This is a genomic window from Halorussus salinisoli, from assembly GCA_005239435.1.
GTDB lineage: Archaea > Halobacteriota > Halobacteria > Halobacteriales > Haladaptataceae > Halorussus > Halorussus salinisoli.
This window is the reverse complement of sequence record SZNP01000009.1, coordinates 1-57,671: the sequence shown is the minus strand read 5'-3', so window position 1 is coordinate 57,671 and position 57,671 is coordinate 1. Positions and strand designations below refer to the sequence as shown.

General features: G+C 65.6%; 50 protein-coding genes and 1 rRNA gene (1 of these 51 running past the window's edge). 21 read left to right on the top strand and 30 right to left on the bottom strand.

The genetic code is table 11. The features are described 5' to 3' along the window. From E2484_RS21455 to E2484_RS21435, 5 genes are all read left to right on the top strand, one after another. Positions 1-115, top strand: the final stretch of a protein-coding gene (locus E2484_RS21455; protein WP_137287240.1) for an archaellin/type IV pilin N-terminal domain-containing protein. The gene continues 512 nt to the left of window position 1, outside the view; the window shows 115 of its 627 coding nt (coding positions 513-627); its start codon lies beyond the left edge, outside the window; the stop codon is at positions 113-115. 86 nt (positions 116-201) lie between these two features. Beyond that, positions 202-1,422 carry a HEAT repeat domain-containing protein gene (locus E2484_RS21450; RefSeq protein ID WP_137287239.1) on the top strand — a complete coding sequence of 407 codons (1,221 nt, stop codon included), beginning with the start codon at positions 202-204 and terminating at the stop codon, positions 1,420-1,422. Positions 1,423-1,648: 226 nt separating this feature from the next. Continuing rightward, positions 1,649-3,544, top strand: coding sequence for a methyl-accepting chemotaxis protein (locus E2484_RS21445; RefSeq protein WP_321112905.1), 1,896 nt, complete (start codon positions 1,649-1,651; stop codon positions 3,542-3,544). Between the two features lie 119 nt (positions 3,545-3,663). Next, positions 3,664-4,533: a CheF family chemotaxis protein gene (locus E2484_RS21440; protein WP_137287237.1), complete on the top strand. Its 870-nt coding sequence runs from the start codon at positions 3,664-3,666 to the stop codon at positions 4,531-4,533. 185 nt (positions 4,534-4,718) lie between these two features. Then, a complete protein-coding gene (locus tag E2484_RS21435; RefSeq protein ID WP_170977456.1) occupies positions 4,719-5,279 on the top strand; it encodes a CHRD domain-containing protein in 561 nt (186 codons plus the stop codon). Between the two features lie 169 nt (positions 5,280-5,448). Here E2484_RS21435 and E2484_RS21430 read toward each other — a convergent pair whose 3' ends face one another. The 4 genes from E2484_RS21430 to E2484_RS21415 all read right to left on the bottom strand — a co-directional run bounded on the left by E2484_RS21430 (position 5,449) and on the right by E2484_RS21415 (position 11,584). Beyond that, positions 5,449-6,447: an NAD-dependent epimerase/dehydratase family protein gene (locus E2484_RS21430; protein WP_137287235.1), complete on the bottom strand. Its 999-nt coding sequence runs from the start codon at positions 6,445-6,447 to the stop codon at positions 5,449-5,451. A 120-nt stretch (positions 6,448-6,567) separates the two neighbouring features. After that, positions 6,568-8,157, bottom strand: a complete 1,590-nt coding sequence (locus E2484_RS21425; protein ID WP_137287234.1) for an alkaline phosphatase family protein — start codon at positions 8,155-8,157, stop codon at positions 6,568-6,570. Positions 8,158-8,313: 156 nt separating this feature from the next. After that, positions 8,314-9,780, bottom strand: coding sequence for an oligosaccharide flippase family protein (locus E2484_RS21420; protein ID WP_137287233.1), 1,467 nt, complete (start codon positions 9,778-9,780; stop codon positions 8,314-8,316). 1 nt (position 9,781) lies between these two features. Then, complete coding sequence (locus E2484_RS21415) at positions 9,782-11,584, bottom strand: hypothetical protein (RefSeq protein ID WP_137287232.1); 1,803 nt, start codon at positions 11,582-11,584, stop codon at positions 9,782-9,784. Between the two features lie 456 nt (positions 11,585-12,040). On the opposite strand from E2484_RS21415, the gene E2484_RS25285 reads away from it, so the two are divergent. Then, a complete protein-coding gene (locus E2484_RS25285; protein ID WP_170977455.1) occupies positions 12,041-12,208 on the top strand; it encodes a DUF7331 family protein in 168 nt (55 codons plus the stop codon). Between the two features lie 17 nt (positions 12,209-12,225). On the opposite strand, the gene E2484_RS21410 is transcribed toward E2484_RS25285, so the two are convergent. The 10 genes from E2484_RS21410 to E2484_RS21365 all read right to left on the bottom strand — a co-directional run bounded on the left by E2484_RS21410 (position 12,226) and on the right by E2484_RS21365 (position 23,016). Continuing rightward, on the bottom strand, positions 12,226-13,329 hold the full coding sequence (locus tag E2484_RS21410) for a DUF354 domain-containing protein (RefSeq protein WP_137287231.1): 1,104 nt from the start codon (positions 13,327-13,329) through the stop codon (positions 12,226-12,228). A gap of 46 nt (positions 13,330-13,375) precedes the next feature. Further along, complete coding sequence (locus E2484_RS21405) at positions 13,376-14,398, bottom strand: glycosyltransferase family 4 protein (RefSeq protein WP_137287230.1); 1,023 nt, start codon at positions 14,396-14,398, stop codon at positions 13,376-13,378. Positions 14,399-14,573: 175 nt separating this feature from the next. Next, entirely contained in the window at positions 14,574-15,662 is a 1,089-nt protein-coding gene (locus E2484_RS21400) for a lipid II:glycine glycyltransferase FemX (protein WP_137287229.1), read from the bottom strand. Beyond that, entirely contained in the window at positions 15,659-16,729 is a 1,071-nt protein-coding gene (locus E2484_RS21395) for a polysaccharide deacetylase family protein (protein WP_321112903.1), read from the bottom strand. The genes E2484_RS21400 and E2484_RS21395 overlap by 4 nt, the downstream gene beginning before the upstream one ends. Further along, on the bottom strand, positions 16,722-17,783 hold the full coding sequence (gene wecB, locus E2484_RS21390) for a non-hydrolyzing UDP-N-acetylglucosamine 2-epimerase (RefSeq protein WP_137287228.1): 1,062 nt from the start codon (positions 17,781-17,783) through the stop codon (positions 16,722-16,724). Before wecB ends, E2484_RS21395 begins: the two co-directional genes overlap by 8 nt. After that, positions 17,780-19,021: a glycosyltransferase family 2 protein gene (locus E2484_RS21385; RefSeq protein ID WP_137287227.1), complete on the bottom strand. Its 1,242-nt coding sequence runs from the start codon at positions 19,019-19,021 to the stop codon at positions 17,780-17,782. The genes wecB and E2484_RS21385 overlap by 4 nt, the downstream gene beginning before the upstream one ends. 3 nt (positions 19,022-19,024) lie before the next feature. After that, positions 19,025-20,374 carry a nucleotide sugar dehydrogenase gene (locus E2484_RS21380; protein ID WP_137287226.1) on the bottom strand — a complete coding sequence of 450 codons (1,350 nt, stop codon included), beginning with the start codon at positions 20,372-20,374 and terminating at the stop codon, positions 19,025-19,027. Next, entirely contained in the window at positions 20,371-21,360 is a 990-nt protein-coding gene (locus E2484_RS21375) for a Gfo/Idh/MocA family oxidoreductase (RefSeq protein WP_137287225.1), read from the bottom strand. The genes E2484_RS21380 and E2484_RS21375 overlap by 4 nt, the downstream gene beginning before the upstream one ends. Further along, positions 21,350-22,438 carry a DegT/DnrJ/EryC1/StrS family aminotransferase gene (locus tag E2484_RS21370; protein WP_137287224.1) on the bottom strand — a complete coding sequence of 363 codons (1,089 nt, stop codon included), beginning with the start codon at positions 22,436-22,438 and terminating at the stop codon, positions 21,350-21,352. Before E2484_RS21370 ends, E2484_RS21375 begins: the two co-directional genes overlap by 11 nt. After that, positions 22,435-23,016, bottom strand: a complete 582-nt coding sequence (locus tag E2484_RS21365) for an acyltransferase (protein WP_137287402.1) — start codon at positions 23,014-23,016, stop codon at positions 22,435-22,437. The genes E2484_RS21370 and E2484_RS21365 overlap by 4 nt, the downstream gene beginning before the upstream one ends. Positions 23,017-23,507: 491 nt before the next feature. Between E2484_RS21365 and E2484_RS21360 the strand changes: the two genes are divergently transcribed. Next, positions 23,508-24,068: a DUF7344 domain-containing protein gene (locus tag E2484_RS21360; protein ID WP_137287223.1), complete on the top strand. Its 561-nt coding sequence runs from the start codon at positions 23,508-23,510 to the stop codon at positions 24,066-24,068. Further along, positions 24,069-25,427, top strand: a complete 1,359-nt coding sequence (gene glmM, locus E2484_RS21355; RefSeq protein ID WP_137287222.1) for a phosphoglucosamine mutase — start codon at positions 24,069-24,071, stop codon at positions 25,425-25,427. Here the strand turns inward: glmM and E2484_RS21350 are convergent. From E2484_RS21350 to E2484_RS21340, 3 genes are all read right to left on the bottom strand, one after another. After that, a complete protein-coding gene (locus E2484_RS21350; protein WP_137287221.1) occupies positions 25,424-25,651 on the bottom strand; it encodes a hypothetical protein in 228 nt (75 codons plus the stop codon). The two genes, glmM and E2484_RS21350, sit on opposite strands and share 4 nt — an antisense overlap. Further along, entirely contained in the window at positions 25,641-26,585 is a 945-nt protein-coding gene (locus E2484_RS21345) for a hypothetical protein (protein ID WP_137287220.1), read from the bottom strand. The genes E2484_RS21350 and E2484_RS21345 overlap by 11 nt, the downstream gene beginning before the upstream one ends. A 622-nt stretch (positions 26,586-27,207) precedes the next feature. Beyond that, complete coding sequence (locus tag E2484_RS21340) at positions 27,208-28,785, bottom strand: right-handed parallel beta-helix repeat-containing protein (RefSeq protein WP_137287219.1); 1,578 nt, start codon at positions 28,783-28,785, stop codon at positions 27,208-27,210. Between the two features lie 229 nt (positions 28,786-29,014). Here E2484_RS21340 and E2484_RS21335 point away from each other — a divergent pair, with 229 nt between their 5' ends. The 4 genes from E2484_RS21335 to E2484_RS21320 all read left to right on the top strand — a co-directional run bounded on the left by E2484_RS21335 (position 29,015) and on the right by E2484_RS21320 (position 33,944). Next, positions 29,015-30,649: an alkaline phosphatase family protein gene (locus E2484_RS21335; RefSeq protein WP_170977454.1), complete on the top strand. Its 1,635-nt coding sequence runs from the start codon at positions 29,015-29,017 to the stop codon at positions 30,647-30,649. 1 nt (position 30,650) lies between these two features. Then, positions 30,651-31,670: a lipid II:glycine glycyltransferase FemX gene (locus tag E2484_RS21330; RefSeq protein ID WP_137287218.1), complete on the top strand. Its 1,020-nt coding sequence runs from the start codon at positions 30,651-30,653 to the stop codon at positions 31,668-31,670. Between the two features lie 155 nt (positions 31,671-31,825). Continuing rightward, positions 31,826-32,044, top strand: coding sequence for a hypothetical protein (locus E2484_RS21325; RefSeq protein WP_137287217.1), 219 nt, complete (start codon positions 31,826-31,828; stop codon positions 32,042-32,044). A gap of 241 nt (positions 32,045-32,285) precedes the next feature. Then, positions 32,286-33,944, top strand: coding sequence for an alkaline phosphatase family protein (locus E2484_RS21320; protein WP_137287216.1), 1,659 nt, complete (start codon positions 32,286-32,288; stop codon positions 33,942-33,944). A 311-nt stretch (positions 33,945-34,255) separates the two neighbouring features. On the opposite strand, the gene E2484_RS21315 is transcribed toward E2484_RS21320, so the two are convergent. The 4 genes from E2484_RS21315 to E2484_RS21300 form a co-directional block, all read right to left on the bottom strand. After that, positions 34,256-34,639 (bottom strand): methylglyoxal synthase, encoded by a 384-nt coding sequence (locus E2484_RS21315; RefSeq protein WP_137287215.1) that lies wholly within the window; start codon positions 34,637-34,639, stop codon positions 34,256-34,258. A gap of 93 nt (positions 34,640-34,732) precedes the next feature. After that, on the bottom strand, positions 34,733-36,208 hold the full coding sequence (locus tag E2484_RS21310) for a hypothetical protein (RefSeq protein WP_137287214.1): 1,476 nt from the start codon (positions 36,206-36,208) through the stop codon (positions 34,733-34,735). 50 nt (positions 36,209-36,258) lie between these two features. Next, positions 36,259-36,861: a metal-dependent hydrolase gene (locus E2484_RS21305; protein ID WP_137287213.1), complete on the bottom strand. Its 603-nt coding sequence runs from the start codon at positions 36,859-36,861 to the stop codon at positions 36,259-36,261. Positions 36,862-36,968: 107 nt separating this feature from the next. Next, complete coding sequence (locus E2484_RS21300; protein WP_137287212.1) at positions 36,969-37,985, bottom strand: DUF1616 domain-containing protein; 1,017 nt, start codon at positions 37,983-37,985, stop codon at positions 36,969-36,971. Between the two features lie 390 nt (positions 37,986-38,375). Between E2484_RS21300 and E2484_RS21295 the strand changes: the two genes are divergently transcribed. From E2484_RS21295 to E2484_RS21290, 3 genes are all read left to right on the top strand, one after another. Further along, entirely contained in the window at positions 38,376-40,595 is a 2,220-nt protein-coding gene (locus E2484_RS21295) for a PKD domain-containing protein (protein WP_137287211.1), read from the top strand. Positions 40,596-40,736: 141 nt separating this feature from the next. After that, entirely contained in the window at positions 40,737-40,913 is a 177-nt protein-coding gene (locus E2484_RS26340) for a DUF7556 family protein (RefSeq protein ID WP_449272310.1), read from the top strand. Positions 40,914-41,313: 400 nt separating this feature from the next. Continuing rightward, the gene (locus E2484_RS21290; protein ID WP_137287210.1) at positions 41,314-41,514 is read left to right on the top strand and encodes a XapX domain-containing protein; all 201 of its coding nucleotides are present in this window, start codon (positions 41,314-41,316) and stop codon (positions 41,512-41,514) included. Between the two features lie 615 nt (positions 41,515-42,129). On the opposite strand, the gene E2484_RS21285 is transcribed toward E2484_RS21290, so the two are convergent. The 8 genes from E2484_RS21285 to E2484_RS21250 all read right to left on the bottom strand — a co-directional run bounded on the left by E2484_RS21285 (position 42,130) and on the right by E2484_RS21250 (position 50,815). Next, positions 42,130-43,971: an FAD-binding protein gene (locus E2484_RS21285; RefSeq protein ID WP_137287209.1), complete on the bottom strand. Its 1,842-nt coding sequence runs from the start codon at positions 43,969-43,971 to the stop codon at positions 42,130-42,132. Between the two features lie 21 nt (positions 43,972-43,992). After that, on the bottom strand, positions 43,993-44,883 hold the full coding sequence (locus E2484_RS21280) for a succinate dehydrogenase/fumarate reductase iron-sulfur subunit (RefSeq protein ID WP_137287208.1): 891 nt from the start codon (positions 44,881-44,883) through the stop codon (positions 43,993-43,995). A 1-nt stretch (position 44,884) separates the two neighbouring features. After that, positions 44,885-45,250 carry a succinate dehydrogenase/fumarate reductase transmembrane subunit gene (locus E2484_RS21275; RefSeq protein ID WP_137287207.1) on the bottom strand — a complete coding sequence of 122 codons (366 nt, stop codon included), beginning with the start codon at positions 45,248-45,250 and terminating at the stop codon, positions 44,885-44,887. A 1-nt stretch (position 45,251) separates the two neighbouring features. Continuing rightward, on the bottom strand, positions 45,252-45,644 hold the full coding sequence (gene sdhC / locus E2484_RS21270; RefSeq protein WP_137287206.1) for a succinate dehydrogenase, cytochrome b556 subunit: 393 nt from the start codon (positions 45,642-45,644) through the stop codon (positions 45,252-45,254). Between the two features lie 88 nt (positions 45,645-45,732). Then, positions 45,733-46,560, bottom strand: a complete 828-nt coding sequence (locus E2484_RS21265; protein WP_170977453.1) for a GIDE domain-containing protein — start codon at positions 46,558-46,560, stop codon at positions 45,733-45,735. Positions 46,561-46,611: 51 nt separating this feature from the next. After that, positions 46,612-47,700, bottom strand: a complete 1,089-nt coding sequence (locus E2484_RS21260) for a COG1361 family protein (protein WP_137287204.1) — start codon at positions 47,698-47,700, stop codon at positions 46,612-46,614. Between the two features lie 3 nt (positions 47,701-47,703). Beyond that, on the bottom strand, positions 47,704-49,617 hold the full coding sequence (locus E2484_RS21255; RefSeq protein WP_137287203.1) for a ThuA domain-containing protein: 1,914 nt from the start codon (positions 49,615-49,617) through the stop codon (positions 47,704-47,706). Positions 49,618-49,747: 130 nt separating this feature from the next. Next, positions 49,748-50,815, bottom strand: a complete 1,068-nt coding sequence (locus E2484_RS21250; RefSeq protein WP_137287202.1) for a succinylglutamate desuccinylase/aspartoacylase family protein — start codon at positions 50,813-50,815, stop codon at positions 49,748-49,750. Positions 50,816-50,930: 115 nt separating this feature from the next. Here E2484_RS21250 and E2484_RS21245 point away from each other — a divergent pair, with 115 nt between their 5' ends. The 3 genes from E2484_RS21245 to E2484_RS21235 all read left to right on the top strand — a co-directional run bounded on the left by E2484_RS21245 (position 50,931) and on the right by E2484_RS21235 (position 53,680). Then, on the top strand, positions 50,931-52,274 hold the full coding sequence (locus E2484_RS21245; RefSeq protein WP_137287201.1) for an ATP-grasp domain-containing protein: 1,344 nt from the start codon (positions 50,931-50,933) through the stop codon (positions 52,272-52,274). A gap of 167 nt (positions 52,275-52,441) precedes the next feature. Continuing rightward, a complete protein-coding gene (locus tag E2484_RS21240; RefSeq protein WP_137287200.1) occupies positions 52,442-52,993 on the top strand; it encodes a hypothetical protein in 552 nt (183 codons plus the stop codon). 75 nt (positions 52,994-53,068) lie between these two features. Further along, entirely contained in the window at positions 53,069-53,680 is a 612-nt protein-coding gene (locus tag E2484_RS21235; RefSeq protein WP_137287199.1) for a DNA-3-methyladenine glycosylase family protein, read from the top strand. A 149-nt stretch (positions 53,681-53,829) separates the two neighbouring features. On the opposite strand, the gene E2484_RS21230 is transcribed toward E2484_RS21235, so the two are convergent. Next, on the bottom strand, positions 53,830-54,246 hold the full coding sequence (locus tag E2484_RS21230) for a DUF7344 domain-containing protein (protein ID WP_137287198.1): 417 nt from the start codon (positions 54,244-54,246) through the stop codon (positions 53,830-53,832). A 524-nt stretch (positions 54,247-54,770) separates the two neighbouring features. On the opposite strand from E2484_RS21230, the gene E2484_RS21225 reads away from it, so the two are divergent. The 3 genes from E2484_RS21225 to E2484_RS21215 form a co-directional block, all read left to right on the top strand. Then, positions 54,771-55,793, top strand: coding sequence for an ABC transporter ATP-binding protein (locus E2484_RS21225; RefSeq protein ID WP_137287197.1), 1,023 nt, complete (start codon positions 54,771-54,773; stop codon positions 55,791-55,793). Beyond that, complete coding sequence (locus E2484_RS21220; RefSeq protein WP_137287196.1) at positions 55,790-56,581, top strand: ABC transporter permease; 792 nt, start codon at positions 55,790-55,792, stop codon at positions 56,579-56,581. The genes E2484_RS21225 and E2484_RS21220 overlap by 4 nt, the downstream gene beginning before the upstream one ends. A 716-nt stretch (positions 56,582-57,297) precedes the next feature. Further along, positions 57,298-57,671 (top strand): 16S ribosomal RNA (locus E2484_RS21215); the annotation flags it as partial.

Here is a 57,671-nt window from a genome sequence, read left to right as displayed (position 1 = left end):
GCTCAACGAAGGCCAAGAGGTCAAACTCAAGCTCACCACCCAGTACGGTGCAGTGACGCTCTACCGCGCCAACATCCCGCAGTCGCTCTCCCAGGAGAGCGCAGTCACGGTCTAAGCCGCATCGCTCGCAAACGACCTTCCTCTCGTTTCTTCGACCGGGTAACACCACGTTTTTTCTCGGACCGATTCGATTGAACGGTCGTGACTTCGCTGTTCGAACTGGAGAAGACGGGCGACGTGGACGAACTCACCTCGCTGTTGACGAATAGCAACAGCGAACCGGTCCGTCGGCGCGCGGCCGACATCCTCGGAGAGGTGGAGGCCGAGAATTACGAGGTGCTGGACCCGTTGGTGACTGCCGCCCAGAGCGACGACAGCGAAACCGTGCGAGCCGCGGCTATCGACGCGCTCGACCAGCGTCACGCAGTCGAACGACTCGTCGCCGCGCTGACCGGCGAGGAAGTCCCGACCGACGGGGCCGAGTGGGCGCGGGCGGAGGCGCTGGTCGAGACGCTCTCGGCCGACCAGCCGGAACTCCGGATGGCGTCGGCCAACGCCTTGGGCCGACTCGGAAACAAGGCCGGGACGAAGGCGCTCGTCGGACGCCTCGACGACCCCGACCAGCGAGTCCGAGTGAGGGCCGCCCGCGCGCTCGGGCGCATCGACGACCCGCGTGCGGTCTCGGCGCTTCGGAAGCGACTGGCCGACGAGAGCGTGGAAGTCCGGCGAGAGGCGGCCGACTCGCTCGGCCGCATCGGCGGCGAAGAGGCCCTGACGGCGCTGCTGGGCCTGCTCGACGACGAGAGCGAGACGGTCCGGCGCATCGCGGCCAACTCGCTCGGTAACTTCGGGAGTGCGAAACCGCTGGACGCGCTCGTCTCGCTGCTGTCCGACGAGAGCGAGACGGTCCGGCGCGCGGCGGTGTTCTCGCTCATCGAACTCCTGTCGAACGCGCCGGGTCAGCAGAGCCACGAGTTGCGCGAGCGGATGGTCGAGAAGTTGAGCGCAAACGACCACCGCAGCGTCGTGGACTCGCTGGTGGAGATTCTCGACCAGGGAACCCAACCTCACCAGCGTCGGAACGCGGCGTGGCTGCTCGGCAGAGTGACCGGCGACCGGAACCGCGAGGCCGCCATCGAGGCGCTGGCGTCGGTGCTGGACGACAAGGACGGGATGACCGCCCAGTTCGCCGCGACCAGTATCGCCACCGTCGGTGGCGATGTCGCCGAAGACGCCCTGCTCGACGTGTTGGACGATCCGGAGGTGAGTAGCGACGCTCGCGCGAAGGCGGCGTTCACCCTCGGGAAGGTGGGCGGCGAGCGCGCGCGCCAGCGACTCGACGACGTCATCGACGACACCGACGACGAGGAGGTCCGGAAACGGGCGTTCTCCGCGCTCTCGAAGCTCGGTGGGCGAGGGTAGAACCGCGAGCGACCGTAAATCCGGGTTGCAGGCGGTCTTCGAGGGGAGTAGCCGCCCGGCGGCGGTCCGGATTGCCGTGCGGCGGTCGGGTTATCGCGCTTGAAATTTGCGTAAAACTTTATATCCGGTTGGTGTCTCTTTCCAGAACAAGATGGTCAGGGACAGGCTGCTGAAAATTTTAAAGACCTTACGCGAAAGGGAAAACCAGGCCGAACGACAGCGAAACGTGACGTTCGACGGCGGGACCCAGACCGACGACGTCTCGATCTCGGCCGGAGAAACCGTCACGCGCTCGCAGTTGGCCGAAACGTATCGAAACACCGACGCGAGCGACGACCTCCGACAGGCCCAGGCGGTCCACCTCGGGCAGGTCATCGACGACCCGGCGTCGGCGGCCGAGGACGCGACCGACCTCGGGCGACGACACGTCGACGCGGAGGTGTCCGCCGCGACGTTCGCCGGAACCTACTCGGCGGGCGTCGAGGAACTGGTCGCCGAGACGTTCGAACGACTCGAACACCGACTCGGTGCGGGCAACGAGGCTGTCGCCGAGGAACTCCAGCGCGCCGAGGACGAACTTCAATCGGGACTCTCGGCGACGCTCGCCGACATGCAGACGGGACTCGACGCCTACGACGCTGCCGCGGCCGACGGGACCGGCGAGGAGGACGAACCGGGCGCAGACGCCGAGGACGAACTCAACGTGGACGACGACGACCTGCTCGACGGCATCGGCGTCCCGGTGTTCATGCTCGACACCCAGCGCGAGCAAGTCGCGGCGTGGAACTCCGCGCTGGAGGAGCTCACCGGCGTCCCGGCCGAGGAAGCCCTCGGGACGTCCAACGTCAGCGAGGCGTTCTACCCCGACGGACGGCGCGTGAAGACGCTGGCCGACAAGGTGGCCGAGGCTCCCGAGTCGGCACACGCCGAGTTCGACGTGGGGAAGGCCGACACCGCCCGGACGCTCTACACTGACGAGAGTACGATGGTCGACCAGAACGGCGTCGAGCGCAGTATCGAGTTCTCGGCCATGCCGCTGTACGACGACGGCGAACTCATCGCAGTGGTCGAGACGGTCCGGGACCGGACCGAGGACATCCGGCGACAGGAGGGCATCACCTCGCTGGTCGAGGAACTCATCGGTACCCTGACTGCGATGGAGACGGGCGACCTCTCCGCTCGCGCGTCGTTCGAGGACGAACACGACGTGGTGGACGAGTCGCTCGTGGAAGTCGTGGGGCAAGTCAACGACATGGCCGAGCGATTCGAGCGGTTGACCGAGCGCGTCGGCGAGAAGGCCGACGACCTCGAAAGCTCGGTGGAAAAGGCCTCGGAGTCGGCCCGCGTCATCGACGAGCGAGTGGACGAACAGACCGAACAGCTCTCGGAGGTCGCCACGCAGATGGAGAACTTCTCGGCCAGCATGGAGGAGGTCGCCGCCAGTTCCGACGAAGTGGCCTCGGCCGCCGAACAGGCCAAGGCGTCGGCCGACAGCGGTCTCGAATCCAGCGAGGGGGCGCGCGAAGCGACCGACGAGGTCATCGAGATGAGCGAGGACCTCGTGGGAACCGTGACCGAACTCGAAACCCAGATGAACGAGATAGAGGACGTGGTCGAGGTCATCGCGGAAGTCGCCGACCAGACCAACCTCCTCGCGCTCAACGCCAACATCGAGGCCGCCCGCGCGGGTGAGGCCGGAAGCGGTTTCGAGGTCGTCGCAGACGAGGTCAAGGAGTTGGCCAACGAGACGCGCGAACACACCGAGGAGATAGCCGGACGCATCGAGGAGATACAGTCGCAGGCCAACGAGACCGTGGTCGCGGTCGAGGAGTCCAACCAGCAGGTCAAACACGCCGGACAGGAGATAGAGGACGCGCTCGTCGCTCTCGAAGAGATCGCCGACGCGGTCGAGGAGGCCGCGACCGGCGTGACCGAAGTCGCCGAGGCCAACGACGAACAGGCCGCCAACGTCGAGCAGGTCATGGCGACGGTCGAGGACGTACGCGACCGGACCAGCGAGGTCGAGGACGCGACCGACGACATCGTGTCGGCGACCCGCGAGCAGACCGACGCCATCGACGAACTCTCGGCGCGGGTAGACGACATGCGAACCGAGTCCTAACTCCCCCGATCCGTCCCCGTATGACCGTATCGAACACCGACAGACGACCTCCCTCCGAGGACCCACGAGGCGTCGGGTCGCCGACGCGAGCGACCGCGCCGAGAACGTAGACACAACGCATGAGCAAGGAAGGCGAGCACAAGATCACCGACACGCAGGGGAAGTTCTTGCAGGTCGTGAAGAACGGCCGCAAACTCAACGACCCCGACTGGACCAGCGGCCGCGTTCTGCTGTCGAACAAGCGACTCGTGTTGGCGGGCAATCAGGGCAAGCGGTCGATTCCGCTGACCGACGTGAAGGGACTCGAAGGCCGCTACGACGTGAATCAGGCGGTCGCTTCGGTCTCGAACTATCTGAGCGTCGAGTTCGACAAGAACGTCGTCCTGATCGGTACGAGCATGGACATCGAGGAGTTCGAAATCGACGTCTACGGTGCCCTGCTGAACCAGGAGATGATCCTGACCAAGCATCCCGCCGTCGAAGGCGGCGTGATTCAGGACACCGACTGGGAGAAGGCCCGCGTCAAGATTACCGAGGGGATGGTCAACGTCGCCATCGCCAGCGGTACCTTCGTGGGCATCGAACTCGACGACATCGGCTCGGTCGAGCGCGCGACCCGGACGGTCGAGGGCGAACAGCGCACGGTGCTGGAGGTCGAACACACGCAGGGCGACACCAGCGTCCAGACGTACATCTCGGGCCAGACCCGGCGGTGTGCCCTGCTGGAATCGCTGTTCCAGAAGGGCGAGCGCAAGAACGAGGGCGGCGTCGAACTCGACGAGACCGAAAAGGAGGTCCTGATGGCACTCTACTCGGGGGTTTCGTCGTTCGAGATTCCCGACTTCCTGGGGATGGACGTGGACGAAGTCGAGAGCATCTTCGAGCGACTCATCGAAGTGGACGTGCTGGAGGAGGTTCGCAAGCGGCGCGAAGTGAGTCTGAAGACCCGCGGTCGGAACATCGCCAGCGAGTCCATCAACGAGAAGTGACGGACGGGATTCAGGGCCGTGGAATCACTTTCTTCGGAGCCGTCTCTAATCCTCTTCGGGAGACTACGCAGGACTGGTAGGTCGGAAGTAGCCCCGCAGTCTCCAAACTACCTCGTTGTTAGCTCTCTGGCGTTAATTCGACGGTGGCCATCAGTTCTTTTTGGGCGAGATATCGATATACTCCCGTGACGCGTAAAACTCTCGAACGCTGGAAGCGGCTCTCCCGACGGACGGCGTTGAAAGCCATCGGCGGTCTCGCTCTCGGCACGGCCGCGAGCGGTATCGCGTCGGCCGACGAGAGCGAAACTGACGAGACGGACGGCGAGACGAGCGAGAACGGCTTCACTGCGCACCTGCGGCCGGGCAACGCCGTGGCGCCCGAGTACGAACCGGCATCGTGTGGCGCGGAGGGAATCGCCACCTTCCACCTGGAGCCCAACGAGAAGGAGCTCGGCTACGAACTCCGATTGGACGACGTGGAAGGCGTCACCGGCATCCACCGCCACGAGGGGTCGCCCGACGAGAACGGCCCGCACGTCGCGGACCTCTACGACGGCAAGCGAACCGGGGACACCGGCGAGTTCTTCTCGCTGTGGGCGCAGGGCGATATCACGCCCGACGACTTCGCCCACGAGTTCGACGGATCGGTCGCGGACGTGGTCGAACTGGTCCGGAACGGGGATACCTACTTGCAGGTCCACCGTGGCGAGACGGGCAAAGAGGTCGCCCGAGGCGCTCTCAGGTAACCGACGGCGAGCTGGCGTGCCGAACGCTTTACGGTCGAGTGGCGGTCGACCGACGGCGGAGGCGTAACTATATATTTGCTTGGGAAATATTTCTATATTTTAGGTCCCGATATATATTTCTAAGAGCCCCATCGCGGCTGACTCGAAAACGGCGAGAACCGGATTCAGCCTACCGCAAGCCCTGAGCGTCGGCCAAGTCCCGAAGACCCGCCTCCAGCGAGACAGTTGGTTCGTATCCGAGTCCGTCTCGGGCCTTCGAGATGTCGGCCTCGCTGTGTCGGATGTCGCCGGGTCGCGGGTCCACGTGAGTGATTTCGGCCTCGGAGTCCGTCACGTCCACGACCGTCTCGGCGAGTTCCTCGACCGTGACGCTGTGGCCGGTCCCGACGTTGAACGGTTCGCCCACGCGGTCGGTGGTCGCGGCGAGCAGGTTCGCTCGCACCACGTCCGAGACGTGGACGAAGTCGCGGGTCTGCTCGCCGTCGCCTTCGATCGTAATCGGGCCACCAGCCGCGGCCTGCTGGAAGAAGACGTTCACGACCGCGCTGTACTCCGGATTCTGGCGCGGGCCGTAGACGTTGAAGTAGCGCAGGGGAACGGTCTCCAGTCCGTAGAGGTCGTGATACCGGCGGGCGTAGTGGTCGAGCGAGAGTTTGTCGATGCCGTAGGGCGAGGTGGGGTCCTTCGAGTCGGCCTCCGAGACCGGAATCGTCTCCGGATGTCCGTACACCGCGGCCGACGAGGCCAGCACCACGCGGGCGTCCTCGTCTCGGGCCTGCTCCAGCAGGTTCACGGTCGCGGCGGCGTTGATCCGATTGCTCCGCGGCGGGTTCTCGACCGAATCCTCGACCGACACCAGCGCCGCCTCGTGGAACACGAGGTCCACGCCGTCCATCGCGTCGGCGACCGTCTCGGAGTCGCACACGTCGCCCTCCACGAAGTCCGTGCCCGCGGGGACGTGTTCGCGCGCGCCGCCCGAGAGGTCGTCCAGCACCCGCACCTCGTTGTCTCCGACCAGCGCTTCCGCGAGGTGGCTTCCGACGAAGCCCGCACCGCCGGTTATCAACACTGTCCGGTCCGACACGTCGATTCTCCGGTCCGTCGGGTTGACGTCTCCCTCCGAGACGGCGGTCGTACGCTCCGGCGTGGCGTCGGGTTCGTCGGTCATGTCGATAGCCTCGCCACGCCCTTACTTATAAGTTGAATGCAGTTTTTGAACGTCTGCGGGGAGTCGGGTGTGGACCCCGGCCCGGCGAGCGCGTCCGGCGTTCGCGTTCGGAAACGCATCTCAGTCCATGTAGCCCAGTCCCTTGAGTCGGGACTCGACCTCTTCGAAGTCGGCTTCGTGGGACTCGTCGGTGCCGCGTTCGACGTACGAACGCTCCTCGACTCCTCGCCGTGCGGCGGCGGAGTCGGAAGCGAACACCTCCGAGAGGACTCGACCGTCGGCGTCGGCGGGGACGGGTTCGCCGACGCTGTGGAGGACGGTGGGCGCGACGTCCGCGACCGTCGCCTCGTCGGGCGTGCTCTCGGGTTCGATCGACGGCCCCCACGCGAGGAACACTCCTTCGAGCCTGTGGGTAGCGTTCATGTGGCTCTCGGTGAACACCGAGTCCGCGAGCGAGTTCCCGTTCAGGTAGCCCTCGTCGGTCCTGCCCCGGACCACGAGGTCGGGCGAGTGGTCGTCGGTCTCGAACACCTCGTCGCCGTCGTACACCTTCAGCACCCGTTGGCCGGTTTCGGGGTCTTCGAGTCCTTCGAGCGCGGTCCGAATCTCGGCTTTGACCGCGGACCGCTCGTCGGGTGCGACCACGCCTCGGTCGAACCGCTCGGTGTCGTTGACGTAGAGGTTCCCCTCGCCGTGGGTGAACGCGACCGTCTCCGAGAAGTCCACGTCGAACAGTTCGTGACTCCCGGGGACCTGCGAGGCCACCGACTCGATTACCTGCTCGGGCAGATGGTCGTAGAGGTCCTCGATGGTGATGCCCGCCGTCCCGAGGAGGTCCTCTATCCGGTCTTTCGTCAGGCCGAGGCGTTCGAGCGCCCCGCGGCCCGACCCGGTCTTCCGGGCGAGATACCCCTCGCGTTCGAGGAACGTGTTCGTGTGGACGTAGGTGTCGATGGGACCGAACCCGTGGTCCGAGACGACGAAGAGGTTGGCACCGTGGCGCTGGGTGTAGTCGAGAACGTCGCCGAGTACGACGTCTAACTCCCGGTAGTGTTCGCGGAGGACCTCCTCGTCCCAGACCAGATGCTGGAGTCGGTCGGGCGTGGTGAGGACGAAGAAGAACAGTCGCCAGTCCTCGACCTCCATCTGCTCCCGGAGAAGCCCCTTCTGGGTGGCGACCAGCGATTCGAAGTCTTCGAGGAACGCCTCCCGGTCGTCGTGGTACTGCTCCCAGGGGAGACCGACCTGGTACTCCGGAATCGCGTCCAGAATTTCGTCTGCGAGGTCCGGCGGATGGGTGAACCCCTCGCCGAACTCGGGCGTCATCATGCCGGTGACCATCTGGCCGTCGATGTCGTCGGCGGGGTACGTCATCGGGACGTTGCCGACGACTGCGGGTGAGAGAACGTCCCAGAGTTCCGGGCGGGCGAGGTCGTTGCTCGTGTTCATCCGGTTCGTGTAGTCCGACTGGACCTCCTGGAAGGCGTAGACGCCGTGTTTGTCGGGCCACGTTCCGGTGGCGATGGTCGGCCAGGCCAGTGCCGTGGTCGGCGGCATCGTACTCTCCAACCGTCCGGCCGACCCCTCCTCGGCGAGGCGCGCGAAGTTCGGCAGTTCGCCGTCGTCTATCCAGTCTTCGAGGAGATACCACGGTACCCCGTCGAGTCCGAGAACGACCGCCTTGTTCGGGTCTGTTGGTTTCGTCGACATAGTTTGTAGTGCGGGATACGACCCGCCGCTTGGACGTTCGCAGGCCCGGAGCGGCCTTTGTTATACCCCGTCTGCCGGAGGTTACGAGTCGTCTGTACGCGCGTAAGCGGTTCGTTCGGCGACGAAACGCCGCCGGGAAGCGGTCCGGCCGTCCCGTCAGGAGAGGACCGAGACGACCCGGTCGGGGTCGAGGAGACCGCCAGCGACCGACAGGCCCGCCCAGACTGCCACTCCGAGCAGGATGGCGGTGGCGACGGCCACTGCCCCGGAGGTCGCGGTCAACACGAAGTAGACGGCGACGGACATCGCGGCCGCGACCCCGGCGACCGCCGCGAGGTGGCGGGCGATTCGACCGACCGAAAGCGATAGTTCCGAGTGGATGACCGCTACGTTGACCACGGTGTAGGCCCCGAAGGTGACGACGGTGGCGGCCGCGGCACCGACCACCCCGAACCGGGGAATCATGACGAGATTCAGCAGGAAGTTGCCTATCGAGGTGGCTCCCTTGGCGTAGGCCCGCGAGCGTGCCCGACCGAGGTAGTCGAGCGCGTCGCTGGTCACGAACGCGATGGCTTGCAGGACGACGTAGCCCGAGAACACCTGTAGGACGGGAGCGGCGGACGCCATGTCCGAACCGAAGACGAGGGTGATGGTCGGTTCGGCGACCAGTACGATTCCGGCCGCCGCGGGCACGTACAACAGGAGCGTGTACTTCAGCGTCGTCTCGTAGATGCGGGCCGCGTGGTCGGTCTCGCCCTCCGCCTTGTGTTCCCCGTAGGTCGGCGAGAGGGTGAACCCGAGCGACGCCGCGGGCGTCTGGACGAAGCCGACGATCTGCTTGGCGAGGTAGTAGTAGCCCACCGCGACCGGGTTCATGAAGTATCCCACGAGGATGGTGTCAACGCGCTTGTCGATGACGTTGGCTCCCCGGGTCACGGTCAGCGGGACGCTGTACCGGAGGACCTTGCGGGCCAACCCGTCCTCCCGGGTCTCGGCCCGCTCGGTCCCGCGGTAGCCCACGACGTACAGCAGTCCGAGACCCAGTACGGCACCGATACCGTAGCCCACGATGTAACCGGTCAGCGCTCCCATCGCTCCTCCGAAGATGGTTACGAAGAGGACCGCCAGTCCGAGGCGCGACACGGTGCCGACAGCGCGGATGGCGCTGCTGTACGTCACGCGGTTGAACCCCTGGAACAGGACCTGCGTGAACGTGAACAGCGAGTGAACCGCGACGTAACCCGCCCCGACCACGAGCAGCGGGCCGATTTCGGGCTGGCCCAGTAGGTCGGCGATGACGACGCCGAACACCACGAACGCCCCGGCCACTCCCCCGGCGGCCGCGATGCGATACGTGAGCGCGGCCCGGAGGACGTGGGGTACCTGGTCGGGTTGGGTCTCGCGGTACTCCGTGACGTAGCGCGCGGCCGACTTGGCGATGCCGAGGTCGCCGACCAATTGCGCGACGCCGAGGACCGCCAGCGCCGACCCGAGCAGGCCGTACTGCTTGCTCGTGAGCAGGTATCGCACGAGGACGACCATCAGCACGCCGCTGGCGGCCATGTGGAGCAGACGCGCCCCGAAGGTCGCCTTGAGCCCGCGAGAGACGCGTTTCAGGTCCATCTTAGCTCGTTCCGTTTATCCGGTATAACTGGAAGCCGCCGTTGGCCTGTACCCGGTTCAGGCCGGGCGCGGCGTCGAGCGACCGGAACCCCTGCCTGTCGAACCGGAAGCCGTCGTACACCCGGACGTCCTGCTGGCGCGACCGGTCCGTGAACGCGAGATACTGGCCCCCGTAGTGGCGGGCGACGTAGCTTCCGGTGAAGTTCTCGTCTACCGCCGGGTGGGTCTCGTCGGCGTAGAGGCTCCCGGCCGCCAACCTGCGCTCGCGGCTCTCCTCGTAGCCGAGAACCCCGTCGGTCCATCGCTCGCCGTCCGCACGGATGCCGACGAACGACCCCGACCCGCGGTTCTCGATGGCGGTCTCGTACCCGGTTATCTGTGCTTCGGAGACGTGGCTGGAACTCTGGTACATGTAGGGGGACTGGTATATGGTGAGCGTAGACAGCACGAGCATGGCGACGACGGCGACGCCGACCACCGCCCGGGCGCTCCCCGGCGAGAGTCGGGTCGAGAGCGCGTCCACGCCGCGAGCGAGTGCGATTGCGCCGAGTATCGTCACCAGCACCATCACGAAGCCGAGCTGCCGGAAGTGGAGTCGCTCGTAACTGACGACGAAGTACGCGGCGAACAGGCCGCCGAGGGGGACCAGCGCGAAGCCGAGATATCGGGCGAACGCGGTCACGTCCCTGGAGTCGTCGAACCGTCCGAGGAACCCGCCGACGACCAGCAGGCCCGCGAGCGCGCAGAACACCAGACTCACGAGGAACAGTTTGGCGAACAGTATCTCGATGGAGCCACCGACCGACCCCACCGAACCGGCGCGCTGGGTGGTCTCGGCCCCGAGCTGGAACCCGCTCGCCAGCATGCCGACGAGCGCCGAGGTGGCCCCGGTCGCGCGCTCGTGGCGAGGTGCCCAGATTGCGAACACCCCGGCGAGGAATATCGTCTGAAGTGCGAACGTCCGGTGGTCGGTCGTGGGACTCCCGACGAACCGGGCGACCAGTTGGAGCATCAGTATCGCGCCGAACACGACGAGGACGTTCGCGGCCTGCTGTGGGTGGACCAGAACGACTGCTATCGAGGTGACCGCCAGCAGCGCGCCCGTCGGCGTTCCGACGAACAGGCCGTCGCGGTCGGCCCGCGTGAGGTACCGCGCCGCCAAGTAGAGGACGAGGGGGAAGAACATGATGGCCTGCGAAGTCGGATGCGGCATCTCGAAGACGCTGACGTTGTTGAGCGGGAGGAAGAGCAGTCCCGACAGCGCGGCCAGCGTCGTCGCCGTCCTGTCGCGAGTGATGGCCCACGTCGCCAACGGGACGAACAGGAGGAAGATAGCGGTGAACGCCATCACCATCACCAACATCGCGCGGTGGAGTTCCATCCCGGTCGCGTCCGAGAGCAGGACCGTGATGGTGTGGGTGCCGGGGTAGAGAAAGCCCAGAACGGATAGCTTCCCGGCGGAGATGTCCTTCGCCCACGCGAGGTGGGTCAGCGAGTCGCCCGCGCCGAAGAAGTAGTACGACCGCAGGACGGGGAGCGAGGCCACCGCGAGCATCGCCAACCCCGCGAGGACGAGCGCGAGTCGCCGTCCGACACCTTCGGTCCGGAGACCGAGGAAGACGCCGACCAGTAGCGCGACGCTCGCTCCGACCCAGAACGCCAGCGGCGTCCCGGCGTAGATCGAGAGTTCGTACGCCTCGGGCGGCGACCCGTGAGCGACCAGTACCGCCGCGGCGAGCGACACGAAACCGACGATGAGTGCGCCTTTCTCCCAGCGCTGGGAGGTACGTGTGTCCGTAGCCATGGTAATCAGACCGCGTCCGACCGGACGCGTGGTTACCGAAACGTCCCCGCGTCGGGGCTTTGTTATGGGCCGCCTGTGGCGTCTTAGGCCCTGAAAACGCCGTTTCGAAGCCGACGAAACGACGAGTGGTGCTGCGAAACGGTCCGACCGGTCGGGCGTCCCCGTTCGGTCACTGCGGCGTCGTGAACGTGTACACGTTTCCTAAACGATGGAGAATGTTTTTCAGACGTTGTTATTTATTTCCGAACGATAGGGACGACTCCGAGGCCGGTCCGCGGCCGGCTCGTCGGCGAGTGCCGTCCTCGGAACCGTCGGACCGGCGTTGCGGCGCTCGTCTGGCCCTCGTAAGTAATCTTGCACTCACCCAGTTACCGAAGGGTTCGCTAACCCTTATCAGGATGCGACAGTAAGTTACTGATAGAAACCCACTTACCTACCAAAAGTGGAAACAACCCAATGACTGAAAAATACGACAGCGGGAACGACCGCGAGGAAGCCGAATTCGAGACCGGACGCTACGCCGCCGTCAGCGACGGCGCGGGCGAAATCGTCGTCTACGACACCGAGAACAGCGCCGCGTGGCTCAAGTCCGACGCGGCGGTCGCAGTGGCCGAGATGAAGTAGTCGAACGTCTCCGGTCCTTAGTTGAGCGCCTTCGAGCGCCGTTCCGACGGGTCGGCCTGCCCAGGCCGGTCGTCGGGTTCGGACCTTCCAGCGGTTCGACCCTCACGGACGAGGAGTCGAACCGCGAACGGAACTACGTCGATTTTCTCTTCGAGCAGTCGCCGACGGCGGCGCTCCCACGCCGCTTCGGGGTCGTTTCGCACCAGCGTCGTCGCCTCCCGGACCGCCTCGCGGCCGTCGTCGGTCGAGTAGAGCAGACCGAACTCGCCCAACTCCACGAAGTTCGACATGTCGTCGCCGTCGGCGAACGACTGGCACCGCACGGCCGGCGTTCCGAGCAGGGCCGCCTCGGTGGACATGGTGGCCGAGTCGCCGACGTAGCAGTTCGCGTAGTACAGCAGGTCGTGGACGAGGTGCGGCGGAACCGGAAGCCGATTGTCCCGGAACTCCGGCGGGAGCGAACGCTCGCTGACGACGTACACCTCGGCGCGGTCGGCGAGGCTCTCGACCAGTCGGCGCTTGTCCGCGCCGGAAAAGCCCGCCTCGCCCACGTCGTGGAGCGCAGACCACTCGCGGAACCGAACGACCGCGTACTCGGCGTCGGGGTCGACGCCGTAGCTCCGGAGTCCCTCGGGGTCGGGGTCGAACCGATTCGGGTGGAGGTACGCGAGTTCCTGGTAACCGTCGTACCGGACGTGACCGTCGCCGAAGTCGCCGCGGAACCGCCGCGGCGTGGCCACCACGTCGGCGAACGGCGTGGTCAGTTTGTGGGCGAAGATCCCCTCGTTGTCGAGCCAGACCACGCTTCTGGCACCGACCAGCGACGAGACGTGCGCCACCGCGGTCCCGCCGATGGCGGTCATCACGTCCGGGTCGATGCGCCGGGCGGCCTTCCAGAGCCGGTACTCGTAGGTCGCCTGCATCCGGGCCAGTCCCCCGAGCGAGTCGGGCTTGCCGACCAACACCGTGTGGTCGATGCCGTACTGGTCGAGCAGGTCGATCGCCACGTCCTTCTCGCGGGCGAAGACGTGAACCTCGTCGCCGCGCTCCCGGAGTCGTCGGAGTATCGGCTGGAAGAAGTGGACGTGCGCGGGGTGCTGAACGGTGACGACGACGTTCACCGTCTCACGCTCCGTTCCTCACCGGCCGCCGCTCTCGTCTGCGCCCTCAGTCGTCGCGTCGATGCTCCGCCGTCGGTCTCGGCGTCGATTGGTGTGTCCATTGTCTTCTCGGGCCTCCTCGTCGACCGTTCGCGTCGTCGGGACTCTCGTCCGGGTCGCGGCCGAGCGCGCGCTCGTAGACGCCCGCGAGGCGCGCGGCCGTCCGCTCGACGCGCAGGTCCGCGACCGACTCCCGGCCGTTCGACCGCCGGGGGTCGGCCAGCACGTCGGCCAGCGCCTCGGAGAGTTCGGCGTCCGAGCTCCCGACGTACGACGGCGAGACGCCGCGCAGGCGCTCGCGAACGCCGCCCACGTCGGTCGAAATCACCGGGAGATTACAGCAAAGCGCCTCCTTGACCGAGTTGGGTAACCCCTCCCAGCGGGACGTCAGTAGGAGGGCGTCGGCGGCGTTCATGTAGTCCGGCATTCGGTCGTGGGCCACGTCGCCGAGCGGGTGGAGTTCCACGGGGTACTCGACCTGTTCGCGGGCCGCCTTCACCACGCGTCCGGCCCGCGGGAAGTCCTTGACCTCCCGGCCGGGCGCGTAGGGGAACAGGACGTGGCGGGCGTCGTCGGTCCAACCGACCGCGGCGCGGGCCTCGGCCTTCGGGGCGGGTCGGAACTGGTCGAGGTTCACCCCGTGGGCGACGACGTGAGACTCCCGGTCGAGTTCGGCCGCCATCTCCTCGGACATCACGACCACCTCGTCGGCGCGTCGAGCGCAGGTCCGCGAGAGCAACCCGAACGTACCGAGCAGGTCCGACCCCCACAGCGAGAGAACGACGGGGAGTCGGGTCTGGGCGAGCGCGGCCGGGGCGGTCAGGCCGTAGTTCGCGTGGACGAGGTCGTAGTCGCGCGCGGACTCGGCCACCACCTCCGGAACGAACCGGAGGTAGTCCAGAACCGACCGGCCGGTCTCCGGGTCGCCGGGCACTTCGAGCGTAGTTCGTTCGACGCCCAACTCCGCCAGTGCCGCGGTCTCCCGCCGGTAGAACCCCGGGACGTTCGCGGTGACGCTCAGTACTCTCATTCGTTCTCGGAGGTCCGCTGTAGACCCCTCTACTGGCCACCGACGCTCGGTTCGGCCTTTGTAATTCGCTCGTTGAACCGGTGAAACGGAGATGCAACGCGAAACGGTTCGATGGCCGATTCGTTAAGGAGTTGGAAAAGTTCGCTTCGTCCGGCCGTTCACTCGCCGGAGGCTCTCACTGCACTAACTTGTACGCCCGCTTGGCGACGTTCATCGCCGCGCCCTGCGACTCCACGACGTAGTAGGGCGCGAGGTCCGCGCCGAACTTGGCCTTGTACCGGCAGAGTCGCTCGGTGTTCGCTCCCATCAGGTCGTACTGCGCGACCGACTCGACCGGCGGGTCCTCGATGAGGTCTTCGATGAGTCGCCAGTGGATGAGGCTGTTGACCGCGGTGCCCTCGTAGATCGCCTTCGCGCCGCCCTGCCAGAAGTATGCGTGGTCGTTCGAGTAGAGGGCGGTGATGCCCGAGAGGTACTCGCCATCGGAGTCGCGGGCGACGTAGGCCCGCGCTCGGTCCTCGTCGGCCAGCGCCTCGAAGAGGTCCCGGACGTACGCCCACGACAGCGCGAAGGGTTCGTCCTGCTCGGCGTACCGCGCTCTCGTCGCTCGGTAGACGTCGCGGGCCCCCTCCAGCCCCTCGGTCTCGACGGTCACGTCGAGGTCCTCGGCGTCCCGGACGTCCCGACGGAGGCTCTTCGAGAAGGACTTTCGCACGTCCTCGGAGCTCCGGCCCTCCACGTCGAGGAAGTAGGTGAAGTTCGGTTCGACCCGTAGGTTCCCCCACGCGTAGGGCCGGGGGTCGCCGTAGGCCGCGTTGCACTCCATCCGGAAGAGGGTCAGCCGCGAGTCCACGTCGAGGGTGTCCAACACCTTCTCGGCCGTCGGCGACTCGACTCCGGCCTCGGCGAGTCGCTGGTCGAGTTCGAGGTCGGTGCCGACCTGCTGGAGGACCGACTCGGTGAACTCGTTGTTGACTTTCTCCTGTTTGCGGCGTTTCGGACTCGTCGGCATCAGAATCGGCCCGAGGCGCGGAATTCCCATGCTCGGCGGCGGCGAGGTAATCGCGGTCCCGACCGACTTCTGCTGGACGAACACCGGCAGGAGCGCGATGGGTTGCTGGCCCTTGAACCCGCCGAACAGTTTCATCTCGGCGTCGGTGTGTCGGGCGACCACCTCCAGCGCCTCCGGGCGGTGAAACACTTCGAATCCATCGCTCGGCAACGCAGACTCCCACTCCGACAGTTCGAGTTGCTCGACTCTCATCCTGTTGACTCGGTGTTCGCGCCGGTTTTCACTTTGTTATCCTCCGCCTGCGGCGACCGTAGGCGACTCCTGTACCCGCCCTCGGCGACGACGCCGGTCGCCGGACCCTCCGCGTCGTCGGTCTCGGTCCCTTCGGTCTCGGTCGCTCCCGAATCGCTTCCGGGGTGGTCAAGCAGGTCGTAGTAGTCGCCGGGCGCACCGACCCACGCGCCCATCTCGAGCGCGCGCTCGACGAGTCGCCGGTAGAGCCTCCGGTAGCCCGGAAAGTCGGCTTCGGTGAACAGCCGAGGGTGCCACAGCGCCGACATCACCGCGTCGTTGTCGGCGGCCTCGTCCAGCAGGCGCTCGCACTCGGCCCACGCCGCCTCGAACTCCTCGCCGGGGTCCGGGAGCGCACACTCCATGACGGTCAGCGGAAACACCACGAACTCGTCGTCGAAGGGCCGGAGCGGCAGGTAGCCGTGGTCGAAGCCGAACTCCTCGCTCGACCCGGGGCTGGCGTCGTATCGCAGGCCGATTTCGCGGTGGTGGTCCCACGTTCGCGGCCCCCGGTTGAGGTGGTGCTGGCGACCGCCCTTCACGTCGTCGCCGAGGGCGCTCTCCAGCATCGTCTTCTCCATCCGGAGGCGGTCCCGGTCGTCGTAGGCGTCGTAGGACCCGTGGAGACCGACCTCCCACCCGCCGTCGTGGAGGCGGTCGAGCAGGTCCACCATCTCGGGCGTTTCGAGGACGTAGCGACCCAGATGCTCTATCCAGTAGAAGGGGTCGAACCAGTCGGTCGGCGGGCGTTCGAGCAGGTGTTGCTCGCGCAGGAAGTAGAACGCCGACCGGACGCCCAGCGACGCTTCGAGGTCCATGATCTCCTCGAACTGCCACCACGGGTTCCGGCCGGGCAGTAGCGCCCTCAGTTGACGAGGGTCGCGGCGTTCGAGGGCGTGGTACACCGACTGGACCGTCTTGTACGGCCGGTCCACGTCGTGGGTCAGCAAGAGCGCGAACTCGGCGTCGGCGACCGCCGACGGCGCTCCGGCGACCCGGAGGTCGGGGTCGGTGGGACTGTCAGGCATCGTCCAGCAGGCGGGTGATCTTCGCCGCGGCGTCCCCGTCGCCGTAGGGGCGGGGCTTGTCGGCGGGCGGGTCGGCAGTCGCCAGCGCTCGGCGGATGGCCTCTTCGTCGGCCCCGACCAGGGTGTTCCACCCGGCTTCGACCGTCTCGCGCCACTCGGTCTCCCCGCGCATCGTCACGCACGGGGTGTCGAGGAAGAACGCCTCCTTCTGGACGCCGCCGGAGTCGGTCGCCACCACGTCGGCGCAGTCCTGCAAGCGCACGAAGTCGAGGTAGCCCGCGGGGTCGGTCAGGGTCAGCCTCTCCCGGGCGCCCTCGTACATTCCGTATTCCTGCATACGGTTTATCGTTCGGGGGTGGGCGGGCAGGACGACCTCGCGGGAGTCCCCGGCCAGCGCGTCGAGGATGGCCGCGAGTCGGTCGGGGTCGTCGGTGTTGCCCGCGCGGTGGACCGTCGCCAGCACGTACTCGTCCTCCTCGACGCCGAACTCGTCCAGCACCGTCGAGTGTTCTTCGGCCCGGTCGCGCGCCCACAGCACCGCGTCGTACATCACGTCGCCGGTGTCGTGGACAGCACCGGGGACCGACTCCTCGCGGAGGTTCTCGACCGCGCGCCGGGAGGGCGCGAACAGGAAGTCGGCGGCGTGGTCGGTCAACACCCGATTGACCTCTTCTGGCATCTCGCGGTTGTAACTCCGGAGTCCCGCCTCGACGTGGGCGAGGTCGGTGTCCATCTTCGACGCCGCGACGGCCGCCGCGAGCGTGGAGTTGGTGTCGCCGTAGACCAGCACCGCGTCGGGGCCCTCGGTCTCGATCAACTCTTCGAGTCCGGCTATCATCTCGGCGGTCTGCGCGCCGTGGCTGTCCGACCCGACGCCGAGGTTGTCGTCGGGTTCCGGAATCCCCAACTCGTCGAAGAACACGTCCGACATCTCCTCGTCGTAGTGCTGGCCGGTGTGGACCAACACCTCCTCGTGGTGTCGGCGGAGTTCGCGGGACACCGCGGCCGCCTTGACGAACTGCGGGCGCGCGCCGACGACGGTCAGGACCTTCATCGGTCGCTCACCTCGCCGGTTTCCGCCGCACCGTCGGGCCGCCGGGCATCGTCGCCGGGTTCGGTCGTATCGTCGCCGGAACGGAGTTCGTCCTCGTCGGCGTCCACGGTGACGTGGAGGTCCTCGTTCTGGGACGCGTCGAACGACATCGCCAGCCCCGTCGTCGCGAGTCCGGCCAGCATCGTCATCGGACCGCACCCCCTCGTCGATTCGCTTCGAGAATCTTCTTTCTGTCTTCGAGCATTGTATCTATTTCCTTTAGCATTAATTCTACGTTCCTTTTCGCTACTGCCTGCGGCGCGGGCGTCGCGCACCGTGGCGTAGGCTCCGACCAGCGTCCCGACGACACCGAGTCCGTAGCAGAGGACGAACGGGTGGAACTCCCGTCGGACGTGCTTCTCGGCGAGTCGCCACCCGAACCCCTTGGCCAACAGCGCCGACAACTGCGGGACGAACGTCGAGTATCGGATTCCGCTGTCCTCCTCGCCGTACTGGGCGGGCATCGGGACGTCGGCGACTCGCGCGTCGGCGACGTTTAGGTGGACCAGCATCGCGTTGGCGAACCCGTAGTCGTCGAACACCGCGTCGAGGTCGAGTCCGTCTAGCGCGTCGCGGGAGATAGCGGTGTAGCCGTTCTGGGGGTCCATCATCGTCCAGTAGCCGCTCGCTACCTTCGTGAGGAGAGTCAACACCGCATTGCCGAACAGTCGGAACCGCGACATCCCGTCGGCGTCGCCGTCCGCGAGCAGTCGGTTGCCTTTGGCGTAGTCGGCCCGGCCCGAGACCACGGGGTCGAGAATCTGCGACAACTGGTCGGGGTCCATCTGACCGTCCCCGGCCATCACCGCCACGGCGTCCATCCCGTCGTCGTAGGCCCGTCGGTAGCCAGTCTTGATGGCCGCGCCGACGCCGCGATTGGTCTCGTGGCGAATCGGCACGACTCGCAGACCGGCCGACTCGTCGGTAGTTTCGACGTCCGCGTCGGACCGTTCCGCGTCGGACCGCCCCGCGTCGGGCCCGTGACGACGGAGCTCGCCCGCGCCGTCCGGCAGTCTGTTTCCGCGACCGTTCACCTGCCGGGCCGCGGACCGAATCTCGGCCCACGTCCCGTCCGTCGAAGCGTCGTCCACGGGGTAGACGCGGTCGACGAACGACGGAATCGTGTCGATTACCTCGCCGACGAACTCCGCCTCGTCGTAGGCGGGGACCACGACGGCGATTGCCTTCCCTTCGTACATGAGTTATCCGCTCCCGATCGTGTACACGCGGTGGTCGGTCTCGTCGAGTTCGAGGCTCTGGCGGCCGTCCACGACCACTAGCGGGTCGAACCGATCCCACGAGAGGTTCTCGAACTCCTCGTGGGGCGTCACCAGTACGACCGCGTCCAGTTCGCGGTCGTAAATCTCATTTTGCGATATCAATTCTACCGCGAACCCGTCGGCGTCGTCCAGCATCGGGTCGACCGCCAGCACCTCCGCGCCGAGGTCCGAGAGGTCCTCGGCGATGGGACCGGCGGGCGTGGCGCGAGTCTCTTCGACGCCCGGCCGGTAGGTCAGGCCGAGGACCGCAATCGTGGCGTCTTCGGGAGACTTGCCCTCGGCGTCGAGTTCGCGGGTCAGCGTCTCGACCGTGAACCGGGGCATCGAGTCGTTGACCTCGCGGGCGGTCTCCAGCAGTCGGGCCTCGGTGTCGAACCCGTTGATGACGAAGTAGGGGTAGTAGGGGATGCAGTGGCCGCCGACGCCGGGACCTGGCGCGTGAATCTCGCAGAACGGTTGGGTGTTGGCCGTCTCGATGGCCTCGTTCACGTCGATGCCCAACTCGTCGGTGAGCGTGGCGAGTTCGTTCGCCAGCGCGATGTTCACGTCCCGGTAGAGGCCCTCGAACACCTTCACGGCCTCCGCGGTGGTGGCGTCGGAGACCGCCAGCACGTCGTTGTCGGTGATTTCGCCGTAGACTAACTCGGCGACCCGCGTACTCTCGTCGTCCACGCCGCCGACGACTTTGGGGTACGCGCCTCTGATGTCTTCGAGCGCGCGTCCGCTGGCGGTCCGCTCGGGGCAGAACGCCAGTCCGAACTCGTCGTGGCCCGCGGCCTCGGCCAGCATGGGTTCCAGCAGGTCTTCGCAGGTCCGCGGCGGGACCGTACACTCGACCACCACGAGGTCGCCGGGGTCGAGTCCGGTCCCCACGTCCTCGGCGACCGACCGGAGGATGGAGAGGTCGGCCTCGTGGTCGTCGGTGATGGGCGTCGGTACGATGACGACGTGAACCGCGGCCCGGTCGGCGGCCTCGGCCGGGTCGTCGGTCGCCTCGAACGCACCGGCCTCGACCGTCTCGGCCACCAACTCCGGCAGACCGGGTTCGCGCTTGACGTGGCACTCGCCGTCGTTGATGGTCTCGACGACCTCGCTGTCCACGTCGGCGCCGACGACGTTGCCCGACACGTCGGCGTAGACCGCGGCGAGCGGAAGCCCCATCTTGCCGAGACCGTACACCGCGACCGGGACCTGTCCCGACCGGAACGCCTCGCGCTGGTCGGACTCCTGGGCGTCGCTGTCGTACAGGTGTGCGACCTCCTGTAGACTCACCGGGCGCTCACCTCGGCTTCCGGTCGCTCGTCGGCCGCGATGTCGTCGATGCGGCGCGCGACTTCGAGGACGCGCAGTCCGTCTTCGCCCGAGACCACCGGGTCCGTCCCCGAGGTGGCCGCCGCGACGAACGACTCCAACTCGTTTTTGAGGGGTTCGCCCGTCTCGACGGTGGGTCGCTCCACGATGCTCTCGTGGCGGTAGCGCACGTCGCCGTTGTCCTCGATGTACTCGGGCAGCGAGTGGCGGTGAATCTCGACCGACCGGTCGATGTAATCGACGTTGACGCGGCAGTCCTCGGCGGTGATCGAGAGCTTTCGGATTCGCTGCTGGGTCACCCGACTCGCCGTGAGCGTGGCGACGGCGTCGTCGAACTGGAGGCTGGCCGTGGCGTACTGGTTGTTCTTGACGCCGTGGGCGTTCACCTCGTCCGGTTTCTCGCCGAGCATCGCCAGCACCACGTCGATGTCGTGAATCATCAGGTCCAGCACCGCGCTCTCGTCCACCTGCCGGTCTCCCGGCGGCGGTCCGAGTCGCTGGGCGTCGATGGCGATCACGTCGAGGTCGGCCACGATGTCCGCGAGCGTCCGAATCGCGGGGTTGAACCGCTCGACGTGGCCGACCTGAATCGTCACCCCGGCCTCGTCGGCCCGGTCGAGCAGTTCTTGGCCGACCTCGGGGTCGTCCACGAAGGGCTTCTCGACCAGCACGTCCACGCCGTGGTCGATACACTGGGACGTTATCTCGGCGTGGAACTGGTTGGGGACCGCGATGGAGGCCACGTCGGCGGCGTGGAGGAGTGCTTCGAGGTTCATCGCGCGGGTGCCGTGGTCCTCGGCGACTTCGCGGGCCTGCTCGTCGTTCACGTCGAAGACGCCGACGAGATTCACGTTCGGCAGTTCGCTGTACACTCGCGCGTGATGACGGCCCATGTTGCCGACGCCGACGACTGCGGCGTTCGTCGCGTCTGGTAAGTCAGCGTTCATACTCTTGGATAGCGGAGGCAATCGTTCGGAGGTCCTGTTCGGAGACGTTCGGGTGAACCGGCAGGGACAGCGCCTGTTCGGCGGTTCTCTCGGCGACCGGAGCGGCGTGAGACACGCCCTCGTAGGCGGGTTGCTCGTGGATGGGCGTCGGGTAGTAGACGCCCGTACCGACGCCCGCCTCGTCCAGATACGCCGCGAGACCGTCCCTGTCGTCGGTCCGAATCGTGTACTGGTGGTAGACGTGTTCGCGGTCGTCGGGGACGGTGGGCGGAACCACGTCGGTGTCGGTGAGCGAGTCGGTGAGATACGCCGCGTTCGACCGCCGGGCCTCGTTGTAGTCGGGCAGGCGGTCGAGTTGGACCCGGCCGATTGCGGCCGCCATCGAGGTCATCCGGAAGTTGTGACCCACTCGGACGTGTTCGTAGCCGCCCTCGGGCGGTCGTCCGTGGTTGACGAAGCTCGCGGCGCGCTCGGCCACGTCGTCGCGGTCGGTGGTTATCATCCCGCCCTCGCCCGTGGTCATGTTCTTGGTCGGATACATCGAGAAGCAGGCCGCGTCGCCGAGCGAGCCGACTCGCTGGCCCCGGTACTCCGCGCCGTGGGCCTGGGCGGCGTCCTCGACTACAGCGAGGTCGTGGTCGTCGGCCACGTCGAGCAGGTGGTCCATCTCGGCGGGAAGCCCGTAGAGGTGGACCGGCACGACGGCGGCCACGTCGTCCTCGCGTCGGACCGCCTCCTCGACCGCGGTCGGGTCGAGGTTGAAGGTATCGGGGTCGATGTCGGCGAACACCGGCTCTGCGCCCGCGAGTCGAATCGCGTTGGCGCTGGCCACGAACGAGAACGGGGTCGTCACCACCTTGTCGCCCGACCCGACCCCGAGCGCCTCGAAAGCGGCGTGGAGGGCGGTCGTTCCGTTGCTCGTGGCGACGCCGTGGTCGGCCTCGCAGAACGCGGCGAACTCGTCTTCGAACGTCCGGACCTCGGGACCGTCGGCGATGTGGCCCGACTCCATGACCGACCGGACGCGCTCGATTTCGCGCTCGCCCATCTCGGGGTCGGCGATGGAAACGTCGCTCATGCGATGTCGTTCCCTCCGTCGAGAACGTCGGGAAGCGACCGATACTCGGCGGGCGCGCCCATCGCCAGCGTCTCGGGCGGCACGTCCTCGGTCACGACCGCACCGGCCGCGACGAACGAGCCTTCGCCGACCGTCACGCCGGGGAGGAGGGTGGCGTTCGCGCCGACCGAGACGTGGTCTTCGAGGGTCGGCCCTTCGAGGTCCACGTCCTGCCGAATCGGGTAGGGGTCGTTGGTCAGGACCGCGCAGGGTCCGACGAACACCTCGCTTCCGATGGTGGTGTCGGTCGGGACGTAGACGCCCGTCTGGAGGCTGACGTGCGACCCGATAGTCGTCGTCCCGTCGATCACCGTGTTGGTGCCGACCACCACGTCGTCGCCGATTCGGGTGTCCTCGCGGACGAGGACGCCGTGGCCCGTGGTGAAGTCGTCGCCGATTTCGACGTCGGCGTAGACGATGCTCCCCGACCGAACCGTGGCGCGGTCGCCCAGAATCGGCGGCGAGGCGTCGTCGCGGTGGAGGTGACCGACCGTGGCACCGGGGGAGACGTCACAGTCGTCGCCGAGTCGGGGGTCGATTCGGTCGTCGCTGTCCGACCGGGTGTCGGCTCTAGCCACGCAGGTTCACCCCCACGCGGGAACGGGGGACCGCTCGAGCGATTGCAGTCGATAACGGAATCATAGTAGGTCAGTCGATTTGCCCGACCATATCGCCGGACGGCGGGCCGGGCGTTATCGACTCAATGCCTTGCGCACCTCTTTGTTATACGCCGCTTGGCTCGGGGGTATAGGTGGCCTATCGGGCCTCTGTCGGGCGAATACGCTCCTTCGGGTCGAGGCCCCAGTCAGGAACGGCGGAACTCGCGTCTCCCACGAGCGACTCGGGTAATGGACGGGTACCGTGAGAAGAAACGGTCGTACCGCTACGTTACCCCCGAACAGCAACTGGGTAACAAAGTGCCAATACGTCAATTTCGAGGGTATGCGGCGGTCTCACCTGCGGACATCCTCCAACTCCGGTGGCTCTGAGCGTGTATCGCCTCCGACGACCTGCCGAATACCGGGGGAGCATGTCCCGCGCTGACGAGCTCTCTCAGGACGAGGTCTTCGAGGTCCTGAAGAGTCCACGACGTCGATACGCGCTGTACTTCCTCCGTCGGGAGGGTGGCGAGACCGAGCTCTCGGACCTGACCGAACAGGTGGCGGCGTGGGAGAACGAGACCACGCCCGCCGCCCTCTCGACCGAACAGCGCAAGCGAGTGTACATCTCGCTGTACCAGACCCACCTCCCGAAACTCGACGAGGCGGACATCGTGGAGTACGACCGCGACGAAGGAATCGTCAGATTGGGCGACCGGGCGTCGGACCTCGACATCTATCTGGGCGACGTCTCCCGCGAGGAGTTCCCGTGGGACCGGTACTACCTCGGACTGGTGGGGGCCAGTTCGCTGCTCGTCGCGGCGGTGTGGCTGAACGTCTACCCCTTCACTCTGATTCCGGGACTGGTACTGGCGACCATCATTCTCGCGATATTCGGCGTTTCGGCGGTCGTTCACTACGTGGCGTACAGGCGCGGCGGCAACACGGGAACGCCGCCCGAACTCCATCGCGCGAACGGACAGGAGAATTAGATGTTCGGGACCAGCGGTATCCGTGGACGAATCGGCGACGAAGTGACCTGTGACCTCGCCCTGGCGGTCGGGCGTGCGCTCGCCAGCGAGGGCTACGACCGAGTCGTCGTGGGGAGAGACGCCCGCGAGAGCGGGACGATGCTCGCGGACGCCGCGACTGCGGGTCTCCGGGAGTGTGGCGCGGACGTGATTCGACTCGGCGAGGTCGCTACCCCGACCGTCGCCCGGAGCGTGGGTTGGCGAGACGCCGACGCTGGCCTGATGGTGACGGCCAGCCACAACCCGGCCCCGGACAACGGGTTGAAGCTCTGGAACCCCTCGGGGCAGGCGTTCGGCGAGCGCCAGCGCGAGGCCATCGCCTCGCGCATACGCGAAGACGACTTCGAACTCCGGGCGTGGGACGAACTCGGCGAGGTCGGCGAGTGGGACGACGCGACCGAGCGCCACGTGACCGCACTCACGCGTGCGGCCGCGCCCGGAGAACTCTCCATCGTCGTGGACGTCGGCAACGGCGTCGGCGGCGCCACCGCCGAGGCGCTCCGGCGACTCGGCCACGACGTCCAGACCCTGAACGACCGGCCCGACGGGTCGTTCCCCGCGCGACCGAGCGAACCCACCGCCGAGAACTGTCGGGCGCTCACGAAGTTCGTGGCGGGCGAGGCCGAAACCCGCTCTGACGCTCCGGACGACGATTCGAGCGCGTTCGACGCCGACCTCGGCATCGCCCACGACGGCGACGCCGACCGGATGCGGGCGGTGACCGAGCGCGGCGAGTTCGTCTCGGGCGACCTCCTGCTCGCGCTGTTCGCCCGCGAGGCCGCGAACCCCGGCGACGAGGTGGCGGTCCCGGTCGACACGAGTCTCACGGTCGCCGACCTGCTCGAATCGCAGGGCGTCTCGGTCTCGCGCACGCGCGTCGGCGACGTGTACGTGGCCGAGCGCGCGACCGACTCAGGGGTCGCCTTCGGCGGCGAACCCAGCGGGGCGTGGATCTGGCCCGCCGAGACCCTGTGTCCCGACGGTCCGCTGGCGGCGTGTCGACTGGCCGGACTGGTCTCACGGGAGGGGTCGCTCGACGCGCTGGTGGGCGAAGTCGAGAGCTACCCGCTCCGACGCGGGAGCGTCGAGACCGAACAGAAAGAGGAGGTCGTCGAGCGCGTCCGCGAGCAGGTCCTCGCGGCGTACGACGACGTGACGACGCTGGACGGCGTGCGCGTCGGGACAGACGACGGGTGGTTCCTCGTGCGCGCCAGCGGGACCCAACCGCTGGTCAGGGTGACGGCGGAAACCAGAAGCGAAGCGCGGACCGACGAACTGTTCGCAGAAGCGCGGAGCTTGGTCGAAGACGCGAGCCGTTAAATTCGCTCTACCACGTCGCAGACCGAGCAGGCGTCGGCGACGATGAACGCCTCCTCGCGGAGCATGTCCTCTTCTTCGGGTAGAAACATCAGGTGACCTCGGTCGTCTTTCCTCGCGCGGATGACCTCCCAGTCGTCGAGTTCGTAGCCGAGGTCCGACGGCTCGGGGTCGCGTGGTGCCTCCTGCCAGCGCTCGCTGGTGTCTCGGGTGTTCTTAGAAGCCATCTCGCACCTCCGTCGCGGCGGCGGGGGAGTCGTCGGAACCGGACGACGACGCGCCTGCGGCTTCTTCGGCCGAGGTCGGGACGCCCTCGGGCGGCGAGGTGTCGGCCTCGCTTCCGATGCGGGAGTCGTTCTCCTCGATGGACCCACCGTCTCGGGTGGCGAGCGCCGACCCGTGGCTTCCGGTCCGGACGTCGCAGTCGTGGAGCGCGACCGGACCGTCCCACGCCCAGACGCCGCGGGCGTTGACCGCGCCGGGCGACGAGCAGTTGGTGTCACAGCCGTTGACCGAGTCGTCGACGTGGATGGTCGTGTTCCGAACGTGGCTCGTGCCGCCCGGCGAGCCGAGTCTGACGTTCGAGACGTTGTTGGAGTAGAAGTACGAGTCCTCGACGTGGACGAGTCCCGACTGGCCGCGGTGGCCGGGCGAGGAGCCGTAGAGACCGTTGTTCGAGGAGTGTGCCACGTTGACCTGCCGGAAGGTGAGTTCGCCCTCGTGTCCGGGGTCGTAGTGGACGTAGATACCGCCCTTCGAGCCTGCCACTGCTCCGTCGCCGAGGTAGACGTTCTCGACCAGTCCGGTCGCGTCCTCGCTCGGGACGCAGAGTTTGAGGAAGTTCTCCTCGCCGGGGTGGACGCCCTTGATGCCGACGTTCCGGATGGTGAAGTCGTCGGCGAACGCCGTAATCACGACGCTCGCACCGTCGGCCGTGACGTCGAGAAGCTTGTTCTCGAACGTCTCGCCGTCACCGACCGAGATGCGCCGCGTCTCGCCAGCGGGAACCGTGATGGTGTCGTTGGAGGCCGCCTCGGTGGAGGTCGCCATCCCGGCCCCGGCGACGGCCGCCGCGGCCGCGCCGGCCAGCCTGAGGTACGAACGCCGGTCGAGGAGGGCCGTTTCGGATTCGGAGTCGCGTGCCGTCTCGTCGCGTGCCATGCACGTTCAATGCTCGATTACCACTTCAAAAAGGTACCGACTTCTATTCAATGCGGGATTGGCAATTTAAGTTGGCGGTCGAACGGTAGAGTCGAAGGCGAGCACCCGAGAACCGCCCGTTCGCCCGAATGCACTGCACCGATATAAGTGCTACTCCGCCGACGTTTGACGGTAACCCGACGTTTCCACCGGCGTTTCGTTCCGGAACGTCCCACAACGGTGCCGGAAGTGACAGAAATTCGCTCTGCTCGGCGGGCCAACCAGTGGCCGATAGGCGGCCGCCGAACGACCACTGATGGCGAGTGACTGCCTCGTCGCGGTAATCGTGTGGTGGTAGAACGAATTAGTCACACATAACAAATTCAAAATCCCGTATAAAGGTTAGAAATATTGCCGAAAGGAATGTACGGGAATCTCTAGGGACGAATTTAGTACGGGAGACGGGCGAGAATTTCGGAGGGCGCGGCGAACCGGGGACCGGTCGTCGCAAGCGAGGGGAGTCGCGGAGGGGAAGCCGCGGAGGACGAGGGGAGTCGTTGGAGGAGTCGCGGAGACCGGAGCGAACTCGGGAGGGGCGAACGGAGGTCGCCGAAGCATCAGCAGGGGGAGCGCCGAAGTCGGATTAGGACCCGTCTTCGACGCGGATGTCGGCGGGACCGTCGAGGTCGAAACCGGTGACGTCGCCCGAGAACCGGTAGCCGTCCTTGCCGCCGAAGACCGACCCGGTGATCGTGCCGTCCGACACGCTGTCGTTCTTCTGGACCGACCCGAGGTCGGTGCTCTTGCGGACCGAACCGCTGACCTCGAAGGCGTAGTCGCAGGCCTGCCGGGGCCGGTTACCGCCGTCGATGACCAGTTTGTTCGGGAGCGTCAGGTCGTCTACGCTGACCTCGTTACCGGCGAGGTGGAGGGTCCAGACGCTCTCGTCCAGGTCCATCGCCGTGATGGCCCCGTCCACGAAGAAGGCGTCGCCGTAGCCGTTGCCCGCGACGCCGGTGACCGTCACCGTGCCGTCGCCGTTGTCGGTCACGCTGTCGCTCTCCTCGGAGACGTGGCCCGAGTCGCCCGAGGTGCGTTTCCGGACGCTTCCCTCGACGGTGAACTCGTACTTGACGCTGGAGGCGCTCTCGTCGGGAACGAGTTCGAGCAGGTCGCCCTGTCCGTCGGTCTGGTCGCCCGACTCGTTAGAGTCGCCGGATTGCTGGTCGGTGCCGTCGTCCTCGGTACCGCCGTCACCGTCGGTGTTCGACGACGAGGAGGTGTTCGACGACGAATCGATTTCGCCGGACGCCGCCTCTTCGGCCGACATCGGGACGCTGCCGGGCGGGGAGACGTCGGGACTGCCCGAGACGTTGACTTGCTCGACTTCTCCGTTGACGGGGCCTTCGACTCGGCAGTTCTCCAGCGTGCCCGACCCGTTGTCGCTGGCGAACACCGCGTGGGAACCGCTGACCGAGATGTCGCAGTTGACGGCCTTCATGCCGGACTGCTCCTTGAACCAGAGGCCGCGGGCGTTGACCTGCCCGGACTGGTTCGACGGAACCGCGTCCTGACTCTCGACGTGGATGACGCTGTCCTTGATGTAACTGCCGGGCGTGCCGAGTCGGCAGTTCTCGATGTTGTTGTTCTTGAGGAAGGCGTTCTCGACGTGCGTCTCGCCCATGCCGTGACTCTCCGAGACGCCCGCGTGGGACATGTACATCCCGTCGGCCGACCAGCCCTGAACGTGGATGTTGCGAATCGTGACCGTTCCGTGGTTGTCCCAGTCGGAGACGGCCGCGTGTCCGCATCGGTCCACCGAACCGTCCCCGAGGTAGATGTTCTCGGCCAGCGCCTCGCCCTCCTCAGTGCATCGGAGGTAGAACGTGCCGTACGTGCCGTCCATGTTGTTGTTCTTGCCCTTCACGCCGACGTTCCGGACCGTCCAGCCACTGCCGCTGGTGGTCAACTTCACGTGCGCGCCGTCGGCCGTGATGTCGATGAGCTTGTTCTCGAACGTCTCGCCCGCGCCCACCTCGATGGTCTTCTTCGTGTTCGCGGGGACTTCGATGGTGTCGTAGGACGCCGCCTTCGCGGAACTGCTCGATGCGCCTGCCGCCGCGACCGACGCGGCCGCCGCACCCGCCATTTTGAGGTACGAGCGTCGGTCGAGGAGTGATCGTTCCGAACTGCGTTCGCGTGCCGTATCGTCGCGTGCCATGCGATTTTCAATGGGAGGCTATCTATTCTTAAAGGTTCCGACTTCAGTTCAATGCTACGTTACTGGTTTAAGTGTAACGGCCACCTGTGAAACGGTCACAACGAAACGGTCGCAACAGTCGATTTCCGGAGAGTAACGCGGGCTTAACCCGGCGTTTCCCCGATAAGTCTTGTTTGCCGGGTGACAGACGGCCCATAACAAAGACCGAACGAACGCTGATAGAAAGTACATGGCTGACCACCCGCAGACGAGCATGCGGACGCTGACGATCGGGTTGGACGCCGGGTGTCGGTCCGTCCTCGACCCGCTCTTCGAGGCCGGTGCGGTCCCGAACCTAGAGTCGATAGTCGAGTCGGGTGCGGCTGAGTCCCTCGAGTCCCAGATTCCGCCGTGGACGCCGAGCGCGTGGCCCTCGCTCTACACCGGCGTCAATCCGGGCAAGCACGGCGTGTTCGGCTTCCTCACCTTCGACGGGTACGACTGGGACGTAGTGAACGCGACTCACGTCAGGGAGCGACCCCTCTGGGACCTCCTCGACCATCACGGGAAGTCGAGCGTCGTCGTCAACGCTCCGGTCACGCATCCGCCGCGCAAAATCGACGGCGCAATCGTGCCGGGTTACACCGCGCCCGAGGACCCCGACTGTCACCCGGCGGGACTGCTCGACGATATCCGGGACGAAATCGGCGAGTACCGGGTGTACGCGCCGCGGGACGCCGACGGCCGCGAGAAGGTCGAGTGGTACGAGCGACTCGTCCGGATGCGCGGCGAGGCGTTCCGGTACCTCACCGACCGGTTCGACCCCGAGTTCGGGTTCGTCCAGTTCCAGCAGACCGACACCGTCTTCCACGAGTTCCCCGGCGACAACGGCAAAGTCCGGGCCGTCTACGAGGCGGTGGACCGACAGGTAGGCACTATCCTCGAAACGTGCGACCCCGACACGGTAGTCGTCGCCAGCGACCACGGTATGGGCGAGTACACCGGCCACGAGTTCCGACCGAACGAGTTCCTGCGCGAACGGGGACTGGTCGAGACGACGACCGAGGGCGAGGGGATGCCGACGTGGTCGACCATCGCCGACAACCAGTTGCAGGACGGTAAGGAGGGGAGAGACGGGACCGACGACGACCCGACGCTCCTCGAACGCGGCGTGGCGGGCCTCGCCAGCGTCGGCGTGACGAGCCAGCGCATCCGGGCCGCCCTCGCCGCGGTCGGACTGGCCGACTTCGTGGCCGCGCGCGTCCCGACCGAAGTGGCCCGCGCTGGCTCCGAGCAGGTGGACTTCCCGGCCTCGCGGGCGTACATGCGCGACCGCATCGAACTCGGAGTCCGGGTGAACCTGCAGGGTCGAGAGCCTGGCGGCGTCGTCTCCGAGAGCGAGTACGACAGGCTCTGCGACGACCTCGTTGACCTGCTCTCGGCAGTCGAGACCCCGGACGGGAAGCCGGTGTTCGAGCGAGTCGCCCGACGCGAGGAGGTCTTCTCCGGCCCCTACGTCGAGCGAGCGCCCGACGTAATCACGGTCCCGCGCGAATACGACGAGTTCCTCTCGACCCGCGTGGGCGACGGCCGGTTCGCTCCGCCGAGCGAATCCTACAACCACAAGCGAGACGGAATCGTGGCCATCTCGGGCAGTGGAGTGAATCCGAGCGCGGACCTCTCGGGCGCGCACCTCTTCGACGTGGCTCCGACGATTCTGGCGACGATGGGGGTTCCGGCGGCCGACCGGATGGACGGGTCGGTCCTCCCTGCGGTCGGGGCAGTGGGCAGGGAATCGTACCCCGCGTTCGACGCGGGCGAGCAGGAAGCGACCGACGACGGTAACGTCGAAGCGCGACTCGCGGACCTCGGATATCTCGAATAATATGAGCGTTACAGTAGAGCAGAAAGGCATCACTATCGGACACGCGACGGAATTCGAACACCACGACTGGAACGACCTCGTGGAGCGGTCGCCGCAAGCCAGCGTCTTCCACTATCGGGAGTCTCTATCAGCGCAGGCGGACCACGCGAACGCCCGGGTCCACCCGCTCGTCGGCTACAAGGGCCAGGAACCGGTGGGGCTGTTTCCCGTCTTCGAGACGCGCAAGGGCGGGATGACGATGGCGTTCTCGCCGGCACCGGGTCTCTGGGTCACGTACCTGGGGCCGGTTCTCCTGAACCATCGAAAGCTCAAGCGCCGGAAGCGAGACCGTCGGAACAAACGATTCGTACAGGGGTGTCTCGACTGGATCGAACGAGAACTGAACCCCAAGTTCACGCAGATTCGGTCCAATCCGACGTATCGAGACGTGCGACCGTTCGAGTGGGCCGACTTCGACGTCGACGTGCGCCACACCTACTCGGTTGACCTCACGCCCGGCGAGGAGGACGTGTTGATGTCCTTTTCGAGCGACGCCCGGAACAACATCCGGACCGACGGTGACTACCGCATCTACGAGGGCGGTCCCGACGAAATCGAGGCCATCATCTCCCAAATCCGGGCCCGCCACGACGAACAAGACGAGAGTTACGGAGTCACGCCCGCATTCGTGACCGACCTCTCCGAGCGACTGCCCGACGGGTCGGTCCGGCCCTACGCCTGCGAAATCGACGGCGAAGTCGCGGGCGGGATGGTCGCGCTGGAGTTCGACGATACGGTGTATCGGTGGCAGGGCGGTGCGAAGCACGACCACGACCTGCCGGTCAACGACCTCGTCGACTGGGCCATCATGACCGACGCGATGGACCGGGGGGTCGAGAACTACGACCTCGTGGGCGCGAACGAGGAGCGACTCTGTGGCTACAAGGCCAAGTTCGGTCCCCGACTCCGGTCGTACTACACCATGGAACGTGGCAATCGCGTCACCAACGCGCTGTCGAGCGTCTACAAGAAACTCAGATAGACCGCGCTCGACCGTCGGAAGATTTATAATTTTCCAGCTATTAAATTAACTATTCCGCGATAACGACCGCTCCGTCCCGACCGACTCGTTGTTCTCGCGGCGTCTCGCCGTGGCGGTGTGGGCATCGAGAGGGAAACGAACCCGTCCCCCGAACAATGACCCCAAAGGACACCGACCCCGAGACCGACCGGACGAACCTCGTGTCGGCGAAACTACGGCTACGCGTAGAGCGGGCGAACGTCCCGACGCTCGGCGAACTCGAAGGCGTAAAGATCATGGTCGAGACGACCTCCGGTGGTCGAGTGGTCAAGATACTCGTCGTTCTGCTCGCGCTCGCCCTCGCGTACTTCGGGCCGGTCCCGGTGCCGTGGTAGCCCCGAGTTGTCGGACCGTTCAGGTCCGGCGTAATCCCCGCGACTCGGCGTCAGCCACCGCGTTCGCCCGGCCACAGCGTCCGTCGGTCGCGCGTTCGCTCGGTCGAGTTAGCCTCGGGAAGCACCTGCGACAGTAGCCCGAAACGGGCGATAGAAGTCGGCTAAGTGGCTGACAACAATACCTCCCGAGGGCGTAGCCGTCTCCGAGAGCGGTCGAGGGAAAATCGGCCGCGAGACACCGATGTCGAACAAGCACAACACCGTCGTTCTCGGATTCGACGCGCTGGATTTCAGATACCTCGACCGGTTCGAGTCGTCGCTGCCCAATTTCGAGTCGCTCCGGGCGGAGGGCGTCGAGGCACCCCTCGAATCGACGTTTCCGCCGTGGACCGGGAGCGCGTGGCCGTCGATGTACACCGGCACGGACCCGAGCCATCACGGCACCTACGGCTTCTTCCACCACACCGACGGCTACCCCGACGACGACGTGCTGGTCACGCGCGACCACGTCCGGGAACCGGCCGTCTGGAACTACCTGACCGCCATCGAAGAACCGGTAATCGTGCTGAACGTCCCGGTCACTCACCCCGCAGAGCCGGTCGAAGGCGTCCTCGTGCCGGGGTATCTCGCCCACGAGGAGGACGCGGGGTATCCCGAGGGCGTCCGCGACGAGTTGTCCGACGCCATCGGCGAACAGTACCGCATCTACTCCGAAGCCGAGACCAGCGAGGACTGCGACGACGAGCGCGGGAGTTCGCTCGACCTGATTCGGATGCGGGGGAAGGCCGCGGAGTATCTCCTGACCGAGTACGACTGGCGTGTCGCAATCGTACAGGTCCAGAAGACCGACACGGTGTTCCACAGTTTCGACGACCGAGAGACGTTTAGGCGGGCGTACGAGCGCGCGGACGACGTACTCGGACGCGTGCGTGAGGTCGCAGGCGACGCCAACCTCGTGGTGTGTTCGGACCACGGCATGGGTCGAGTGGACGGCTACACCGTCTACATCAACGAAATCCTGCGGAACGCCGGGTTCGTCGAGACCACGACCGACTCGTCTGGACCGAGTCTGATGACCGAGAAGGCGACGCTGACCGGAAAGGCGTCGGACGACGAGACCGCGGGCAGTGCGACTGCGGGCCGCTCGGTAACGGGTCAGGTCGTCTCGGCCGCGACGACCACTCTCGGTCGGGTCGGGGTCACGCCCGGCGACGCCTACGCGCTGGCGACTCGACTGGGCGTCGGCGACCTCCTGTCGAGCGTCCTGCCCTACGAGGCGGTGTCGGCCGCCAGCGAAGGCGTCGATTGGGCCAACTCGATGGCCTACTGCCGGAGCGTCGAACTCGGCGTCCGGGTGAATCTGGCGGGCCGAGAACCCGCGGGCGTCGTCACGCCCGAGGAGTACGAGCAGGTTCGGGCGGACCTAATCCGGACGCTCTCGGAACTCCGGACGCCCGACGGCGACCCCGTGTTCGAGTGGGTCCGGCGGCGAGAGGAGGTGTACGACGGCCCGTACGCCGAGTACGCCTGCGACGTACTCTTCATGCCCGCGAACATGAACCACGTCCTCAGCACGAACCTCATCGGCCAGGAGTTCGTGCCGATAGACGACCACGACCACGAGCGAGACGGAGTGTTCGTCGCCGCGGGACCGTCGTTCGAAGGCTCGGAACTCGACGCCGACCGCCTCTCGCTGACCGACGTGGCCCCGATTGCGATGGCGGCCGCGGGTCTCGACGTGCCCGCCCGGATGACCGGCGAGGTGCCCGAGGGCCTGCTCTCGGAGTCGGTCGCGCGGGCCGACTACGGCGAGGTCCCCTTCGGGAGCGACGACGCGCCGGGCGACGACGCCTCCGACGGGTCGGTCGAGGAGCGTCTGAGCGACCTCGGCTACATCTGAGAATTCTCTCGTTTCGTGCGTATCCCAAAATTCCAGTCCGGCGCGCGCTGGCGCGACCCGCGGTTTGGGTCGCGCCAACTGCGCGAGGGACGAGTGAGCGAAGCGAACGAGGAGGTTGGGGAGGTGTGAGGCTGACGCGATGCGGTGCGATGCGGTGCGGTATGATTGGCTCAAGAAGTAGCTAGCTTCTCTCGTCTTTTCGCGGTTACAATGCTTTTCACGGGCCTCGCTGTTCGCGACGCCGTCTCGACAGAATTTCAGACCGAAAAATGCCGCCGTTCAAGCTACGAAAACACCAGACGACAACACCCTCACGACGGTTCGTCACGTCTCTCTAACCCGTCGAGCAGGTACTCCGCGGAGGTGCGCGTCGTCGCCATCGGCACGTCGTGAACGTCGCAGAGTCGTAACAGCGCCGTGATGTCCGGTTCGTGGGGCTGGGCGGTCAGCGGGTCGCGCAGGAAGACGATGCCGTCGATTCGACCCTCGACGACCTCCGCGCCGATCTGGGTGTCGCCGCCGATGGGTCCCGACTCCTTGCGCTCGACCGCCAGTCCCGTCTCGTCGGCGATTCGCTCGCCGGTAGTGCCGGTGGCCACGAGGTCGAACGTCGAGAGGAGCGACTCGTACTCCCGAGCGAGAGCCACCATAATCGGCTTTTCGTCGTCGTGCGCGATGAGTGCGACGCGAGGCATACCGACCCGTCGCCGCGCAGGTGGAAAAGCCTACCCGGTTCGGAAAGAACTGCATCTATTTAGGAAATAAAAATACAACTTTAACGTAGAAAATCATTTCTCGGCCGTCCCTGCTCGACACGACCCGTCGGTCCTGACTCCCTCGGTCGTCACTGTCGCGTTCTCGGTGCGAATCGCCTCTCCGCTCACGTCGATAGTCGAGTCTTGGACCGAACAGCCCTCGGCGTTCGTGACCGAGATGCCGTCGCGCGACCCGCGAGGGGCCTCGATGCAGACGTTCTCGAAGCGGCAGTCGTTCCGGCGGGTGGCCTGGACCGCGGTACCGTCGCCCGCTGTGCCGACCATCCGGACGTTTCGCGCCGTGAACCGCGTCCGTTCCGGGAGACCCTCCATGCTCGGCATGGCCTCTCCCTCCACGCTCTCGATCGGGTCTCGGACGTTGATGGCGAAGGCGTCGGCGTCGGTCCGGATTCGGGTGTTCTCTACGACCACCTCGCCGAACTGCTGGCCGACGACGATGCCGCCCGAACTGTAGGTGCCCGTGAGGTCGGTGATGGCGATGTCGCAGTCCTCGATGTGGACGTAACCGCCTTCTTCGGCCCAGATGCCCCGCATGTTCGGCTTGTTCTGTGGCTGTTTCGGGTCGTCCACCCGCACGGTCACGCCGCGGACGAGCGCACCGGTGGTTCCGCCGCCGACCCGGACCTGTTCGATGCCGTTGTTGGCGTAGTAGCCCCCGAGAACTCGGAGCAGGCCGGAGTGGTACGCGGCGTACAGTCCCTCCTTCCAGTGTTCGACTCGGCAGTTCCGGAAGGTGAGTCGGCCGACGCTCTCGGGGAACACGTAGATAGCGTGGCCCTTCGCCGACCCGTCGGGGAGCGAGAGGTTCTGGAATCGGAGGTCGGCGTCCGGGGCCGCAGCCTCGACCTCGAAGGCCGTCCGCGGCGCGCGTCGGTGCCCCCGGACCGCCACGTTCCGGACGACGTTGGTGCCGCCCGACACCGACAGGTGGGTGATGGGCGCGACGTTCTTCGCGCGACAGTCGATGGTGAACCCCGCGAACAAGAACTCCCGGAGGTCGCCCCACATCAGCCAGTAGTTCTGTTCGCCGTCGGGTGGGACGAGCGTGGCGTCCTCGCCCACGACGCCGAGGTTCCGGTAGCCGGTCGCCTCCCAGTCCGCGAGTCGATACCGACCCTTCGGGAAGTAGAGCAGCGTGTCGTCGCCCACGCGCTCCTCGAGAATCGGATTGATTCGCTCCTCGCCCGACGTGTCCGCGCCCGCGTCCGCGACGTTCACGACCGTTTCGTAGTCGGCAGCCTCGACCAGTTTCCGCGTGGTCCGGTCCAGTTGTCCCTCGGTTTCGATCTGCGTCGTCGTTTCGGTGGTCCGGGTCGTTTCGGTGGCCCGCGTCGTCGCCGTCGCGGTCGTCCCCCGTGTCGTGGTCGTCTCTCGCGTCGCATTCTCCGTCTCGAACTCGCCGCATCCTGCCAGCGCTCCGACCGCGGCGGTCGCTCCGGCACACCGGAGATACGCGCGTCTCGTCAGCGGGTTCTCGTCACCGGTCACGCCTTACTGTCCGATACTCGACACCATTGTTATGGTCGGCCTGTAGCGGGCTACGGAGGCGCTTCGGTTTCGTTCGGCGTGCGATGGCGACGGACCCGCGACCAGAACGACCGGAGCGGCGGCACGCCGTCGACCAGCCACAGCAGGGCTACCGACGCCAGCAGGCCGAGTTCGACCGCGAGATACAGCGACACCTCGCCGCTCGCCAGTTCGGAGACGTATCGGGCGAACAGTTTCCTGAACATCGCCACGAACCCTACGCTGGTCTCGGTCGCCGAAGCGGGAACGACGGGCCAGAACAGGAATCCGTAGGTGGGCGGCCCGCCGACGAGGAGCGGGTAGAACACGTCGCCCGGGAGGTGGCTGAGGTAGCCGAACGCGAACGCCACGCCGACGTCCCGCCGCCCGAATCCCCACGCCAGCGTGACCGCGAACGCCGCGACCGGGAGCGCCGTGAACAGCGAGTGGGCCAGCGAGTGGCCCGACGGAAGGACGCCGAGCGTCCACGCCAGCGGCTTGTCCACGAGGTCGGGAAACTGCGTGCCGACGGCTACTGCCACGACCGGCCACGCGCGCGGCGCGCGACGCCCGAGCGCACGGACCAGAAGCGAGTAGCAGAGGTATCCGACGGCGAGGTGTTCCCACGGCCACATGGTTTAACGGTAGCGTCGGAGACGGACGTAATCAGTCGCGCGGTTACGTTCGGTTACACGATTACGTTCTATTATGCGATTACGTTCGGCCACACGGTTACGCTCGATCACGCAGTTACGTTCACCCAGACGTGGACGTTGCGGTACGCGTTCTCCGTGGTCGGGTCCTCGGCTGGGTCACCCTCGTAGACGAGGTAGACCAGTCGGAGGTTGTCGCCGGTCATCGTCGGCGTCACCTCGTGCGTGGTCCGCCACTGCTGGCCCGCGTCCACGGTCGGCGTGAACGTCGCCAGCGTTCGCTCCTCTAACACCTTCGCGCCGCCGTCGCCGGACTGGCTGACGCGCTGGAGTTCGACTACGACCGAGTAACTCGTCCGCTCGCCCTCACGGTTCGACAACTCGACGACGAGCGGTTTGCTCTCGCCGCGCTCGAAGTTCCTCGGGTAGTCGTCCGCGACGAGTTCCCCGGTGTCGTTCCGGGAGAGCAGCGAGACGTTGGTGAACTCCTCTCCGTCGCTTGGCACGGCGACGGCGTATCCCATGGTGGCGACGGCGAGGACGACCGCCGCTGCCAGTCCGACGTTGAGGGCTCGGTCGGCCACCGACCCGGTCGTGGTCGCTCGACGGCCGCCGTCGAACCACGCCCTGACCGGAAGCGAGAACCGGCGGTCGGCCGGACGCCGGAGTCGTCGAATCGCGGCGGCGACCGACAATCCGGACGCCAGTCCCGCCAGCGAGAGCAGGACGGTCGCCGGCGCGATGGTCCACGGTGAGAACTCGACGGTGACGCCGAGAGTCGGAAGGAGCGCCACGCTGAGACCGAATCCGAGAGCGACACGCTCGTTCCCGCTCAGTCCGTGCTGTCGAACGTCGGCGAGGGTCCGGCCGCTCCGGGCGTCGTCGGGCGTCGAACCCGGAAACAACAGCGCGACGAGTGCGTACCCCGGCGCGAAGAACACCAGGGGAAGCCCGAGCGCGACTGCCAGCGACGACCCGTAGACGCCTGGTTGAGAGAGTACGACGACTGTGACGACGGCGTAGCCGACGACTGCCAGCAGGTCGAGGGGAAGCGCCGGACGTGCGAGGCGGTCCACCAGCGTCTCGTCGGACGTTTCGTGACTCATGAGTAGTTCGGCGAAGCGACGACCTTCGTTCGATACCGACCACGGGCGGTTCGTCGGCTCATTACATCCGACCAACGCGGGATTGGTACTTTGTTATCGGTTGGCTGTCGGGGTATAATCCGGGACTACCGACGGCTTCCCGCCAGTTTCGTCGCCGTCAGCGTCCAGCCGGACGGGTCTCGAGAAGGGCCGAAACGACGGTCAAGGACTACTTACCGGCGTTCAGTCCGCGTATAACAAAGAGCCGAACGGTGACATATACGGAGTAACGTTCACTCCGGCGTTCGCTGCCCGGAGAGGGCGGTCTCAACGACAGAATAAAACGCCGAAACGATGGAATACCATGTTCTCGAACGACGACAGTGCGATTCTCGAACGGAGGATAGACGCGTGAAACGAGCGGTTTTGGCCACGATGCTCGCCCTGTTCGTCGTCGTGGCTCCGATTACCGGACCGGCCGCGGCCGCGAGTGCGCCCGACGACGCGGGTAACTCGTCCGGTCCGCCCGAGCGTTGGGCGAAGACGGTCGGTGGAAGCGACGACGACAAGCTATCGACCGGTCTGAAAGTCGAGGGCGGCTATCTCGTAGCCGGGTGGTCGAACAGTTCGGCGTCCGACGGGAAGCACGACGGGTACGTCGCCATGTTCGACCGAGCGGGACAGACGAAGTGGGAGCGGACCTACGGCGGCACGGGGACCGACAGAATATACGACGTCGAGCAGGTCGACGGCGGCTATCTGGTCGCCGGGATGGCGACCGACGGCGTCGGCGAACCGTGGCAGGGGTGGGTGATGAAACTCGGTCCGGACGGCGAGAAGCGATGGGAACGGACCTACGACGAGCGCGGTCCAGGGGCGTTCTGGTCGCTCACTCGCTCGGACGGGAACCTCTACGTCGGCGGGTGGACGGACGACCGCGGCTCCGCCGAAGGATGGGTGATGCAACTCGACGCCGACGGCAACGAGGAGTGGAGCGAGACCTACGACACGCCTCGCGCGGGGGCCGACGAGTACGTCAACTCCATCTTCGTGACCGGTGGCGGCGATCTCCTCCTGACCGGAACTACCGAGGGAAGCAGTGCGGACCCCGCCGACGCGTGGGTGCTGCGGACCGACGGCAACGGCGACGTGGAGTGGGACGAGACCTACGGCGGAGCCGAACTCGACCGCATCCACGACGCTACCGCGGCGTCCGACGGTGGATTCGTCCTCGCCGGGCGGACCGCCAGTCAGGGCGACCGCGAGGAAGACGGCTGGATGCTGAAAATCGACGGCGACGGCGAGACCCAGTGGGAGCGCACCTACGGTAGCGACAAGGCCGACGCCTTCTTCGGGATTCACGACGACCCCGACGGCGGGTACGTCGTATCGGGCACGAAACACCGTCTCGGCGACGCGGGTGCAGACGGATGGGTGGTGAAGACCGACGCCGAAGGCGAGCGAGACTGGGAACGAACCTACGGCGACAACTACTGGGACAAGCTCTGGCCGGTCGTCGAGGGTCACGGCGGCGGTTATCTCGCCATCGGCGAGTCCACGAGCTACGGCGACAACCGTGACGGATGGGTCGTCCGAATCGGCGGTCCCGCAGTCGCGGCCATCGAGGACGCCGACGAAAACGAGTCCGGAACGACGGTGATGCTCGAAGACTCGCCGGTTCGGGCCGTCACGCTCTCGGACTCGAACGTCTCGGGCGTTCTCTCGGTCGCCGAGCGGACCGACCTCTCTGCGCTCTCGCCGCCCGGCGACCCCCTCTACGCGGTGACGATGAACGGCTCCGAAGCGGTCGCCGACGGGCCGGCGCGCGTCGAGTTCACGGTCCAGACCGAGGCGGTCGAAGCCGACATCTCGGACGTACGAGTCGCCCGGCAGTCGGACGACGGCTGGTCCGTCTTGCGAACCACGGTAGTCTCCGAGGCGAACGGGACGGCGATTCTCTCGGCCGAGACCGACGGTGCCGGGACGCTGGCCGTGACCTCGGTGCCCGCACCGACGGCGAGCATCGACGGCGACGACGTGGTGATGGCCGGTGAGTCGGCCAATCTGTCGGCCGGTAGCTCGATTGCCGAGAACGGGACGCTGGCGAGCTACGAGTGGTCCATCGGTGAGCAGTCGGCCACCGGAGAGACCGCAAGCGTCAGCTTCGATAGTCCGGGCGAGCGCACGGTGAACCTGACCGTCACCGACGAGAACGGACTGCGAGACACCGTGACCAAGACTCTCGTGGTCAACGATCGGCCGGAGGTCGGAGTCCGAACGCCCGACGCCGCGACGGTCGGGAAGGCGTCGAAGTTCTCGGCCGACGTGAGCGACGAGGTGGGCGACGTGACCGTGACGTGGCAGTTCGGCGGCGCGGAGGTCACCGGCGAGTCGGTCGAACACAGCTTCGGGTCGGCCGGCACGAAGACGGTCACGGTGATCGTGGAAGACGAGTACGGCGCGACGGTGACGAAGGACGTGCAGGTCGAGGTGAACGCCCAGGGCGAGGACCGAGCGACGACGGCCGACACGCAGTCGGACACCGACGGCGGCGTCCCCGGGTTCGGCGTCGGGGTGGCACTGGTCGCCCTCCTCGCGGCCGCACTTCTCGCGGGCCGGCTTCGAGAGTAGCCTTCTCTCCCACTTCGTTTCACGCCGTTTTATCGGAGTTAAGAAGGCCGTAACCTCCCGTTACGGACGGGAGGGTGGTGTATACTAAAGAACCTTCCGTGGATAGACAGAGGTACGTCGAACGAACGACGGTGACCTACCCTGAGTTGGACAATCCCCACTACCGACCTCGACGAATCGTTCGAAGAGGGAGAAGTCATGTTCGCTGTCGACGACAGCGACGACGAACGCACGACCGTCATCGCGGACGTCTCGAACGACGAGGCGTACATTGCGATGCCGTTCGAGGAATCGAACACGCTCTCGCAGTGGCGCTGAGGACCTAAACGGCCCTGCTTCTTCGCATCTCCGTGACGCCTTCGTTCATTTTTAGCGTCCGCGAACTCGGAACCGTCAGTCCGAACTCTTCGTGAACTCTCCGTTTCGCGTCGAGCGCCACTGGCGCAAACCACGGGATGCATTCGGTGACCCAAACCACCAGAAGCGGCCGGTGAGACGGACCGCCGGAGGAGAACGGTGGTACAGACGACCGGGCGGGGGCTTTCGAATACGATACTGCCGCCACGGTTTCTGCTGTGCGTAGTGTGCGAACACTCTTACGCAAAACACCGGCTACCGTGATACTGGTAGCGAAAGTGGACCTTCCGAACACTCCCGACTCGCCTCCACCGTGACGAACCAGAAACTGCTTTTGAGTCCGAGCGCTAACGCCGGAGATATGAACGTCACACCCACGCTCCTCGCACTCCTGACGGGACTCATTACGGGCGCTCTGTTCAAGTTCCTCGGCGTCCCGATACCCGCACCGCCGGAACTCCCCGGCGTGGTCGGTATCTTCGGCATCTACGTCGGCTACAAGGTCGTGGATTACTTCGGCGTGGGCGTAGACCTCCTGTCGATGCTCGGACTGGCCGGGTGAACGACTCGAACTCTTCGCGCAGTTTCGGTGAGCGGTCGGTTCTCCAACTCGACGGGGAGAGGAATAATATCCTTTGCTAAATGATTAATATTATTGTTAATGCGCATCTACGTGTTTCTCCGGCGGCCGAACGTTCGAATACGAGAACGGGACGAACTGGCACCGGACGCCTCGCGCGTTTCCGGACGAGAGCAGTAGCGCGCACTGCGGGACCGCCAGTCCGACTACCCCGAGAGGGCCGAGCCATTCACTTCGAGGTACGACCCCGAACCGTGAACTGGTCGGCGGAGGGACGAAACTCGCGAGAGTCGAGACGGCCGGGACAGCTAGCTACCGCTCGAACAAACGAGGACCGCACTACACGGCACCGCGACTGCACTTCCTGCGAGCCGTCGGTCGCACCGGAAGACCACCCGCCTCTTCCGGGCCTTGCTTCGCTCTGCAAGCCTCCACTCCCGGCGACCCCACGCGGTTGGCGCGCCACTTGTGGCGCGCCAACCGCACGTCGGGTTGGAGGAGTCACTACGCCCGAGTCGGTAAGTCGAGTAGCAACACCCGAGAGCGAAAGTCGGTCGGCGAGCGACCGCAGGAAAACGCTGCGCGGAAAGAGACCGTTCAGTACGAGCGTTCCTTCGGTTCGTAGGTCTTGCTCTCGCCTTCGAGGATGACCGGCTTGTACCAGAGTTCCGGCGTGCCGTCGTTCCACGAGAGCATCGTGTGCTTGAGCCACTCGTCGTCCTTGCGCTCCTGGTGGGCCTGTCGCCAGTGGGCACCGCGGAACTCGTCGCGGGCCAGCGCGCCGAGCGTGATGGCCTCGGCGAGGTCGATGAGGTTTCGGGTCTCGATGGTGTGGATGAGGTCGGTGTTGAACGTGCGCGAGGGGTCGTTGACGTACACGTCCTGATACGCCTCGCGGACCTCGCGGATGTCTTCGAGCGCCTGTTTGAGGCCCTCCTCGTTCCGGAAGACGTTGACGTTCGCCGTCATCGACTTCTGGAGGTCCTCGCGGAGTTCGGCGTGTTGGATGCCGTCGTCTTTCTCCATCAGTTCCTCGATGCGGGTTCGCTCGCGCTCGACCGTGTGGCGGACCGTCTCGTCGGGTTCGACGACTGCCGCGCCACCGTCGGCGACCGTGTCCTCCTCGTCGGCGGAGGAGACCGCGCCGGGTTCGACCGGCGTGTCGAGACCGTCCTCTTCCTCGATTTCGGCCGTCTTGCCCGTCGTAATCTCGGCTTCGCCCATGTCTGCGCCCGCGGCGTGTCGGCCAGCGCGAGCACCGAAGACGATGAGTTCCGGCAGGGCGTTACCGCCGAGGCGGTTCGACCCGTGGACCGAGACGCAGGCGCACTCGCCCGCGGCGTAGAGACCGTCGATGAGCGTCTCGCCGTTCTCGTCGGTCTCGATACCGCCCATCTCGTAGTGCTGGCCGGGCTTGACCGGCATCGGCTCTTCGAGGCCGTCCACGCCCTCGAAGTCACGCGCGAGGTGGAGGATGTTCTCCAGTCGGTCGGTGATGCGCTCCTCGCCGAGGTGGCGCATGTCGAGGTAGACGTACTCGTCCTCGACGCCGCGGCCCGCGTTGACTTCCGTGAGTTCCGCGCGCGCGACCACGTCGCGGGAGGCCAGTTCCCCGGCGTTGTTGGCGTAGCCGTACTCGAACATGAACCGCTCGCCCTCGCTGTTGTAGAGGATACCACCCTCACCGCGGACGCCTTCGGAGATGAGGACCCCCGTCGAGGGGAGCGTGGTCGGGTGGAACTGGACGAACTCCATGTCTTCGAGCGGGACGCCCGCGCGGTAGGCCATCGCCGCGCCGTCGCCGGTGTTCGCCACCGCGTTGGTGGTGTGGTCGTACACCTGTCCGGTGCCTCCGGTGGCGAGGACGACCCCGTTTCGGGCCTTGAAGCCCTCGACCTGGCCGGTCTTGATGTCGTAAGCGACGACGCCGTGACACTCGCGGTCCGCGGGGTCGTCGTGGTCGGTCACTGCGAGATTCGAGACGTACCACTCGTCGTAGACCTGAATCCCTCGCTTGACCACCTGCTCGTACATCGTGTGGAGCATGTGGTGGCCAGTCTCGGCCCCGGCGTAGGTCGTCCGGGCGAAGGATAGTCCGCCGAACGGTCGCTGGGAGACCCGGCCGTCGTCCTCCCGGGAGAACGGCATCCCCCAGTTTTCGAGTTGGATGGTCTCCTCGGGGCTGTCCTGCGCGAGGGTCTCGATTGCGGGAGCGTCGCCGAGGTAGTCCGACCCCTTCATCGTGTCGTAGGCGTGGAGTTCCCAGTCGTCGCCCTCGCGGAGCGCCGCGTTGATGCCGCCTTCGGCTGCGCCGGTGTGGCTCCGTACGGGGTGAAGCTTCGTGACGATAGCCACGTCCGCGCCTTCCTCGTGGGCCGCGATGGCCGCACGGAGTCCGGCACCGCCGCCGCCGATTACCAGAACGTCGTGTTCGTGCATAGTTGCTAAATGTTCACCTGATTACCAGAATTTGAGGTTCTGCTTGACTGCTTCTCGCTTGAGCTCCTGGATGTGCTCGGTCAGCGGGATGTCCTTCGGACAGACGTTCGTACACGAGAACTGGGTCTGGCACCGCCAGACGCCGTGTTCTTGGTCCATCACGTTGAGCCTGTGCTCCTTCATGTTCTCGCCTTCGCGCTCGTCCATGGCGAACCGATAGGCCTTGTTGATGGCCGCCGGACCGAGATACTGGTTGTCCCCGGCCGCGATGTTACACGAGGACATGCAGGCTCCGCACCAGATGCACCGCGTGGACATCTTGATCTTCTCGCGGTTCTCGCGGGTCTGGCGATACTCCTCGAGTTCGCCGTCCGACTCCTCTTCGGGCTGGAAGAACGGCTCGACCGCGTGCATCTGGTCGTAGAAGTGTTCCATGTCCACGACGAGGTCCTTCAGCACGTCCTGATGGGGCAGCGGTTCGACTCGGACCGGGGCTTCGAGGTCCGAAATCTGGGTCTGACAGCCGAGTCGCTGTCGGCCGTTGATGAACAGGGCGTCGGAGCCACACACCGCCTGTCGGCAGGAGTGTCGGAAGGTGAGGGTGGTGTCGTACCGGTCGCGGGCGTAGATGAGCGCGTCGAGGACCGTCATCCCCTTCTTGCGGGGGATGGCGAAGTCGTCGAACCGCGGTTCCATCTTGCCCTCGACCTCGGGGTCGTAGCGGAACACCTTCAGCTGGAAGGTTTCGCCCTCTACGTCAGCGGGTGCGCCCGACACCGACTGCTGGCGTTGGGCGTCCCGCTGGGAGCGACGCTGGTCGCCGTACGACGGTTCTTCCTGTTCGACCGCCGTCTCGGTCTCCTGTTCTACACTCTCGGCTTGCTCTTCTTCTTCTGGTACTTGCGTGCTCATGTTACATCACTCCGGACATGACGAGCGCGAGGTAGGTCCCCTGTGCGGCCAGCGCGAGGCCGGCGATAGCGAGGACGCCTTTCACCACGGTCTTCTTCGTGCCCGTCAGGCCCTGATTCAGTAGCGCGGCGTAGACGCCGTTGACGCCGTGGAACGTCGCGGTCAGCAGGAACAGGACCATCGTGACGAGGTAACCCCACTGCTCCATGCGGGCGGTGGTCCCGGCGAACGTCACCTCGGACGCGTGGTTGACGAAGTGCAGGAGGAAGAAGTGGAACGCCAGCACCACGACTAGAAACGCCGCCGTGACTCGTTGGAGGAGCCACGAGAGACTCCCGCTCTGGAACGAGGAGTAACGCTCGGCCATCTCAGAACGCCCCCTCGAGGAACGTCGGGATACTTGCCAGCACGATGACGCCCGTAACGACCAACGACGCGTAGAAGCTCTTGTCCTGCGATTCGAGCCCGAGTCCGAGGTCAACGAACAGCAGGCGGACCCCGTTCAGAATGTGGAAGACGGCGACCGCCAGCAGGCCGACCTCCATGACCCGGACGACGAGCAGGCTTTCGAGTCCCTGAATCGTGTCGGTGTACGCGTTCGCACCGGAGGTTGCGGTACTCAACACGGCGATGTGCGTAAACAGATAGCCGACGAGTACCCATCCGGTGAACTTGTGAAGTATCCAGGCCCACATCCCGGCCGTGAACTCCCGCCACCGGCCGAAGTCTTCGACGAGGCCTCGATTGTACGATTGACTCATACTTGTCCGTTCGGGAGGTTGGACTGTGGGCAAATAGAAGTTTCTACCTACCGCCGTCTTAGAGAACGCAGACGTCCCACGAGATACCTCAGAACTGAACGAACTGAACGCCGGGAGCGAACCGCCCCAACTCGTACCACACGAGCAGGACGCCCAAGACGCCCATCAGGGTCGCGCGGGCGATTCGCCCCCGGAGAACCGCCGACCGACCTCGGTCCGTGAGGTAGAACGTCCCGGACCCGTCCGCAGACGGCGAGAGAACCGCCGTCGCAGCCGAGTCGGTGTCGGCGTATCTCGTCGCGTTTCCGACGACGTAGACTTCGTCGCCGGAGTCGAGGACCGTCTCGTAGTAGCGCCGGTCACCCTGCTCGTCGCCGTCTTCCGAGGTCGGAACGCTCGTCTCGGATTGTTGCTCGCGCACGTCGTGAGTCGCGAGGAACTCGCGGACGTGTTTCGGGGGACGTTCGGTAACGTCCAGTTCCAGCGCGGGGTCGTCTTCGAACTCCTCCAGGTCGATCTCCAACTTTCTGAGCGACTCCTCGCCGTCGATCTCGACGACGACCGGTCCCGACCCGTCGTCGACCACGAAGGGGACCGTCTCGTACCCCGAACCGAACTCGGTCCACCCGCCGCCGGTACCCGCCTCGTGACCCGCGTACTCTTTGACCGCCCACTTGGCGAGGACGCCGTTTTCCCGACGAATCGGCGACACTAATCCGTCCTCGACAGGGCCGCGTACTTCGCCCTCGACGGCGACCAGTCCACCCTCGACGGCTCCCGTCTGGTTGGTCTCTAACCTGCTGAGTGTTCGCTGGTGTGAGACGAGCGTCGCCGCCTGCCAGACGAATCCGACTCCGAAGAGGAGTACCAGGACGTGGACGGCGTCTTCGAGCAAGCCCACGAAGGCGTCGAACATCACTACGTGAGTATATCGAAAAGAATTTAATAAATCTTCTGGAGAATACAGCTACAGTTCGGCCGTCTTGGCGGTGGCTATCTCGTCGATGAGGCTCTCGACCACACCGAACACGAGTCCGGGTTCGCGGTCATCGTTACCGTTTCTGCCACCGGTTCCGTTACCGCGTCCGCCACCGTTTCCGTTGCCATTACTACCTGCGTCGAGCTGATTGAGCGCCGCTCCGAGAACGTTCGCGGCCGCAGTGAGCATGTTGTTGGCCTGTTTGGCCTTCCCGCGCTCGACGAATCGCTCGGCGTCGTCCACCTTCCGAATCGCGGCTTCAAGTTTCGATTCAACGCCTTTCGCGGTCCCGCGGGGGAGACCTGCCTCGCCGAGCGTCTGCATGGCTCCGTCGAGATCCTCCCGAATCCGGTCGACGTACCCCGCTTTGTCGAGTACCGTGACTTCGACGGACTCGGAGACGGTGTCGGCGTCGTCCCCTTCGGCACTCAACTCGACGGTGAAGGTCCCGGCGGTAGCCGCGCTCGCTTCGAACGTGGCGCCAGCAGTCGTATCGGGAGCGAGCGCCCCGAAATCGGCACTTCTCGGCGACAGCGGAAGGTCACTTGCGGCCGACACTGCGACGGATTCGGTGGTCTCGTCGCCGACGTTCTGGACCGTTACGTCTATGCCGAACGTCGGCCCCTTCGGCTGAGCGGCGTCCGGTGCGACGAGTTCGGTGAACGCCAGCGTCGGCGGAATCGCCACGTCCTCGACGATCGGTTCGGCCTGCTCCGCGTGCTCCACCAGCGTCGATTCCTCGTCGGCCAACGTATCTGCGGTCTCGATGATCCGTGAGTCGTCTACCTGCTCGGGCGCCGTGACGTAATAGGCTCCGAACGTCAGGATACTCGAACGCGGGAGCGACACGCTCGCGGTCGTGCGGGCGAGCGAGTCGAGTGTCTGGCGGCGTTCGCGCGACAGCGACGTCTTGTCGCGGGCCGCGACCGCTTGCTGAAGCAACACCTGTTCGGAGGTCTCTATTCGGTCGTACTCGGCTTGCAGTTCGTCCACGGCGTCCTTGACTGCGGTCGTGTCTGACGCCTCGACGCCCGCTTTCAGGTCTTCAAGAGTCTCGGTTACGGATTCGCTCGGCATGGTTTAGACACCCCCCGGCGAGACGACGCCGTCTAAGGTCTCGTTCTGAACGTCCACTATGTCCTCGACCGTGCCTACGCCCACCAGCACTTGGGTGAGGTTGAACAGCGTGTTCACGATCAGTGCAGTGAGTTCGATGGCGGCGGTCCCGATGGCCAGCACGCCCGTCACCGCGAGCGCGTATCCGATGACCTCCATGATGTCGATGAAGAACCCGACTTTTCCGATGAAGTCGCTGGCTTCCTTCGCACCTTCCGCTCGGTCCTCGATTTCGTCGAGACCGTTCTGTGCCTCGGCAACTGCGTCCTCGAAACTCCCGGAAGCGTCGATAGTGCCGTCTCCACCGAGGTCGGCGTCGAGGTCGTCGAGCGCGCCGTCGAGGCTGTCGGGGGTCTCGGTCTCGAAGATACCGGTGAGGATGCCAGCGAGTCCGGAGTTCACCTCCGGTAACTTGCCGAAGAGTTTCGACACGGCGACGTCCGCGCTCTTTTTGCCACCTTCCTGAAGCACGTCCTCCAATGTGTCCGAGATCGTGTAGGCACCATCACGGACCCTCCGCACGACCGTCTCGAACGCGCCGAGTGCGGCGGAGATGAGGTTCTCGATGCCGTTCTTGATCCACTTCATCGCACCCGAGATCTTGTCGGTCGCCCAACCCGGGAGAATTCGCCGCAACCGCTTGACTCCCTGCTTGCTCAGGAGGAGGCTGACCAGTATCGCTACCGCGCCGTCCACCGCGACCTTGGCCGTGTCGTATGCCCCGATTCCCCCGGGCGTGTCGATTTCGAGGTCGTGGTCTGAAGGGTCGTACTCACCGTCGTCACCTGCGGGCCCGATTGCGGTGAGCGTGGCCTCCGTCACGTTCTCTCCGAGGAGCATTCGTTTGATGGCGTCCTCGGCCTCGGCTTCCGAGAGACTCCCCTCGTCTACTCGGTCCGTGAGCGATTCGAGCGTGGCTTCGACTTGCGGCTTCTCTTCGATGTTCTGGGCGATACCGTCGATGGACTCCGCGAGTGCGAGTTTCTCGTCGGCGAGTTTCTGTAACCCGGTCCCGGTCGGGGACCGTCCACCCTCGAGCGCGTAGGCGAGTTCGTTCTTTAGAAGCTGGCGCGTCCCGTAGCTAGACTGATAGAACGGCCACTCCATGGTCTGGGTCGTAGCTAGGACGCGTCCGCTTCCGTGGTCGTACTCGACGAAGGTTGGTCGGTCGGTCGGATTCCCCGAGACGCCGTAGGCCACAGTGGCATCGCCGGGCACGTTCGTCAGGTATCCGTGCGTCGAGTAGTTCCACCCATCAAGCGCGCCAGGACTGATGCCGTCCAGAACCGGGTGAGAATCGTCCACGACGCTCATGTTGTCGTAGTACTCTAGGGTGTGGCCCACGCCCTTGGGCAGGAACGAACCGGTGTACCCACCGTAGCAGGGGTAGCCACCGTCACCGATGTGGCCGACGACCGTCCCGCCGTTTTCGACGTACCGCTCGATTTTTCCGCTGTTGTTCGAGAGTCGGCGGTAGTAGCTCTCGGACTGAGTCGAGGGGAACACGACGGCGGAGTAGCCGTCGAGGTCCTCGTCGGCCAGCATGTCCGAGTTGATGACCGTATAGGGGACGTCCATCTGGCTGAGAACGTACTCGTTGGCCGCCGCGTACCACGGGTTGCAGTCCTTGACGACGAGGACCGATTGGCTGCTCCCGTCGGCGTCGATCATCGTACCGGCATCGTTCCCGCTCCCGCCGCCCTCGTGTGGGTCTACCGGCTGACCCGCTTGCTCGTCTCCGTCTCCTGCGCTACTCGGCGTTTCGCCCGCAACCCCGACGCTCGGTCCGACTCCGAGTGCGCCCAGTGTCGCGGAGCCTTTGATGATGCTTCGTCGCGTTTTATCCAAGTTCGACTCCTCATTTTCTTTTCCTACCATGATGCGAATATGAGAAGCAGACTGAGATAATATAAAAATATCCCTATAATTATCGATTCTAATAATAAGCTATATAGTAATATATGCGAACGAGAAAGACGGAGAGACCTGCGGTAGTAGCGGCGAAACCCTACCTGCTCTCGGGCGGCGGCGCAGTCTCGTCGTTCGATTTCGGGGAGTTTCTGGCGCGGTCGCGCTTGAGCGCCTTCCGCGTCTTGGCCGAGAGTTCCACCATGTGACACAGCGGGTTACCGGGGTAGACGACCGGGTTCTCCAGCACTCCGACCAGCAGGCCGGTGAAGGGCGCTACGACGGGTTCGCTGTCGGTCTTGAACGGGTTGGTGATGGTACAGATAGTGTCGCCCTCGTAGACCAGCGACCCGCGGTCGTGGTGCATGTCCACCAGTCCGCCCGCGTCGGCCCGAATCCACGTCTTCTCCTTGGCGTCGTCGATGACGGTCCGCCACCCCGGCCACTTCACCGACTTGGTGCGGTGGACGCCGTACTCCGAGAGGACGCTCTCGACGCCTTCGAGGCCGCGGTCGATGAACTCCCGTTGGAAGCGGTGGGCCTCGCCCATCTCGATGGTGATGGTCGGGATGCCGTAGTCGGTTGCCTCCCGGCGGAGCGCTCCCGTCGGTCCCTCCGAGGAGATGATGACGTTCGACCCGAACGCCTTGGCGAGGCGGGCCACTTCGGAGTTGTTCATGTCGCCCCGAACGTGTAGCATGTTCGTTCGCCCGCGCGTGGACGTGTGGAAGTCTAGCCCTACGTCGCAGGGTGCGAGGAAGTTCCGGAATATCTGGTAGGCCATTCGCTTGGCGCTGGTCGAACCCTCGCGGCCGGGGAACGACCGATTCAGGTCACGGTCGTAGATGGGGAGGTAGCGCTCCTGGGCGAGAAAGCCGGGGACGTTCAGCACGGGGAGACAGACCAGCGTTCCGCGGAGGTCGTCGTGGTTCCACTCGTGGGCGACTTCTCGCACGACTTCGATACCGTTGAGTTCGTCGCCGTGGGCCGCCGCCGAGAGGAACACCGTCGGCCCGGGTTCGGCGCCGTTGACGATAGTGACGGGAATGCGAACCGGGTCCCCCAGATACGTTTCGCTGATGCCGTACCGGATGTTCTGGGTCTCTCCCGGTTCGACGATTCCGCCGTTGTAAGTAAATGCGTCCGGGTCTGCGTCCGAACCGGTCATACCACCCACTCGGTCCCGGCTATATATAAAGGCGTGGCAGATAGCGCGGTATCGATTTTCCGACGCTCTTCGATGTCCCCCTTTTTAAGGAACGCCGTACAAGAGTCACATACAGATGACTGTAGACGGGTCAGGTGTGCGGGTCGGTGTACTCAGTCTTCACAACAGCAAGGAAACCAAAGCGATTCTTAACGCAATCGAGGACCTCGGTCACGAACCCTTCTGGCTTCGGGAGGAGAACACGGCGGTTCGGGTTCGGGACGGGGAGGTTCACCTCGAACCCGACGTGGACGTCGTGACGAATCGGTTGTTGCTGTCGAACACCGAGCAGCCCTCGGAAGCACTCGGACTCGCAAAGATCTACGACTCGGTGTTGCCGGTTCTCAACGACCCGAGTTCGGTCATGACGGCCATCCATAAGTTCTCGGCCGCGACCGCGCTGGCCGACGACGGTCTGCCGGTTCCCGACGCCCTGCTCGCGCTGTCGAACGACCGCCTCAACGACGGCCGTGACGACTTCGGCGAGGAGGCGGTGTACAAGACCGCCATCGGGACCCACGGCGGCGGGACGTGGAAGGTCGGCCCGGACGAACTCGTCAACCCGCGAGTCGGCGACCGGCAGGCCTTCCTGCAGGAACTCATCGAGCGCGACGAGGGCGAACACCGGGACCTCCGGGTGTACGTCGTCGGCGACCGCATCGTCGGCGCGATGAACCGCTACGCGCCGGACAACGACTGGCGGACCAACGTGGCGCTCGGCGGTGCCGTGGAGGACGCGACCGACGACCTCCCGCGGGAGGTGGCAGACATCGCGCGCGACGCCGCCGACACCATCGGACTCGACTGCGCGGGCGTGGACCTCATCGAGGGCCACGACGGGTGGTACGTCCTCGAAGTCAACCCGACCGCGGGGTTCAAGGGTCTATTCAAGGCGACCGGTCGGAGCGCCGCTCCGTACATCGCTCAGTTGGCTATCGAGCACGCCGGTGGCACCGTAGACGAAGCGAGGGTCGAGGACCTGACCGCCTCGCTGGACGATTCGGTGCCCGCCTGTAAACCCCGACCGAAGGACACGACCGCCGGCGAACCCATCGTCATCGGCTACACCGAGGAAGTCATCCTGAGCGGCACCAGCGGCTCGGAAACCGTGGTCGCCAAGTCCGACACGGGCGCGACCCGGACCAGCATCGACACCAAACTCGCTGCCGAAATCGGTGCCGGCCCCATCAAGAGCATCGCCCGCGTCAAGTCCGGGAGCAGTAAGTCCAGCAGGTCCCGGCCGGTCGTGGACGTGGTGGTGGGCGTCGGCGGGAACCGACACACGGTCACGGCGAGCATAGAGGACCGAAGCCACATGGACTACCCGGTCTTGCTCGGGCGCGACATCCTGAAGCACTATCAGGTGAACGTCCAGAAGCGCGTGGACGCCGAGGAAGAGACCGAAGAAGAGGAGGAGTAAACCGACGACTTCGTTTTGCTGTCGGTCTGCCGTTGCGGACGGACGAGTCCCTCCGTTTCGTCGACGCGAGCAGTAGCTCGTTGCTCGTCCAGTCCCTCGCACGCGTTCACGGATAGAGCGTCCGACACCGCATCTTTTTGCCGATAGCCGTCGTCTGCCCGGCTACGATGACCGACCGTCGGGCCGAACAACCTCGTCCTGCCGGACGGAAACGGACTCGTCCCGCCAGACAGACTCGCCCGGCCGAGAGTCGGCGGCGGCAGTCGTGGTCCGGATGGGGAGAGGGCGAAGTCGCCGAGAAGGACCGCGTCGGCGTGTTCCTCGACGACGTGACCTACACGTTCGCCGACGTCTCGGTCCTGAGTATCCCGATTCTCTCCGTCCTGCTGATGGCCGAGGCCAGCGAGTGGTTCGGTCTCAAGGCGTTCGCGCTGGTCGCGTGGCTGACGATGGTCGGCGGCGCGGCGCTGATTCGCGGCGGGTGGGTCACGCCGCTGGCCACCGACGCGCCCGGATGGGTGGCGATGACGCCGTGGCTGATTGCACTCCGACTCGGCTACTACAACGGGACGCTGGCGCTGGCGGCCTACGGCGGGCGAGCGCTCGGGTCGGCCTGGTCGCCGCTGGCGGGCACCGCGTTCGCGTTCCTCGTCGGCGCGCTCTCGGTGGCGGTGTTCCCGCGGGTGGCCGAGTCGTTCTACGACGTCGTGGCCGCCTGAGCGGCTCGGGGGTCGTCGCCTCGCCACGGTTCGCAAGCCACACGCTAATCTATCTCCAGTCCCTACGCCCGCCGAATGACCGACGAAGCCATCGCCGCGCTCCGAGAGGACGCCCATCTCGGTCCGCTGGTCGCCGAGTACGGCCCGATGACCATCGAACCGGCCGAGAACTTCTACCCGCGATTCGTGACCTCCATCCTGCGCCAGCAGGTGTCGATGGCGTCGGCCGCGGCGACCCGCGAGCGACTCTTCGACGCGGTGGAGGTGACGCCGGAGGGAATCCTCGCCGCAGACCCACAGGTTCTCCGGGACGCCGGACTCTCGCGCCAGAAGACGGAGTACGTCCGTAACGTGGCCGAGGCGTTCGTGGAGAAGGGGTACTCGCTGGCGTATTTCGCCGACATGTCCGACGAGGAGGTTTTGCCCGAGCTCACGTCCATCAAGGGCGTCGGGACGTGGACCGCGAAGATGCAACTCATGTTCTCGCTCGGCCGTCCGGACGTGTTCCCGGTCGGCGACCTCGGCATTCGCAAGGGGATGGACGCCCTCTTCGACGCCGACCTCACGCGCTCGGAGATGGTCGAGCGTGCCGGACGGTGGGCACCCTATCGGAGTTACGCCAGCCTCTACCTCTGGCGGGCCGACGAGGACGTCACCGAGAGCGTCGGCGAGGTGACGGGCCTGTAGCGGCCGCGGCCGAGAAGCAGAAAGAGGAGACGGCGGAGAGTACGTCGGCACGGGCCATCGGCGTCGTGGGGACTGCGAGGGCCGAAGTGGACGGGGAGATGGATGACAGTTTCGCCACGCGTCCGCCGGGTCAGTTGCGTCGCGGGACCTCAGACGACGCGCTCCTCGCTGGCGGCGAGGTCGAGATACTCCACGAGCGGAGCGTTGTCGTCGCTGGCGAGCGACACGTAGCCGTCTTCGGCGTCGAACGTGACGGCGTCTGCGTCGTCCAAGCGGGGGAGTTGGGTGTGATGGAGGTCGGCGAGAACCCGCTGGTAGTCGGGTGGGTCGTCGATCGACGGTTGAGTGCTCGGCGAACCGTGGTCGTCTGCTTCGCTCTCCCACGAAGTAATCTGCTCGGCGAGTTCTTCGAGCGTTACCGCACCACCCTGCTCTCGGAGGTAGTAGAGCACGTACCGCCGACGGCGGCTAGAGAGTAGGTCGAGCGTGGCGTCGAGCGTCGGGGAGATGCCACGGCCCTCTCCAGCGTGGTTGTCGGTCACGTCCGGAGCGTCCGTATTCATCATACGATGCCTACTGAACACTCCGGCACAAAAAGCACGGTACCTAAACGATTAGGGGGTGCCGAGAAGCGTCAAATACTGTCGGCTTTCTCCGAGGAATCCGGTGCTAAATCGGGGAAACTCGACGTTACTCGCGGCGTCGTCTTTTCGTGTATCTCGACCCGCCGACGTCGTGGAAACCCTTAATCCTCGCGAGCGCCAACCGACGAGTGCGTACCTCAAGTCCCCGCCCGAGCAATCCCACTCGGGAGCGATGACCGCGCGGAGAACCCGGGTACGCGACAGATCAGTGGTTAGTCACGCCCCAACGTGACCGTCCGCCGGTTCTACCGGTTCGACGTTCGGCGCTGGCGACAGCGTCCGCCCGGCACGAGGGTTTGCCAGCAGACGCGGTACGCAGCCTCGGGATGACGCTGGAGGTTAGTGTTCCGGGCGTACATTTTCGGTACTTCGAGGAGTTCACGGCGAAAATCCGTCGTCGACAGTCGGTGACTGTGCTTTTACTCCTCAGGCCCCTACCGCGTGTAATGACGATTCAGGAGAATCGGGAACGGCGCGGGCAGTCCGCCGAGACGGCGCGCGTCACAGACAGCGAGGAGCCACCGGCCGCAATCGCGGTCGAAGGACTCCGCAAGCAGTTCGGAAGCGGTGCCGAGGCGGTCACTGCGGTCGACGACGTGTCGGTCGCGGTGGAGACGGGGTCGGTCGTCGGCCTGTTGGGTCCCAACGGTGCGGGCAAGACGACCACCATCAAGTCGATTCTGGGGATGGTACTGCCGGACGCGGGGAGCGTCCGGATTCACGGTATCGACGTCTACGCGAACCCGCGCGAGGCTTACGCCCACGTAGACGCGATGTTGGAGGGTGCCCGCAACGACTACTGGCGGTTGACCGTCCGGGAGAACCTCCGGTACTTTTCGACCATCAGCGGGGTGCACCCGGACTCGATAGCCGACCGCCACGACCGACTGCTCGACAAACTCGACCTCGCGGAGAAGGCCGACGAACCGGTCCGAAGCCTCTCGCGCGGCATGAAACAGAAGGTCTCGTTGGCCAGCGTCCTCGCCAGCGAGGCGGACGTCGTCTTCCTCGACGAGCCGACCCTCGGACTCGACGTCGAGAGTTCGCTGACGCTCCGCCGGGAGCTCCGCCGAATCGTCGCGGAGCGCAACCTGACCGTGGTCGTGAGCAGCCACGACATGGACGTCCTCGAAGACGTCTGCGACCGGGTCGTCATCATGAACGACGGGCGAGTCGTCGCCGACGACACCGTTGCGAACCTCCTCCACGACTTCGACACCCGGGGCTACCGTATCACTAGCTCCGACCTCGACGAGGGGCTACTGGCCGGAGTCCGCGACCGGTTCGACGTCACCGACGTTGACCGGTTCGGCGAGCGGACCCGCGTCGAGGTAGCGGCCGACAGCGACGAGTTCTACGCGCTGACGGAGTACCTCCACGGCCACGACGTGACGCTCGACGCGGTCAACACCGTCGAGGCGGACTTGGAGGACGTCTTCGTCGAGATGACGGGCGGGGAGCCGCGATGACCGACGAGTCGCGGCGGGCGGGATACCTGCAACTCGCGCGAGCGGTCCTCTACCGGGAGTATCTCGTCTTCGTTCGCTATCCAGCCAACGCGGTCGGCGGTATCGTAATCTCGCTTTTCTTCTTCGGACTGCTGTTCTACGGCGGTCGGATGCTGGCCGGCCAAGCGCTGACCGACTCCATCGAAGGAATCATCGTCGGGTACTTCCTGTGGACGCTCTCGGTCGGTGCGTACTCGGCCATCTCGAACGACATCGGGAGCGAGGTCCAGTGGGGTACGCTCGAACGCCACGTCATGACGCCGTTCGGGTTCGCTCCCGTCGCCTTCGTCAAGGGAGTCGCCAAACTGGTTCGGACGTTCGTCACTTCTGCGATCATCCTCGCCGTGATGTTGGTCGTGACCGGGACGACGCTCCAAATCGACGTGCTGACCGTCGTTCCGGTTGCCGTTCTCAGCGTCGCTTCGGTGCTGGGGCTGGGGTTCGCGGCTGGTGGCGTCACGGTACTCTACAAACGCATCGGCAACTGGCTCAATCTCCTCCAGTTCGGGTTCGTCGTACTCATCTCCGCACCGGCCTTCGAACTCGGCTGGACGAAGTTCCTCCCGCTCGCGCTCGGAAGTTCGCTGCTCCAGCGGGCGATGGTCGATGGGACTCACCTCTGGGAGTTCCCGCCCGGTGACGTGACGATACTCGTGGGAACCGCGGTCGGCTACGTGCTGTTGGGGTACGCGGTCTTCGAGTACACCACTCGCCGCGCTCGGCGACTCGGCGTCCTCGGCGACTACTGACTGAGCCGAGGTCGACCCCGACGAGCGTATTCCGACGGTATCTGGCGGTGTCTCCGGACGGCGCGGCGTGCGTCGCACCGATTCGGAGACACTCGTTCGTCTGTCGGTACTCCACAACCCGTCGCTGGATCGGTATGCTGTCGCTAATCCGTTGTTTTAGTTTGCGCGTACGCGAGCGCGCTCGCATGCCCAGGTTGAAGCTGTTTTCGAGACGATACGCGCGGACAACGGCTCGATGGTCGTCGAGAACGGGCCTCTCCAACTTCAGTGGCGCAGCTCGTCCCGGCTAGCTATTTCGTCAGTAACCACCCATTGCGACGTACGGGAACGCACCTCTATGTAACCGTGCCTCAATGGACGTTCGATTCGACGGGCTTAAATTAGTCCGGGGCATTCGTAATGATGTAAGCGGCGTCCCGTGGTTCGACGCAAACGGGATGCCCGAGATTCGGAACGCTTATGTAGGGTACTCCCCTACTACTGAATCCGAAGAAAGATTCGACGTGATGGTCGGGCGTTCGATTCGTCCGCCGCTCACACCAATGAGGATTCCACCCCTGCGGTCCGCCGTACACGATGGAATCTGATGTTAGCCCTGGTAGTTCGGTGATACTCGGTTGGTCACACGACCAGTGTCGTCGAACTGACGGACCTAGAAGATAGACACGATACAGTGTCTCCGCCAGAAACCCACCGGGCCTTTGCGCCCGGCAACCATTCCGGTTGATCCTGCCGGAGGCCATTGCTATCGGAGTTCGATTTAGCCATGCTAGTCGCACGGGTTTAGACCCGTGGCAGATAGCTCAGTAACACGTGGCCAAACTACCCTATAGACCAGTATAACCTCGGGAAACTGAGGCTAATGTTGGATACGACTCTCACTCTGGAGTGAGGGGAGTCAGAAACGCTACGGCGCTATAGGATGTGGCTGCGGCCGATTAGGTAGACGGTGAGGTAACGGCTCACCGTGCCGATAATCGGTACGGGTTGTGAGAGCAAGAGCCCGGAGACGGAATCTGAGACAAGATTCCGGGCCCTACGGGGCGCAGCAGGCGCGAAAACTTTACACTGCACGACAGTGCGATAAGGG

Bases quoted from the DNA above. Each gene is read 5' to 3' on its own strand.
- E2484_RS21440 (WP_137287237.1), top strand. From the start codon at position 3,664: ATGAGCAAGGAAGGCGAGCACAAGATCACCGACACGCAGGGGAAGTTC.
- E2484_RS21430 (WP_137287235.1), bottom strand. From the start codon at position 6,447: ATGACCGACGAACCCGACGCCACGCCGGAGCGTACGACCGCCGTCTCG.
- E2484_RS21425 (WP_137287234.1), bottom strand. From the start codon at position 8,157: ATGTCGACGAAACCAACAGACCCGAACAAGGCGGTCGTTCTCGGACTC.
- E2484_RS21420 (WP_137287233.1), bottom strand. From the start codon at position 9,780: ATGGACCTGAAACGCGTCTCTCGCGGGCTCAAGGCGACCTTCGGGGCG.
- E2484_RS21415 (WP_137287232.1), bottom strand. From the start codon at position 11,584: ATGGCTACGGACACACGTACCTCCCAGCGCTGGGAGAAAGGCGCACTC.
- E2484_RS25285 (WP_170977455.1), top strand. From the start codon at position 12,041: ATGACTGAAAAATACGACAGCGGGAACGACCGCGAGGAAGCCGAATTC.
- E2484_RS21405 (WP_137287230.1), bottom strand. From the start codon at position 14,398: ATGAGAGTACTGAGCGTCACCGCGAACGTCCCGGGGTTCTACCGGCGG.
- E2484_RS21400 (WP_137287229.1), bottom strand. From the start codon at position 15,662: ATGAGAGTCGAGCAACTCGAACTGTCGGAGTGGGAGTCTGCGTTGCCG.
- E2484_RS21395 (WP_321112903.1), bottom strand. From the start codon at position 16,729: ATGCCTGACAGTCCCACCGACCCCGACCTCCGGGTCGCCGGAGCGCCG.
- wecB (WP_137287228.1), bottom strand. From the start codon at position 17,783: ATGAAGGTCCTGACCGTCGTCGGCGCGCGCCCGCAGTTCGTCAAGGCG.
- E2484_RS21385 (WP_137287227.1), bottom strand. From the start codon at position 19,021: ATGTACGAAGGGAAGGCAATCGCCGTCGTGGTCCCCGCCTACGACGAG.
- E2484_RS21375 (WP_137287225.1), bottom strand. From the start codon at position 21,360: ATGAACGCTGACTTACCAGACGCGACGAACGCCGCAGTCGTCGGCGTC.
- E2484_RS21370 (WP_137287224.1), bottom strand. From the start codon at position 22,438: ATGAGCGACGTTTCCATCGCCGACCCCGAGATGGGCGAGCGCGAAATC.
- E2484_RS21360 (WP_137287223.1), top strand. From the start codon at position 23,508: ATGTCCCGCGCTGACGAGCTCTCTCAGGACGAGGTCTTCGAGGTCCTG.
- glmM (WP_137287222.1), top strand. From the start codon at position 24,069: ATGTTCGGGACCAGCGGTATCCGTGGACGAATCGGCGACGAAGTGACC.
- E2484_RS21350 (WP_137287221.1), bottom strand. From the start codon at position 25,651: ATGGCTTCTAAGAACACCCGAGACACCAGCGAGCGCTGGCAGGAGGCA.
- E2484_RS21345 (WP_137287220.1), bottom strand. From the start codon at position 26,585: ATGGCACGCGACGAGACGGCACGCGACTCCGAATCCGAAACGGCCCTC.
- E2484_RS21340 (WP_137287219.1), bottom strand. From the start codon at position 28,785: ATGGCACGCGACGATACGGCACGCGAACGCAGTTCGGAACGATCACTC.
- E2484_RS21335 (WP_170977454.1), top strand. From the start codon at position 29,015: ATGGCTGACCACCCGCAGACGAGCATGCGGACGCTGACGATCGGGTTG.
- E2484_RS21330 (WP_137287218.1), top strand. From the start codon at position 30,651: ATGAGCGTTACAGTAGAGCAGAAAGGCATCACTATCGGACACGCGACG.
- E2484_RS21325 (WP_137287217.1), top strand. From the start codon at position 31,826: ATGACCCCAAAGGACACCGACCCCGAGACCGACCGGACGAACCTCGTG.
- E2484_RS21320 (WP_137287216.1), top strand. From the start codon at position 32,286: ATGTCGAACAAGCACAACACCGTCGTTCTCGGATTCGACGCGCTGGAT.
- E2484_RS21315 (WP_137287215.1), bottom strand. From the start codon at position 34,639: ATGCCTCGCGTCGCACTCATCGCGCACGACGACGAAAAGCCGATTATG.
- E2484_RS21305 (WP_137287213.1), bottom strand. From the start codon at position 36,861: ATGTGGCCGTGGGAACACCTCGCCGTCGGATACCTCTGCTACTCGCTT.
- E2484_RS21300 (WP_137287212.1), bottom strand. From the start codon at position 37,985: ATGAGTCACGAAACGTCCGACGAGACGCTGGTGGACCGCCTCGCACGT.
- E2484_RS21290 (WP_137287210.1), top strand. From the start codon at position 41,314: ATGAACGTCACACCCACGCTCCTCGCACTCCTGACGGGACTCATTACG.
- E2484_RS21285 (WP_137287209.1), bottom strand. From the start codon at position 43,971: ATGCACGAACACGACGTTCTGGTAATCGGCGGCGGCGGTGCCGGACTC.
- E2484_RS21280 (WP_137287208.1), bottom strand. From the start codon at position 44,883: ATGAGCACGCAAGTACCAGAAGAAGAAGAGCAAGCCGAGAGTGTAGAA.
- E2484_RS21275 (WP_137287207.1), bottom strand. From the start codon at position 45,250: ATGGCCGAGCGTTACTCCTCGTTCCAGAGCGGGAGTCTCTCGTGGCTC.
- sdhC (WP_137287206.1), bottom strand. From the start codon at position 45,644: ATGAGTCAATCGTACAATCGAGGCCTCGTCGAAGACTTCGGCCGGTGG.
- E2484_RS21265 (WP_170977453.1), bottom strand. From the start codon at position 46,560: ATGTTCGACGCCTTCGTGGGCTTGCTCGAAGACGCCGTCCACGTCCTG.
- E2484_RS21260 (WP_137287204.1), bottom strand. From the start codon at position 47,700: ATGCCGAGCGAATCCGTAACCGAGACTCTTGAAGACCTGAAAGCGGGC.
- E2484_RS21255 (WP_137287203.1), bottom strand. From the start codon at position 49,617: ATGGTAGGAAAAGAAAATGAGGAGTCGAACTTGGATAAAACGCGACGA.
- E2484_RS21250 (WP_137287202.1), bottom strand. From the start codon at position 50,815: ATGACCGGTTCGGACGCAGACCCGGACGCATTTACTTACAACGGCGGA.
- E2484_RS21245 (WP_137287201.1), top strand. From the start codon at position 50,931: ATGACTGTAGACGGGTCAGGTGTGCGGGTCGGTGTACTCAGTCTTCAC.
- E2484_RS21240 (WP_137287200.1), top strand. From the start codon at position 52,442: ATGACCGACCGTCGGGCCGAACAACCTCGTCCTGCCGGACGGAAACGG.
- E2484_RS21235 (WP_137287199.1), top strand. From the start codon at position 53,069: ATGACCGACGAAGCCATCGCCGCGCTCCGAGAGGACGCCCATCTCGGT.
- E2484_RS21230 (WP_137287198.1), bottom strand. From the start codon at position 54,246: ATGATGAATACGGACGCTCCGGACGTGACCGACAACCACGCTGGAGAG.
- E2484_RS21225 (WP_137287197.1), top strand. From the start codon at position 54,771: ATGACGATTCAGGAGAATCGGGAACGGCGCGGGCAGTCCGCCGAGACG.
- E2484_RS21220 (WP_137287196.1), top strand. From the start codon at position 55,790: ATGACCGACGAGTCGCGGCGGGCGGGATACCTGCAACTCGCGCGAGCG.